Genomic DNA, 56471 nt, shown 5'->3' on the forward strand with positions numbered 1-56471 from the left:
CCCCGGATCGCCCGGGCGTCGTTGACCGTGGTGAGCCCCACGGCGGCGGCGCCCTCCAGGAGGGTGAGCCCGGGGCCGCCGGACACGGTCTTGAGCACCCAGGCGTCGTGGCGCCCGGAGCGCACGGTCTCGGAGAGCCGGATCAGCGAACTGCCCGGCCGCAGCACGTCCACCCGGTGCCCCCAGGCGGTGAGTTGGCGGATCACGTCCACCGGCATGCCGTCGTACCGGTACTGCTCCTCCACCAGGAAGCAGAGTCTCATGTGCTGCATCATCCTCGTAATCCCGACATCCGCCGTGCCCGCCCCCGGCGGGGCGTGACGGCCCAGGATGTCATGGGCGCGAGGGTGCTCCGCACCGGGCGGCGGCCTCCCGGCTAGCGGAGCGGACGGAAGGCCTCCAGCAGTCGCTCGGCGGCCAGGGCCGCCGTCAGGGTCCCCTCGCGCACCCGCTGTTCCAGGCCGGGGGCCTGTGCCCGGACGTCGGGGTGGTCGCGCAGCTCGGCCAGGAGCCGGTCGCGGACCATGCTCCAGACCCAGTCGACCTGCTGCTCGCGGCGGCGGGCGGCCAGACCGCCGGTGGCCTCCAGGACGCCCCGGTGGGCCTCCACGCGCTCCCACAGGGTGTCCAGGCCGGTGCTCTCGCGGGCGCTGCAGGTGAGGACGGGCGGGTTCCAGGCGGCGTCGTGGGAGTGCATCAGGCGCAGTGCCCCGGACAGTTCACGGGCGGCGGCCTTCGCGTCGCGTTCGTGCGGTCCGTCCGCTTTGTTCACGGCGATGACGTCGGCGAGCTCCAGGACGCCCTTCTTGATGCCCTGGAGCGAATCGCCGGTGCGGGCCAGGGTGAGCAGCAGGAACGTGTCGACCATGTCGGCGACGGCGGTCTCCGACTGGCCGACGCCGACGGTCTCCACCAGGACGACGTCGTAGCCGGCGGCTTCCATCACCACCATGGTCTCGCGGGTGGCCTTGGCGACCCCGCCGAGCGTGCCGGCGGTCGGCGAGGGGCGTACGAAGGCCGCCGGGTCGACGGCGAGCCGCTCCATCCGGGTCTTGTCGCCCAGGATGCTGCCGCCGGTGCGGCTGGAGGACGGGTCGACGGCGAGCACCGCGACCTTGTGGCCGAGGCCGGTGAGCATGGTGCCGAAGGCGTCGATGAAGGTGGACTTGCCGACGCCGGGCACGCCGGTGACGCCGATCCGGCGCGCCCCGCCCGAGTGCGGCAGCAGCTCGGTCAGCATCCGCTGGGCGAGCTCGCGGTGGTCGGCGCGCCGGGACTCCACGAGCGTGATGGCGCGGGCGACGGCCGCCCGTTTGCCGTCCAGCACGCCCTTGACGTAGGCGTCGAGGTCAATGGCCTTGCGCACGGGGGACGCCATGGGCGCTCACAGCTCGTGGCCGAGGACCCCGGCGAGGGTCTTCAGCAGGTCGTGGGCGGCGTCCGGGATGACCGTGCCGGGCGGGAAGACCGCGGCGGCGCCCATCTGACGGAGCGTGGGGACGTCCTGCGGCGGGATGACCCCGCCCACGACGATCATGATGTCCTCGCGGCCCTGTTCGGCGAGCTCCTCGCGGAGCGCCGGGACGAGCGTGAGGTGACCGGCCGCCAGCGAGGAGACGCCGACGATGTGGACGTCCGCCTCGACCGCCTGCCGGGCGACCTCGGCGGGCGTCTGGAAGAGCGGGCCGACGTCCACGTCGAAGCCGAGGTCGGCGAAGGCGGTGGCGATGACCTTCTGGCCGCGGTCGTGGCCGTCCTGGCCCATCTTGGCGACCAGGATGCGCGGGCGGCGCCCGTCCTCCCGCTCGAACGCCTCGACCAGCGCGCGGGTGCGTTCCACGCCGGACGACATGCCGGCCTCCTCCCGGTAGACACCGGAGATCGTACGGATCTGTCCGGCGTGCCGTCCGTAGACCTTCTCCAGGGCGTCGGAGATCTCCCCGACGGTGGCCTTGGCGCGGGCGGCGTTCACGGCGAGGGCCAGCAGGTTGCCGTCCAGGCCGGGGCCGGATCCGGCCTCGGCGGCGCGGGTGAGGGCGTGGAGGGCGTCCTGGCAGACCGTCTCGTCGCGCTCGGCGCGCAGTCGGCGCAGCTTCTCGATCTGCCGGCCGCGCACGGAGGAGTTGTCGACCTTGAGGACCTCGATCTGCTCGTCGCTGTCGACCCGGTACTTGTTGACGCCGATGACCGGCTGGCGTCCGGAGTCGATGCGGGCCTGGGTGCGGGCCGCGGCCTCCTCGACGCGCAGCTTGGGGATGCCGGCGTCGATGGCCTGTGCCATGCCGCCGGCGGCCTCGACCTCCTGGATGTGCTGCCAGGCGCGCCGGGCGAGGTCGTGGGTGAGCCGTTCGACGTAGGCGCTGCCGCCCCAGGGGTCGATGACCCGGCAGGTGCCGGACTCCTGCTGGATCAGCAGCTGGGTGTTACGGGCGATGCGGGCGGAGAAGTCGGTGGGCAGGGCCAGCGCCTCGTCGAGGGCGTTGGTGTGCAGCGACTGGGTGTGGCCCTGGGTGGCGGCCATGGCCTCGACGCAGGTGCGCGCCACGTTGTTGAAGACGTCCTGGGCGGTCAGCGACCAGCCGGAGGTCTGCGAATGGGTGCGCAGCGACAGCGATTTGGTGTTCTTGGGGTCGAACTGTTTGACGAGTCTGGCCCACAGCAGCCGGGCGGCCCGGAGTTTGGCGATCTCCATGAAGAAGTTCATGCCGATCGCCCAGAAGAAGGACAGGCGGGGCGCGAAGGCGTCCACGTCGAGGCCGGCGCCCTGGCCGGCGCGGAGGTACTCGACGCCGTCGGCGAGGGTGTAGGCGAGCTCCAGGTCGGCCGTGGCCCCGGCCTCCTGGATGTGGTAGCCGGAGATGGAGATGGAGTTGTAGCGCGGCATCTTCTGCGAGGTGTACGCGAAGATGTCGGAGATGATCCGCATCGAGGGCCGGGGCGGATAGATGTAGGTGTTGCGGACCATGAACTCCTTGAGGATGTCGTTCTGGATGGTCCCGGCCAGCTTCTCGGGCGGTACGCCCTGTTCCTCGGCGGCCACGATGTAGAGGGCGAGGACGGGCAGCACCGCGCCGTTCATGGTCATGGAGACGGTCATCCTGTCGAGCGGGATGCCGTCGAAGAGCTGCCGCATGTCGTAGATGGAGTCGATGGCGACGCCCGCCATGCCGACGTCGCCGGTCACGCGCGGGTGGTCGCTGTCGTAGCCGCGGTGGGTGGGCAGGTCGAAGGCGACGGACAGGCCCTTCTGACCGGCCGCCAGATTGCGGCGGTAGAAGGCGTTGGACTCCTCGGCCGTGGAGAAGCCGGCGTACTGCCGGATGGTCCAGGGCTGGTTGACGTACATCGTCGGGTACGGGCCGCGCAGATAGGGCGCGATGCCGGGGTAGGTGCCGAGGAAGTCCAGCCCGTCGAGGTCCTCGGCGGTGTAGAGGGGTTTGACGCCGATGCCCTCGGGGGTCTCCCAGAGGAGGTCCTCGGCGCTCTTGCCGGTGCTCTCCTTCAGCGCGGCGCGCCAGGCTCCGGGGTCGGCGGGGCCGGTGGCGGCCGGGCCGAGGTCGATGCCGGAGAAGTCGGGGATCCGCATCACGCCACTCCCATGCGGTCGAGGACGGAGGAGAGGACGGCGACGGCGTCGCCGCCGGCGAAGACGAACGCGTCGACTCCCGCCCGCCGGCAGTCCTCCCGCAGTTCGCCCTTGGGCTTTCCGGCGAGGAGGACGGTGGTGGCGCCGGCGCCCTTGAGCGCCGCGGCTACGGCCGTGGCCTGCTCGGCGTAGAGCGCGTCGCCGGAGCACAGGCAGGCGGTCGTGGCGCCCTCGGCCGTGAGGACGTCGGCTACGTCCTCGGCCGTGACCTGGCGGGTGACGGGCTCGATGCCGCCCGCCTGGAAGAGGTTGGCGGCGAAGGTGACCCGGCCGGTGTGGACGGCGGCGGGACCGAGGGCCGCGAGGAGGACGCGGGGCCGGGCGCCGGTGGCGGCGAGGTGGGCGTCCGAGCGGGCGCGCAGCGCCTCGTACGCCTCGTCGCGGCGGACCTTCGGCAGTCCGCCGGAGGGGGCGGGCGGGGCGGGTTCGCGGTGGACGGGCTGTTCGCCGAGGTGGGGGAACTCGCTGACGCCGGTGATGGGTTCGCGACGGGTGGCGAGGTCGGCGGAGCGGGTGCGCCAGGTGTCGGCGAGGCGTTCGGCGAGGAGTCCGGAGCGCAGGGCGGCGGCCTGGCCACCGACGTGTTCGAGGTCCTGGAAGAAGGCCCAGGCGGCGTGGGCGAGTTCGTCGGTGAGCCGTTCCACGTACCAGGAGCCGCCGGCCGGGTCGACGACCCGGGCCAGGTGGGACTCCTCCAGAAGGATCGAGGAGGTGTTGCGGGCGATCCGGCGGGCGAAGGCATCGGGCAGGCCGAGGGCCTCGTCGAAGGGCAGGACGGTCACGGCGTCCGCGCCGCCGACCCCGGCGCCGAGGCAGGCGATGGTGGTGCGGAGCATGTTCACCCAGGGGTCGCGCCGGGTCATCATCACCGAGGAGGTGACGGCGTGCTGGCGCTGGGCGCGGGCGGCGGGCGTCGCGCCGCAGACCTCGGCGACGCGGGCCCACAGGCGGCGGGCGGCGCGGAGTTTGGCGATGGTGAGGAACTGGTCGGCGGTGGCGGAGTAGCGGAACTCCAGCTGGGAGCAGGCCTCGTCGACGGTGAGCCCGGCGGCGGTGAGCGTACGGAGGTAGGCGACGCCGGTGGCCAGGGAGGCGCCCAGTTCCTGGGCGGGTGATCCGCCGGCCTCGTGGTGGGGCAGCGCGTCGACGGTGAGGGCGCGCAGGCGCAGGTGGTCGCGGACGCACAGGGCGGCGAGGCGGGCGGCGGCGTCCAGGGCCTCGGCGGGGTCGGCGTCGGTGCCGGTGCGGGCCAGGGTGCCCAGCGGGTCGGCGCCGAGGTTGCCGGCGGCCGCGTCGCGCGGCAGGCCGCGCTCGGCGTACAGGCCGAGGAGCTTCCGCGCGGCGGGCTCGAACTCCTCGCCCGCGTCGAGGACGACGGGGGCGAGGTCGAGGTAGACGCCGTCCAGGGCGGTGGGGAGGGCCTCGACAGGCAGTCCGGCGCCGCCGACGGCCAGCCACAGGGAGGTGACGCCGTTCTCGAGGTCGGCGAGGACGGCGTCGTTGGCCCGCCGGGGGTCGGGGCCGCCGTGGTGCTGGCGTACGTCCCAGCCGGTGAGCGCGGTGCCCTCCGGTCGTCCGCCGCGGACGAACGGGGGGAAGCCGGGCGGGCCGGGCACCGTGCCGCCGTCATCGGCGGTGTACAGGGGACGGGTGGCGAGCCCGTCCTGGAGCGCGGTGGCCAGCGCGTCCTCGGCCGCCGGCCCCTCGGCCGCGGTGCCCGTTTTGCTCAGCACGCCTGTGACGAGGCGCTGCCACTGCTCACGGGACGCGTCCGGGAACTCGGCAGCCAGGTGGAAGCCGTCATCGGGCAGGACCGTCATGGGGGGAAGGCTAGTGAGCGGGTGCGTTCCGCAGCAGGGGCAACCGTTGTGACCTTGGCCTCTTCCCGGCGGACCGCGGTGTTCAGCCCTTGGGCGCGCAGTCGCGGGCGGGGGTGTCGTGGGTGAGGGCGCAACCGATGGTCTCCGCGCGGTCCTTGCCGTACTTGGCGGTCAGGGCGGCGCGGAAGTCGGCCCACTGGCGGCGGGTGTCGGCGACGGCCGCGTGGACGGCGCGGTCGAAGTTCCCGGCGACCTTGCCGCGGGGTGTGGTGGGGCCGCTGGTGGCTCCGGTGGCCGGGTCGATGACGCCGGTGTCCTTGTTGAGGCCCGCGTGCTGGACGTGGCGGGCGCAGCCGAGCGGGAGGAGGGAGAAGCAGCCGGTGGTCAGGTCGGCGGGGACGGCCGAGGCGGCGGGCGGCCGGCCGGTGCCGAGGGCGAGGAGCGGGGCGGGTCCGGTGCGGTCGAGGCCGGGCGGGTTGTCCTTGCCGAGGGGGCGGTCGGCGGCCTTGTCGGTCCAGTTGCTGTGCGAGTAGAAGTCCTGGACGCCGTGGAGGGCGCGGCCCAGGCCCTCGATGGCCTCGCACTTGTCACGGCCGCGGATGCCGAGGGTGAAGGTGCAGTCCTTGGTGAGGTCGGTCTCGCCCGGGGCGATGGCGCCGTCCGCTCCGGTCGTGCCGCCGGCGGCGGTGATCCCTTCGGTGAAGCGGGTCTGGAGCCTGGCTATGCAGGTCAGCAGCTGCCGGGTGGCGTCGGCGCGGTCGCGGGGGTAGCCGGAGGCGGCGAGGAAGTCGGCGTTGTCGCAGTGGGCGGCGGGGACGACGATCTCGTCGGTGTCGGGCGCGCCGACCGCGCCGAAGGTGCCCTTGTGGCCGGCGAGCTGGTCAAGGGAGCGGGGTTCGAAGCAGGTGCCGTCGGACCGGGTGCCGGGGGCACAGGCCAGGGCGGCGCGGGTGATCGCCTCGTGTTCGGCGTGCTGCCCGAACGCGCTGACGGTGCCGAAGGCCCGGGCGGGACCGGCCTGGGCGGTGAGCAGCACGGCGGGGGCGAGGGAGGCGACGCCCAGGAGCTGGACGGCTCTGCGGCGGAGGGGGTGGCGGCGGGGGGTGCCCATCGGTTTCGGCCTTTTCGACGATCCGTCAGTTGGGAATGCGTCAATAGTTGATCCGAAAAGACCGGAATTTGCAATTCCTTTGCAATGGAAGGTGTATAGGGCATGAACTCCCGTACAACCGGCTCCGGCCCAGGCCCCTGCCCCCGGCTCCGGCTCAGTCGCCGTCGTCCGAGGCCGTGTGCCGGTCGGGCACCACGAACTCGCACCAGACGGACTTGCCGGTTCCGCGCGGCTCCACGCCCCAGACGTCGGCCAGCCGGTCCACCAGCAGCAGCCCGCGCCCGGACACCCCCGCCTCGCCCGGCTCCCGGCGGCGCGGCAGGGCACTGGACTTGTCCTCCACCTCGACCCGCACCCGCCGTTCGGGCCCGGTCAGCATCCGGATCGTCACGACGGCGGCGCCGTCGGTGTGCAGCAGGGCGTTGGTCACCAACTCGTCGGCGACCAGCTCGATCTCGTCCGAGCGCTCCCGCGCGCCCCACGCCCGTACCGCCGCGCGGATCATGTGCCGGCCGGCCGAGAGGGCCTCGGGATCGGCGGGGGCGATGTGCTGCTGGAGCCGTCCGCCGCCGCGGGCGGCCGGGCCCTGGCGGCGCAGCAGCAGGACGGCCAGATCGTCCTCGCCCATCCGTTCCCCGACCACGCCGCACAGCAGGTCGGCCAGCTTGTGGAGGTCGTAGGGGCCCTCGCGGACCAGGGCGCCGAGCCGTCGCATGCCCTCGTCGAGATCGGAGCCGGGCTGCTCGACCAGGCCGTCGGTGAACATCAGCAGGGTCTCCCCCGGGTCCAGTTCGACGGTCGTCACCGGGTAGTCCAGCCGCCCGAACTCGGCGGACAGGCCGAGCGGCAGCCCGCCCGAGACGGGCAGCCGGCGGCAGGTGCCGTCGGCGTGCCGCAGCATGGGGTCCACATGGCCGGCGCGGACCAGCTGGACCAGCCCGGTGGCGAGGTCGGCCTCCGCGTAGGTGCAGGTGGCGAAGCGGTCGGTGTCCAGCTCATGGAGGAAGGACGAGGCGCGGGCCATGACGGTGGCGGGCGAGTGCCCCTCGGTGGCGTACGCCCGCAGGACGATCCGCAGCTGGCCCATCACGGCGGCGGCGTGGGTGTCATGGCCCTGGACGTCGCCGATGACCGCCCCGACCCGGCCGCCGGGCAGCGGGATGGCGTCGTACCAGTCGCCGCCGATGTCCCGGCCCATCCGGGCCGACCGGTAGCGCACCGCGATCTGCGCGCCGGGGACGTCGGGGATGCGGCGCGGCAGCATGGACTGCTGGAGGCCCTCGGCGAGGTCGTGCTCCTGGTCGAAGAGCATCGCCCGGGCTATGGCCTGCGCCAGGCTGCTGCTCAGCGCGATGTAGAGATTGCGCTCCTGCTGGGTGAAGCCGCGCGCCTCGCGGTAGAGCAGCCCCAGCGCGCCGATGGGCCGGGCCTGGGCGATCAGCGGGAGGTAGGCGGCGGAGGAGATGCCGATGTCCTTGATGCGCTCCCACAGCCAGGGGTAGTGGGTGGAGAACTCCTCGGGCGACTCGATGAACCGGGGCGAGAGGGTGCGGATCACCTCGCTCATCGGGAAGTTGTCGTCGATACGCGTGTAGCGGGTGCCGGGGATGAAGTGCTCCGAGGGCCCTTCCGCGACGAGGTGGATGCGGCCGGACTCGAGCAGGCCGAGGACGAGCAGATCGGAGCCGAGGTGCTCGACGGCCCGCGCGTCCCGGAAGAAGTCGATGACGTCCTGGACGGTCCGGGCGTGCGCGAGGGCGGCCGTCGTGGTCTCCACGACCGTCGTCTGATGGCGGCGCTCCTCGTCGGTCTCACGGGGCCCGGTCCGGCCCAGCTCCTCGGTGGCGTCACGGACGATGCCGATGATCCGGCAGGGCCGCCCGTCGGCGTCGCGCCGGATGCGCCCCTGGGTGTAGGTCCAGCGCTGGGAGCCGTCGTCGCAGCGGACCAGGTAGTAGCCGCCGTAGCTGTCGCTGCCGTCCTTCAGCGCCCGGGCCACCATGGTGTCGAGCCGGGCGGCGTCGGGGCGCGACACGCGGTACGACAGATCGGTGATCCGGCCGTGGAACCGCTCGGGCGGCACCTCCAGGAGCTCCAGCGCCTGCGGGTCCAGGTGCAGCCGTCCGCTGACCAGGTCCCAGTCGAAGCCGCCCATGCGATTGAGGGCGAGCACCGTCTCCGGGCGGGCGGGCCAGTCGTCCGGCGGCGGTACGGCGGCAGGCGTCGCTCCCCGATCAACCATAGAGTCACCCTGCCACCTTTTGTCTGTTTCTTCTTCTTCGATTTCTTCGATGTGACTGCATGGTCCGGAGGGACGCAAGCGGTACGGAGGGCGCCATGGAGTGGTTCACGGCATCCGGGTACTGGCTGAGCCGGCTGTTCCTGACGCGGGCGCTCGCCGCGATCTACCTGGTCGGCTTCGTCTCGGCGGCCCTCCAGTTCCGCGCGCTCATCGGGGAGCGGGGCATGCTGCCGGTCCCCCAGTACGTCGCGTACGTACCGCCGCGCCGGGCACCCAGCGTCTTCCAGTTCCACTACTCCGACCGTTTCTTCGCCGCCTGGGCCTGGACGGGGGCGCTGCTGTCGGCCGCGGTCGTGGCGGGCGCGGCCGACGCCGTACCGCTCGGCGCGGCGATGGCGATGTGGGCCGCGCTGTGGGTGCTCTATCTGTCGATCGTCAACGTGGGCCAGACCTGGTACAGCTTCGGCTGGGAGTCCCTGCTGCTGGAGGCCGGCTTCCTGGCCGTCTTCCTGGGCAACGCCCGGACGGACCCGCCCGTGCTCACGCTGTGGCTGATGCGCTGGCTGCTCTTCCGCGTCGAATTCGGCGCCGGGCTGATCAAACTGCGCGGCGACCCCTGCTGGCGGGATCTGACCTGCCTGTACTACCACCACGAGACCCAGCCCATGCCGGGGCCGCTGAGCTGGTTCTTCCACCGGCTGCCCAGGCCCTTGCACCGGGTGGAGACGGCCGCCAACCACGTCGCCCAGCTGGTCGTACCGTTCGGGCTCTTCACGCCGCAGCCGGTGGCGAGCGTCGCCGCCGGGTTGATCATCTGCACCCAGCTCTGGCTCGTCGCCTCCGGCAACTTCTCCTGGCTCAACTGGCTGACGATCGTCCTCGCCCTCTCCGCCGTCGACGGCACGGCCCTGGCGGAGCTGCTGGGCCTCCCCCGGCACGCCCCGGCGGCACCCGCCCCGATCTGGTTCGAGGTGCTGGTGCTCGCCGCCGCTGTGTTGGTGGTCGTGCTGAGCTGGTGGCCCGTGCGGAATCTGCTGTCCGCACGGCAGCGGATGAACATGTCCTTCAACGCCTTCCACCTGGTCAACACCTACGGCGCTTTCGGCAGCATCAATCGCAGCCGCTACGAGGTCGTCGTCGAGGGAACGGACGAGGAAGGGCTCACCGAGGACACGGTGTGGAAGGAGTACGGCTTCAGGGGCAAACCCGGCGACCCCCGCCGGCTCCCCCGCCAGTTCGCGCCGTACCACCTGCGGCTCGACTGGCTGATGTGGTTCGCCGGGATCTCCCCCGGCTACGCCCGCGAATGGTTCGGCCCCTTCGTCGAACGCCTCCTGACAGCCGACCCGGCCACCCTCCGCCTACTGCGCCACAACCCCTTCCCCACCGCCCCGCCCACCCACGTCCGCGCCCGCCTGTACCTCTACCGCTTCACGACCTGGCGCGAGCTCAGAGAGACGGGCTGCTGGTGGCACCGGACCCTGGTACGGGAGTACCTGCCGCCGGCGCGGCTGGCACGGCCGTGAGGCGCAAGAGCGCCGCCCAGGCGTCAGGCCCGCGCCACCCCCGCCCGAGCCAGCTCCGCCGCCGTGATCGGCGGCTCCGGCGGCGGCAGCCGCCGCGGCCCACGGGCCACCCGCGCCACCACCCCCGGCGTGAACAGCGCCGACATGGGCGCCGACAAGGTCATCACGTCCACCATGGCCCGGGTCAGGGCCGGGTCCACGGTCGCGGTGAGCATCATCCGCTGGACATACCCCCGCAGCAGCCGCGCCGCGGCCGGCGGCCGTTCCCCGATCGCGCCCGGGTAGTGGATGTCCTCGCCCACGGCCATCGCCCAGGGCCCGTCCACCGTACGGGCCACCGCGCGCTGCGCCCGCCGGGCCGGCCGCGGATCGCCGAGGACCTGCCCCACCAGGACCTCGCGCAACGCGACCGCGCCATGCGCGGCGACCGACATCCCGTGCCCGTAGACGGGGTTGTACGCCGCCACCGCGTCCCCCGTGACGACGAAACCGCCCGGCCAGGAAGCCATCCGCTCGAAGTAGCGGCGCCGGTTCACCGTGGAACGGTTGAGCCGCACCTCGGTGAGCGGCTCCGCGCGGGCGATGAGATCGGCCACCAGCGGATGCCGCAGCCGGCGCACGAACGGCTCGAACTCCCCCGCCTCCCGCGACGGTTCACCGCCCCTCGTACCGGACACGGTCACCAGCCACCGTCCGCCCTCCACCGGAAGCATCGTCACGCCCTGGCCCGGCAGAGCCGCGTCCGGGCGGGGAGCGACGCTCACGACGGGGAAGTCCTCCGCGCCCGGGGGCGCCCGGAAGAGGCGCGTCGCGTAGACGAGGCCCGAGTCGACGGTCTCCTCCCGGACGGCGGGGAGCCCCAGCTCCGTCAGCCACCGCGCGGCCTGCGAACCCCGCCCGGTCGCGTCGACGACCAGCGCGGCCGGGAGCGGCCGCGCCTCGCGCGCGCCCACCGCGCCGATCCGCACGCCCGTCACGCGCCGGGCGTCGCCCAGGAGCCCATGGACCTCGCTGCCCTCCCGGAGCGTGATCCGCGGATGGGCCAGCACCCGCTCCCGTACCACCGCGTCCAGCAGGTCCCGGCTGCACGAGATCAGGAACTGCGCCTCCGGCGTACGGGGGATCCAGCCCTGCGACGACAGCGACACCAGCGCCGTCGGCAGCGCCACCCGCCGGGCGCCCCCGGCCAGCCACCGGTCGGTGATCCCGGGCAGCAGCGACTCCACCGCCCGCGCCCCGCCCGCGAGCATCAGATGCGCGTGCCGGGCCTGGGGCAGCCCCTTGCGGGGCAGGGCCCCGGACGGCAGCCGGTCCCGCTCGACGACCACCACCTCGTCGGCGTGGTCCGCCAGGACCGAGGCGGCCAGCATCCCCGCCATCCCGCCGCCCAGCACCACGGCCCGGCGCCCGGGAACGGCACCGCCGTCACTGTGCGCATCGCTCATGCCCGCTCCTTCTCGTCACGGTGGGGACAGTGCACGCGTGCACTGCATGCCCTGCCCATACCGCGCGCGCCCGGAACACATGCGCGCCGCTCCCCCGTACCGCACGGTGGTGGTGTGGAGGTGGTGCCATGGAGCCCGTGGAGGCGCTGGAGCGCGTCGCGTTCCTGCTGGAGCGCTCACAGGCGCCGACGTACCGCGTGAAGGCCTTCCGGACGGCCGCCGCCGTGATCCGCGAGCTGCCGGACGAGGAACTGCGGCGCCGTGCGGCCGGCGGCTCCCTGACGGCGCTGGGCGGCATCGGCCCCAGCACCGCCGGCGTGGTCACCGAGGCCCTCACGGGCCGGACGCCCGGCTATCTGGCGCGGCTGGAGGAGGAGACGGGCGGCCCGCTCACCGAGGGCGGGCTGGCCCTGCGGAAGGCCCTGCGCGGCGACTGCCATCTGCACTCCGACTGGTCGGACGGCGGCAGCGGCATCGAGGAGATGGCCCGCGCCGCCCGCGCGCTCGGCCACGAATGGGCCGTGCTCACCGACCACTCCCCCCGGCTCACGATCGCCCGCGGGCTGTCCCCGGAGCGGCTGCGACAGCAGCTCGACGTGGTCGCCGAGGTGAACGCACGGCTGGGCGACGGCTTCCGGCTGCTGACGGGCATCGAGTGCGACATCCTCGCCGACGGCGCCCTCGACCAGGAGGAGGAGCTGCTGGCCCGGCTGGACGTGGTGGTCGCCTCCGTCCACTCCAAGCTGCGGATGGAGGCGCCGGCCATGACCCGGCGGCTGGTGGCCGCCGTCGCCAGCCCCCTCGTGGACGTCCTGGGGCACTGCACCGGACGGCTGCGCGGCGGGCGGGGGCGGCCGGAGTCGGAATTCGACGCGGACATGGTCTTCGCCGCCTGCGCCCGCTTCGGCACCGCCGTGGAGATCAACTCCCGCCCCGAGCGGCTGGACCCGCCGCGCCGGCTGCTGCGCCGGGCCCTGGCCGCGGACGTACTGTTCGCCATCGACAGCGACGCCCACGCGCCCGGCCAGCTCGACTGGCAGATCCACGGCTGCGCCCGCGCCGAGGAGTGCGGCGTGCCCGCCGACCGGGTCATCACCACCTGGCCGGCGGACCGCCTGCTGGACTGGGCCGGTTCGAAGTGAACGCCCCGCTGCCCGAGCGCCCCTCGATCCGGCCCATGCTGGCCTCCCCCGGTCCACTGCCCGTCGAGGGCGAGGACGCCCGCTGGGCCTTCGAGGTCAAATGGGACGGTGTGCGCTGCGTCGTCGACACGCCCGGCGACGGCACCCTGCGCCTGGTCACCCGCACGGGCAACGACGCGACCCGCACCTACCCCGAACTCCAGGCGCTCGGCGAACAACTGCACGGCCGGCCGGTGGTGCTCGACGGCGAGATCGTGGTCCTGGACGCGGAGGGCCGCCCCGACTTCGGACTGCTCCAGCGCCGGATGGGCGTCGCCAACCCGCGCCGCGCGGCGCACCTGGCGATGGAGTACCCGGTGCACTTGATGCTCTTCGACATCATGTACCTCGACGGCGTCCTCCTCACCGAACTCGCCTACCGCGAGCGCCGGGCCGTGCTCTCGGGGCTGGGCATCGGCGGCCCGAACTGGTCGGTGCCCGCCTACCTGGAGGGCCAGGGCAGACGGGCCTGGGACGCCACCCTGAGCAGCGGCTTCGAGGGTGTGATCGCGAAACGGCTGACCTCGCGGTACGCGCCGGGGCTCCGGTCACCCGACTGGCGCAAGACCAAGCATGTGATCACGATCGACGTCCTCATCGGCGGCTGGACCGAGGGCCAGGGCCGGCTGACGGGCCTGCCCGGCGCGGTACTGGCCGGGCTGCGCGAGCCCGACGGCCTGCGCTACATCGGCTCCGTGGGTTCGGGCCTCGCCGAGCGCGAACGTGCCGACCTGGCCCGCTATCTGACGGTGGTCCAGCGCCCCGACTCCCCGTTCGCGGGCCCGGTCGACGTACCGACCGTGCACTGGGCCGAGCCCCGGCTGGTCGCCGAGGTCGTCTTCAGCGGCTGGACAGCGGCAGGACGGCTCCGCCACCCCACGTGGCACCGGCTCCGGCCGGATCTGACGGATCTGGCGTAGGCGCCGTCCCGGCCCGGCGGCCCGGGCCCCGGAGCGGCAACAGCTCACGGCAGTGGCGCGCGCCCGCGCCCTCCCCCCAGCCCCGCCAGCGGGTCGCCGTGGTCGGCGACGCGGTCGAGGACCTCCTCCGGGCCGAAGGTCAGCTCGGCCGGCTCCGTACAGCCGGCGACCTCGTCCCAGCCGACCGGCGCGGCGACACCCGGACGGTCCGGTGTCAGACGTACGGAGTACGGCGCCACCGTCGTCTTGGCGCTGGCGTTCTGCGACCAGTCGATGAGGACCTTGCCCCGGCGCTCGGCCCGCGCCATGGAGACCACCACCAGCCCGGGGTGCTCGCTCATCATGCGCCCGGCCAGTTCCTTGGCGTACCGGGAGGCGGCCCTGCCCGAGGCGGGCCGGATGGGCGCGTAGAGGTGCAGCCCCTTGGACCCGGAGACCACCGGGTACGCGGTGAGCCCGTCGGCGTCGAGGAGCTGGCGCAGCCGCTGGGCCACCCGGCAGCAGACGACGAGGTCGGTGCCGGGACCGGGGTCCAGGTCCAGGACGAGGCGGTCGTGCCCGTCCGGCCCCGCCCCGGCCGTCCACTGGGGCACGTGCACCTCATACGCGCCCAGGTTCACCATGGCGACCAGCGCTGCCGTGGAGTCCAGCACGATCTGTTCGGTGAGCCCCTCCCGGTGCTCCACCGGCACGCGGGGCACCCAGTGAGGGGAGCCGCCCGGCGGGTTCTTGGCGATCCAGCTCTGCCCCGCCGGGCCCTCGGGCGCCCGGACGAACGAGGCGGGACGGCCGCGGGCGTGCGGCAGCAGCGCCGGGGCGATCCGGGCGTAGTACCGCAGCACCTGCGCCTTCGTGTGCCCCGACCCGGGGAAGAGCACCCGGTCCAGGTGGGACAGAGCCAGCCGGTGGCCCTCGACCTCCACCACCTGCCGGTCCGATGAGTCGGGCATAAGGTAGGAATTCCCCGCGGAGGGACGGATCCATGCGGACCATGTGGAAGGGCGCCATCGGCTTCGGCCTGGTCTCCGTGCCCGTACGGCTCTACGCGGCCGTCCAGGAGCACGGGCTCAAGCTGCACCAGGTCCATGACGAGGACGGCGGCCGCATCCACCTCAAGCGCGTCTGCGACGCGTGCGGCAAGGAGATCGACTACGAGCACGTCGCCAAGGGCTACGAGGACGACGAGGGCAACACGGCCGTCGTCACCAAGAACGAGCTGGCGGGCCTGCCCCTGCCGAGCAAGAAGCTCATCGACGTCCTGGCCTTCGTCGACGCCGACCGCATCGACGCGCTGCGGCTCTCCGGCGCCTACTACCTCGCCCCGGAGAGCACGGCCGCCGACAAGGCGTACGTCCTGCTGCGGGAGACGCTGAAGCAGACCGAGCGGGTCGCCGTCACCAAGATCGCGCTACGGACCCGGGAGTCGCTGGCCCTGCTGAGGGTCCACGAGGACCTGCTGGTCCTCCACACCATGTACTGGCCGGACGAGATCCGCGACAGCCAGGGCCTCGCCCCGTCGTCCTCGGTCACCGTGCGGCCGCAGGAGCTCAAGATGGCCACGAGCCTGATGGACACGCTGTCGGAGGACTTCGACCTCGACACGCTGGAGGACGAGTACGAGATCGCCCTCGGCGAGCTCATCAGCGCTCATCTGGATCACCGGCCGGCGCCCCGGAAGAAGACCACGGCCGCGCCCGACAATGTCATCGATCTGATGGCGGCCCTCCAGGCCTCCATCGATTCGGCGAGCGGGAAAGGCGCCCCCGCGAAGGCGGCGGCGAAATCCACATCCACACCGTCCGGGCGTGCGAAAAAGACCGCCGAGTCGAGCAAAGGTGCGAGCAAAAAGGCCGTGGCCAAAAAGACCACGGCCCGGAGCGCCACGTCAAAGAGTGGCGCGGCGAAAAAGACCACCGCGAAGAAGACGGGCCGCCGCGCCTCCTGAGCGCTTCGCACGGCGACCCTTCTTCACATCACCGACGGACGTCAACCCGCCGCGTCAACACAGGAACTCAGTTCGCGGACTCGGCCTCCTCGGCGTCCAGCTCCATGAGCTCCGCACGGGCGGTACGGACCAGGCCGTCCGCGCCGCAGCGCTCCGAGATCTCCAGGCTCTCCCGCAGCCGCTCCACCGCCTCGGCCTTGTGGCCGGAATCGCGCAGCGCGACTCCATGGTCGACCAGGGCCGCCGCGAACTCGTAGCGGCAAGGGGACATCCGCAGATGGGCGACCGCCTTGCCCAGCTTGGCCAGTCGCTCCTGCGGCTCGTCGATCCTCGCCGCCAGGCGCAGCGCCTCGCCGATGGCCGTGTCGGTGCCGAATCGCATCGCGTGCTGGAGCGCCTGGCCGACCAGGGTCCGGGCACGCTCCGGCTCCTCGTCCATGACGGCGACGGCCAGGTCGAGCGCCCAGGGCGCCCAGAGGGTGTTGTTCCGGCCTCGCTCCTTGAGCTTTTGCCCAGCGGCCTCCAGCTCGACGATCGCCTCCTTGGTCTGACCCCGTGCAAGCAGCAGCCGGCCTGCCAGGCAGGCGGCGTCCGGAAGGACGATCACCGGCGAGTACGGAGGAAGGAAGGAGTTGGCCTCCGCCACCTCCTGGGCCTCCTCGACCTTTCCGCGTGCGAGGAGGGTGTCGATCAGCATGCACGTGCCGTCCCATTGGATGGGTAGCCCGGGGCCGAGCCGATGGGCCAGGTCCAGCCCCTTGCGCAGGGCCTTCTCCGCCGCCTCCAGATCTCCGCGACGCCGGAGGACCAGCCCTCGGAAGTCATGGGCGAACGCGAGGTGGGCGCCGCTCCAGCCTGCGATCTCGAAGGCACGCACGGCTTGGTCGAAGAGCTCCCCGGCCTCGTCAAGCCGGTCGGTGTAGGCACAGACGACCCCGATGAGGCTGGGGATCTCAAAGCCCCATTCCGCATTGGTCCAGCCCAAGCCGTCGGGGAGCTTGCCGTCCACAAGGACGCGGTCGACGAACTCGGCGACTTCCAAGGCGTTCTCACTGCGGATCAGGCCGTCGAAAGCACGCAGCACCAGCAGCGTGTGCTCGGCGTTGTCCCGACCTTCGAGATCACGTGCCAGCTCGGCGATGCGGCGGGAGCGACCGGTGGTGTCCTCTTCCTCGACCTGGACGCCCTTCCACATGTAGTGGGCCGCCTGAAGCCTCATCCGGCCCGGGCCGGTGGGGATGCGCTTCGCCTGGTCGGCGACCACCTTGGCGGCCTCGTCGAGCTGACTGTTGTGCGCGTACGCCTGGGACAGCCGGAAGGTGGCGTCGATGCGGAGCTCTTCACTGAGATCCGGCAGGGCCAGGGCGGAACGGAGGTGGTTGACTGTGGTCTGCGGCGAGGTCAGCAGCGCGGCGCATCCCAGCTCGTAGAGCAGCATGGCCCGCTCCTCCTCCGGCGGGGGCTCCAGGAGCGCCCGTTCCAGACAGCGGCGGGCCGCGTCGGGAGCGCCGACGGCGAGGTGTTCCCTGGCCGCCGCGCGCAGCTGGCCGACCACCTCCACATCGGCCTCGGGGTGCACTTCCAGCAGGTGCCGGGCCGAGATGGCAACCCCCTTGCCCGCGTCGTGGCACAACCAGGCGGCCTGCCCGTGCATGGCGGTGCGGGTGCCCGTCGGGATCGCCCGGTAGACGGCGGTGGCGATGAGCGGGTGGACGAACTCCAGCTTCGTGGTGCCGGTGAGGATCCGGGCCTCCCGCAGCTGGTCGGCGCGCTGATCGGCCTCGGCGGGGCCCATGCCCGCCAGATTGGCGGCGAGCCTCGGCTCGATCTCCGTGCCGAAGACGGCCGCCGCGTAGGCGAAACGGGTCACGGCGGACCCCAGCTGCTCCAGCCGGGCGACCAGGCCCGGGCCCCGGGCGGCCGCGCCGAGGTCGCGCAGCAGCGCGGCGGACTCCTCGACCGGATCCATGTCGCGGTCCCGTGCCTTGGCTATCAGCTCGACGGCCTCATAGGGATTTCCGCCGGTGACCGCCCAGACCTCCCGGCAGAACGGATCGTCCGCGCCGGGGCCGAGCGCCTCGCGCACCAGACCGGTCACCGCCTCGGGGGTCAGGGCGCGCAGCTCGATCGGGCGGGCCACCCGACCGGCGACCAGATCCTTGAAGCCCGGTGTGTGGTCGGGCAGTTCCTCCGGCCGGTAGGCCAGCACGATGAGGAGCGGCATCTCCCGCAGCCGTACGGCGAAGGAGGTGATCCACGCCAGGGACTCGGGGTCGACCCAGTGGGCGTCGTCGACGATGGCGATCAAAGGCTTGTGGTTGAGGGCGAGTTGGGTGATCACCCAGTCGAGTCCGTCGCGCACACCCTGGGGGTCGGCCTGCGGGCCGACGGGCGGGATGATGCCGAGCGCCGGGCCGGCGATGTCGTGCCAGTCGCCGAGCAGCTCCCGCCGGGCCTCCTGGGTCATCGCGGCGAGTTCGGGCTGGAGGAGCTGCCGGACGACGGTGAAGGGCACTCTCTCCGCGGACTTGCTGCCGCGGCCGAAGAGCACGGTGCAGTCGTCGCGCTCGCCCGCGAGCCGACGCACATGGGTGAGCAACGACGTCTTGCCCAGGCCGGCTTCACCGCTGATGAGAAGCAGACCACCTTCCCTCTCCCTTACGGCCCTGGCTCCGTCGGGCTCGTTCTCCTCATCGGCGCGACCGGTCTCGAGGTCCCCTTCGTTCTCAGTGCTCTCCTTCTGGATCTCACGGCCGCAGAGGCCGTACACCGCCCGCTCGACGACGGATAGCTCGCGCTCTCGCTCGAACAGGGCGGCAGATAGGACGCGTTCACGCTGTTGCCCCGACATGACGGTGTCTCCCCGGAGGATGTGGTGGAGCGAGCCTAGCCCCGTCCACCGGCCAAGGGGCAGGGTTCGGTGGACGGACCACCCGTGAGCGTGACCTTCACTCCGGGCCGAACGCGCCCCCTGCCATTCGGAAATGCATTCGCCCACTAGGGCGTGGGCCATTATGAAGCCTTTCGAATTCGCCCGTCAGCTCATTCCGCGAATATGACAAGTTCGCGCCGGGAGCGTCCGACGACCGGCTACGCTCCATGTCGCGCAGCGGGCCGTCGTGTGTACGGCCCGCCGCGATCAAGTGCTGTGCTGCCGCCGCCTTTCCCGCCCAAGAAGCGAGAAAAACGCCGCGCTCCGGCACCCACTCCCTTGTCTCAAGAGTTCCGAGGATCTCGATGGTTGGTACAGGCTCGTCGGCACCCAGGCGGCCCGCCTCCGCGCTCATATGGCTGATCTCCCCACTGGTGCTGGCCGTGTGCGCGGGTACGGCGGTCCTCTCCGTGGCCCCGGCAGCGCGGGCGCCCGTGGCCTGGTGCGGCGCGGCGGCCACCGTCGCGGTGGGGCTGGCCTCCACCGAGGCGGCACGGCGCGGCAGGGTGATCGCGGGGCTGCGCCGGCGCCTGGCCGAGCGGGAGGCCCTCCTCCAGCGGCGGCTGGACCAGCACGACGCCGAGACCTGGCGCTTCGCCCGGGACGTCCTCCCCGAGGCGCTCAAGCTGATGCGCCGCGGCGCCCCTACCGACCAGGTCGTACGGGTCACCGTCCCGGCCCATGAGCTGGAGCCCGGCTTCGCCGCCGCGCACCGGGCCGTGGTGCGGTCCGTGATCGAGGCGGTGCAGCAGGAGGAGGCGCTGCGTGACGCGGCCCACCGCGCGTTCGTCAACATCGCCCGCCGTATGCAGGCGATCGTGCACCAGCAGGCTTACGACATCCGGGAGATGGAGCACAAGCACGGCAACAACCCCGATGTCTTCGGCGATCTGCTGCATCTCGACCACGGCAACGCCCTGACCGGCCGTCTCGCGGACAGCATCGCGGTCCTGGGCGGCTCGCGCCCCGGCCGTCAGTGGCGCTCCGAGATCCCGCTCTACAACGTGCTGCGCGGCGCGATGTCCCGCATCCTCGAGTACCGCCGTGTGGATCTCCACTCCGTGGCCGACGTCGCCGTGGTGGGTCCCGCCGTCGAGCCGGTCATCCACGCCCTGGCCGAGCTGCTGGACAACGCCACCCGCTACTCGCCGCCGCAGACCCGGGTCCATCTGACCGCCGTCGACATCCAGTCCGGGATCGCGGTCGAGATCGAGGACGCCGGGGTCGGCCTCACGGACGAGGCCCGCCGCCGTACCGACCGGGTGCTGTCCAAGGAGGGCGGCCTGGACCTGGACGACCTCGGCGAGTCCCCGCGGCTGGGGCTGGCGGTGGTCAGCCGGCTGGCCAACACCTATGACTTCATCGTGTCGCTGCGGCCCTCGGCCTACGGCGGCGTCCGCGCGGTGCTGGTCATCCCGCCGAACCTGATCACCGCGAGCAGGTTCCCCGGTGGCGACATCGCCCGCGCCCCCAAGCTTCCGCCCGCCAAGAAGAAGAGGCGCCCCGGCTCCATCCCCGCCCAGCCGTCCTCGACGCCGATGATGGACAGCCCCGTCCCGCCGCCGATGGGCGACACCGGTCTGCCCCAGCGCCGCCGGCGGCGTGGGCCGGCCCCGCTCCCCTTCGGCCGGGGCGCGGCCGCCGAGCGGGCCCGGAACGCGACCGAGCGGCGCAAGCCCGTCCCGTCCACGCCCGAGGAGCCGCCCGTGCAGCCCGGAATGTGGCTGGCCGCCTTCACCAGCGGCGTGAACGGCGAGCTGCACGAGCAGCACGAGCAGAACGGGCGGCCCATCACTGATAACCCGTCAGACAAGGAAGAGTAGCCAAGTGACGCAGCAGCCGCGGTTCAACATGGACTGGATGCTCAAGGACCTGGCCACCAGCGTCCCCCAGACCCGCCACGTGATCGTGCTGTCCTCGGACGGCCTGCGCATGGCCCAGCACGGTACGGACACGGAGGTCGCCGACCGCCTCGCCGCCGCCTGCGCCGGACTGCAGAGCCTCTCGACGGCCATCGCCCAGGAGTTCCCGCACGGGGACGGGGAGATGCGGCTGGTGGTGATCGAGGTCGACGGCGGCTTCTTCTACCTCATGGCCGCCGGGGCCGGGGCGTATCTGGCCGTGCTGGCCGACGACGACGTGGACGCCGGGCTGATGGGCATGAAGATGCGGGACCTGGTGGCCCGCATCGGCTCCCATCTCACCAGCCCGCCCCGGGTCGGCGGGGCGGCCACGTGAACGGTTCCCGACCCGACGACGAGCCCGGAGCGGAGCCGCCCGGCAACCCGGACCGGCTGTACATCCTCAGTACGGCGGAGACCCGGGCCAGGACCTCGACGCACCTCGACCTGGTCACCCTGATCGTCTCCCGCGCGGAGCCCGACCCCGGTCTCCAGCCCGAGCACGCCGCCGTCGTGCGGATGTGCGACTTCCCCCTCTCGGTCGCGGAGATATCCGCCTATCTGGAGCTGCCCGTGAGCACTCTGACCCCGATGCTCACCGAGCTGCTCGCCGGCGGAAAGGTCGAGGCCCGCCCGCCGGTGCCCGCGGCCGCGCTGCCCGACGTGCGAATCCTTGAGGCGGTGATGCATGGACTACAGAAGCTCTGAGAACTACGCCGGGCCGCGCAGCGAGGACATCCTCCCCGCCACGGCCACCGCGGCCGTCAAGGTCGTCATCGTCGGGGGCTTCGGGGTCGGCAAGACGACCCTGGTCGGCGCGGTGAGCGAGATCCGGCCGCTGACCACCGAGGAGACGATGACCCAGGCAGGTGTCGGCGTGGACGACCTCGCCGGCATCGAGCAGAAGACCGAGACCACGGTGGCCATGGACTTCGGCCGCATCAGCATCAACGACCAACTGGTGCTGTACCTGTTCGGCACGCCCGGCCAGGAGCGGTTCTGGTTCCTGTGGAACGGCCTCTTCGAGGGCGCCCTCGGCGCGGTCGTCCTCCTCGACACCCGCCGGATGGAGGTCAGCTATGACGTGATCGGCCGCCTGGAGGAGCGCGGCGTCCCGTTCGTCGTCGGGGTCAACGCCTTCCCCGGCGCCCCCAGGTACCCCGTATCGGAGCTCCGGGCGGCGATGGACCTGGACGACTCCGTCCCCATGATCGACTGCGACGCCCGCGACCGCATTTCCTGCCGCGACATCCTGATGGCGCTGATGCGCTATCTGTACTCCCTCACGACCGTCTCCACGGAGCCACAGTGACCAACTCCCCCGAACACGCCGGCACCGACTCCCTCATGACGCCACCGCCGGGGTGCCCGGCACACATCGGCGCGTCCCACGCGAGCGCGTCCCGACTGTACGGCCCGGAAGCCGAGTCGGACCCGTACGGGCTGTACGAACGGCTGCGCGCCGAACACGGTCCGGTGGCGCCGGTGCTGCTGCACGGCGACCTCCCGGCCTGGCTGGTCTTGGGCTACCGCGAGAACCTCGACGTCACCCGCACCCCGTCGCGATTCTCCCGCGACTCTCGGCTCTGGACCCCGCATCGGGAAGGCAGGATTCAGCCCGACCATCCGCTGGCGCCGATCACCACCTGGCAGCCCATCTGCGTGTTCACCGACGGCGAGCAGCACGAGCGCTGGCGCGGAGCGGTGAACGACAGCATGGCGCGCTTCGACAAGAGAGGGATCCGCCGCCATGTGACGGAGTGCGCCAATGATCTGGTGGACCAGTTCTGCGCCACGGGACGCGCCGACCTCGTCCACCAGTTCGCAGAGCATCTCCCAATGATGGCCATGACACAGTTGCTCGGCATGCCCGAGGAGTACAGCCACCAGCTGGTGAACGCGGCCCGCGACATGCTCAGGGGCACGAAAACAGCGGTGGCGAGCAACGAGTTCGTTCAGGAGAAACTGCGCAAGCTGGTGGCGCGGAAGCGCGCTCAACCGGGTGCCGACCTGGCCACCTGGCTGCTGGAGCACCCTTCCGGGCTGACGGACGACGAGGTCCAGCAGCATCTGCGGCTCGTCCTCATCGCGGCGTTCGAGACGACGGCCACCCTCATCGCGAACACCCTGAAGATGGTCCTCACCGACGTCCGCTTCCGGGCATCGCTCGCGGGCGGCCATATGACACTGCCGGACGCGGTCGAGCAGGTGCTGTGGGACGAGCCGCCGTTCATGGCGATCCTGGGACGCTGGGCCACGCAGGACACCGAGCTCGCAGGGCAGCAGATCAAGGCGGGTGACGCGTTGATCCTGGGGCTGGCCGCCGGCAACGTGGACACAGTGGTCCGGCCGGACCTCGACGCCCCCATCCACGGAAATCGGGCCCACCTGGCGTTCAGTGGCGGCGCGCACGAGTGTCCGGGCCAGGACGTGGGCCGGGCGATCGCAGGCACGGGTATCGACGCTCTGCTCCTGCGGCTTCCCGACATCGCACTCGCCTGTGAGGAGTCCGACCTCGACTACCGCTCGGCGATCCTGAGTCGCCATCTGATCGAACTGCCAGTGAAGTTCACATCACGTCAGCCCCAGGCGTCGGAACTGACCGACTTCGAGTCTCCGTCGGCGCAGCCGGACGTTCAGCATACGAAGCCGCCCGCTCCGGCGACCAGCCCCGGAAGGACGGCCCCCGAGCGTCCCTCGTGGTGGAGGTCGATCATGAAGCGAAAGTGGCTGCGCCGAGGCTAGAAAGCAGGTGTGTTAGCTCCCGGCACGGGCCGGATCTCCCTCATGCGTGGTGGCGCGAATAAATGACCGGGCATGCCCCACACTGATGGTCGGCACGCATGAGGGAGGCTCGTGGTGACGATTACGTCGTCGACAGAGCGGTACGGGCGGCTCCTCGCCTCGCCGTGGTGGCGGGCTGCCCTCACAGTCCTCGCCGGCGCGCTGCCCGCCCTCGCCTTTCCCGCGCCGTCGCTGTGGTGGCTGGCCTGGGTGGCGCTCGTGCCGTGGATGCTGCTTGTGCGGGCGGCGCCCACGGCGCGGCGGGCGGCGTTGGAGGGGTGGCTGGGCGGGGCCGGGTTTCTGCTGGCCGTGCATCACTGGCTGCTGCCCAGCCTGCATGTGTTCATCCTGGTGCTGGCCGCGCTGCTGGGGTTGTTGTGGGCGCCCTGGGGGCTGCTCGTGCGCCGGTTGCTGGGGGGCGTAGCGGGGCCCGGGCGGGTGGCGGCCGGGTTGTTCGTGGTGCCCGCCGGGTGGATCGGCGTCGAACTCGTGCGGTCCTGGGAGTACTTGGGCGGGCCGTGGGGGCTGTTCGGGGCCAGTCAATGGCAGGTCGCCCCGGCGCTGCGGATGGCGTCGGTGGGGGGCGTCTGGCTGGTGGGGTTCGTGCTGGTGGCGGTGAACACCGCGGTCGTCGCGCTGGTTTCGGTGCCCCGTGCGCGTGCGGTGGGGGCCGCGGGGCTGCTCGTCTGCGCGGCGGTGGTCGCCGGGGTGTGGGGGTGGGCGCCGGTGCCGGAGCTCGCGGGGACGGTGCGGGTCGCGGTCGTTCAGCCCGGCGTCGTCGACGGGACGGGGAGCGTGCAGCGCCGCTTCGACCGGGAGGAGGAGCTCACCCGCCGGCTCGCCGGGCAGCGGGTGGATCTCGTCGTATGGGGCGAGAGCAGCGTGGGGCAGGACCTGGGGAACCGGCCCGATCTGCGCGACCGGCTGGCCGCACTCTCCCGGACCGTCGGCGCGGACCTGCTGGTGAACGTGGACGCGCGGCGTTCGGACCGGCCGGGGATCTTCAAGAGCTCCGTACTGGTCGGGCCGGACGGACCCACCGGGGACCGCTACGACAAGATGCGGCTGGTGCCCTTCGGCGAGTACGTCCCGGCCCGCTCGCTGCTCGGCTGGGCGACGTCCGTGGGCAAGGCCGCCGGCGAGGACCGGCAGCGCGGCAGCCGGCAGGTGGTGATGCGGCTGCCGGACACCCGGGGCCGGGGGCTGCTCGTCGGGCCACTGGTGTGCTTCGAGTCGGCCTTCCCGGACATGAGCCGGCAGCTGTCCCGGGACGGGGCCCAGTTGCTCGTCGCGCAGTCGTCCACGTCCACCTTCCAGCACAGCTGGGCGCCCGCCCAGCACGCCTCGCTCGCGGCGCTGCGGTCCGCCGAGACCTGGCGGCCCATGGTGCACGCGACGCTGACGGGCGTGAGCACGGTGACGGACCCACGGGGACGGATCGTCGGCGAGCGGCTGAGCACGGAACGGAGCGCCGCGGCCGTCTACGACGTGCCCCTGGCGCGCGGCACCAGCCCGTATGTCCGGGCCGGCGACTGGGCCGTCTACGGCTCGTTGACGGTCCTGGCGCTCTATGGGGTCGTGGAGTTGCTCGTATGGCTCGTCAGGAGGTCCGCCGGCTGACGCGCGGGCGGTCGCCAGTCCGCCACGCCGTCCAGGCTGCGCAGGGCGACGCGGGGACCGAGGCGGTTGAGGGTGGCGAGGGCGCCGGTGCGCAATGCGCACGCGAGGGGTGAGGAGAGGCGGGTCAGGCGGGCGACGCGGGCCGAGCGGCGGACGACGGCCGTGGTGCGCGGCAGGCGCTGCCGGGTGTACTCACCCAGGGCGACGCAAGGGTCGGCGGCGGCCAGGGCGTGGGCGAGGACGACGGCGTCCTCGATGGCCTGGCAGCCGCCTTGGCCGAGGCTGGGGGCCATGGCGTGGGCGGCGTCGCCGAGGAGGGCGACCCGGCCCCGGTGGAAGGCGGGCAGGGGGCGGGTCGTGGTGTGGACGTCGTTGCGCAGGATCGCGGCGGGGTCGGCGGCGTCGAGGATGTCGGGTACGGGGTGGTGCCAGTCCCCGAAGAGGCGGCGGAGCTGGGCGAGTTCGCCGCCCGGTGAGACGGCCCCGGCGGGGGCCACGGCCTGGGCGTAGGCGTAGACGCGGCCGTCGTGGAGCGGGACGGTGCCCCACAGCCGGCCGGGTCCCCAGGTCTCGTGCGCAGGGAAGGGCGTGTCGGGGCGGGGGACGACCAGGCGCCAGACGGTGGCCCCGGTGTAGCGGGGGGCGGGGTGGCCGGGGAAGAGGGCGGCGCGGACGGCGGAGTGGATGCCGTCGGCCGCGACGACGAGCTCCGCCTCCAGGTCACCGTCGGGCGTGGTGACGCGGGCGGGGCGGTCCGGCGCGCCGGGGTCCGTGAGGGTGGCGGGGCTGCCGGTGCGTACGGCCCCTTCGGGGAGGCGGGCGGCGAGCAGGCCGACGACGTCGGCGCGGTGGGCGACGACGACCGGGCCGCCGAAGCGCCGGGCCGCGGCCTCGTTGCTCGTACGGGAGAGCCAGCGGCCGTCGGGCAGCCGCAGTCCGCCGTCGGCCTGCCAGCCGGACAGGGCGCGTACGGCGTCGCCGGTGCCGAAGGTGTCGAGGGCGCGCTGGGCGTTGGGGGCCAGGGCGATGCCGGCGCCGACGGGTTCGAGGGCGGCGGCGCGTTCGAGGACGGTGACGGTCCAGCCGTCGTGGTGCAGGGCGCAGGCCGCGGTGAGGCCGCCTATGCCGCCGCCGATGACGACGGCGCGGGGCTGTGCCATGGATCCCTCCCGAAACGGAAACCGGAAACTGGAAACTACAGGTGTAGTGACAGGGCCAAGCTACTACACCTGTAGTGCGGGCGGTAGATTGGCGTCGTGCGCCCCGAGAAGACCGCCCCCACCCGCCCCCGCGCCCAGCTGATCGCGGACACCGCGCTCGCCCTGCTCGCCGAGCGCGGCATGCGGGGCCTGACCCATCGCGCCGTGGACGAGGCCGCCGGGCTGCCGCCCGGCTCGACGTCGAACCACGCCCGCACCCGTGCCGCGCTGCTGGAGGCGGCCGTACGGCGGCTGGCCGAGCGTGAGGAGGAGGTGCTGGCGCCCCGTGAGATGCCGGACCCGGCGGGGCCGGACGGGCTCGACGCGCTGGCCGACGCCCTCGCGCTCGCGCTGCACCGCTCGCTGACCGGGCAGCGTGAGCTGCTCCTCGCCCGCTACGAACTGGCACTGGAGGCGGCGCGTCGGCCCGAGCTGAGGGAGATCTACGACGCGACGGGCCGGGGCCGCTTCCGCGCTCCGGTGATCGCGCTGTTGACGGCCGCGGGCTCACCCGAACCGGAGCGGCACGCGCTGTCGCTCATCGCGTGGTGCGAGGGGCTGATGTTCTCGTGCGCGGCGGGCTCCTACCACGCCGAGGTGCCCGGCCCCGCCGAACTGCGGCGGGGGTTCAGGGAGCTGCTGCGGGGAGCGCTGGGACGATAATCCCTGGCGTCAGTTCGAACTGCGGCGCGATGATGGCAGCATGACGATCGACAAGCGCCCCATGCCCTCGACCACCGCGGGCGAACGCGAAATGCTGGAGACCTGGCTGGACTTCCATCGGGCCACACTGGCCGCCAAGTGTGCCGGCCTGGACGACGAGCAGTTGCGGACGGCGTCCGCGCCGCCGTCCATCATGTCCCTCATGGGGCTCGTGCGGCATATGGCCGAGGTGGAGCGCCACTGGTTCCAGCGGGTGCTGTCCGGGGAGGACGCGCCGCCGATCTACTACGACGAGACCGACCGCGACAAGGACTTCAAGGTCACGGAGAAGGACACCGGTGAGGAGGCCTTCGCCACCTGGCAGGCCGAGATCGTCAAGGCGCGGGAGCTCGCCGCCACCCGGTCGCTGGACGACACCGGCACCGGTGTCGGGTACCGCCCGGGCCAGACCTTCAGCCTCCGCTGGATCCTCACGCACATGATCGAGGAGTACGCGCGGCACAACGGCCACGCCGACCTCATCCGCGAGCGCGTCGACGGCGCGACCGGGGCCTGAGCGGAGCGCGGCCGGGGCCGTGATCCCATGTCACCCCTGCGGGGAATTCCCCATGTCCCTTGGCGGGCAGCAGGGTTGGCCGAATGCATCGAGTGCCCTCAGCCGCCGTCCTGGTGGCGGTGGCCATGTCGGCCGCGGTCGGCTGTGTCTCCGTCTCCCCCCGCCCCCTCGCGCCCGGCGGGCCCGGCGGGCCCCGGGCCGTCCAGGGTCCGGCCCGTGAGTCGCTGACCGTCACGGGCCCGGGCGCCTCCCGGCCGCCGTCCCCGGACGGAAGGCCGGCGCCGGGGGTGGACGGGGCACCGGGCCCGACCGCGGACCCCTTCCGTACGGGCCCGTACGACCCGTACGCCCCGAAGAACCCGGCGGACCCCAAGGACCCGGCCGATCCGACCATGCCCTGGGACCCTCCGGGGCCCTCGCGGGCGGCCGGTGGCGACCAGGGGGCGCGACGCTCCCCGGACGCGCCGTCGCTCGTCGCTCCCCCGCCCGCCTCCGACCCGGGCGGCGCCTGGCGGGCCCCCTCCCCGGAGCGACGGGCCGAGCGGCAGGAGCCCGCCCCGGCACCGCCCGAGCCCGAACGCCCGGCCCCCCGGCCGGCGCCCGAACCGGAGGAGCGCCACGCGGCCCCGGCCCCGGCTCCCGCACCGGCCCCGGCATCGCGGGGGCAGCAGCAGGGCAAGGGCCTGTGCGCCCTCGGCGACACCTATGGGAAGTGGGAGAAGGGCGGCGACGCGTCGCGGATCTGCCACCAGGTGTACGGGCGTTGACGCCCGACTACCCTTGCGTGGCCCCTCCGCGTCGGGCCGTCCGTCACCGCACCGTCCATCGTGCCGTCAGACCGCGAGGTCCGGGATCCGCCAGTCGATCGGCTCGTGGCCCTGGGCCGCCACCGCCTCGTTGATCTGGGTGAAGGGGCGGCTGCCGAAGAACTTCTTCGCCGACAGCGGCGAGGGGTGGGCGCCCTTGACGACGACGTGCCGCTCCTCGTCGATCAGGGGCAGCTTCTTCTGCGCGTAGTTGCCCCAGAGCACGAAGACGGCCGGTTCGGGGCGGGCGGCCACGGCGCGGATGACCGCGTCGGTGAACTTCTCCCAGCCCTTGCCCTTGTGCGAGTTGGGCTCGCCGCCCCGGACGGTCAGCACGGCGTTGAGCAGCAGGACGCCCTGCTCGGCCCACGGCAGCAGGTAGCCGTTGTCCGGGACGTCGTAGCCGAGCTCCTCGCGCATCTCCTTGTAGATGTTGCGCAGCGACGGCGGGGTCCTGACGCCCGGCCGGACCGAGAAGGACAGACCGTGGCCCTGGCCCGGGCCGTGGTACGGGTCCTGGCCGAGGATGAGGACCTTCACCCGCTCGTACGGGGTGGCGTCCAGGGAGGCGAAGACCTCCCCGCGCGGCGGATACACCGGGGCCTTGACCCGCTCCTCCTCCACGAACTCGGTCAGCTCCTTGAAGTAGGGCTTCTCCAGCTCTTCGCCGAGGACACCGTGCCAGGACTCGGGCAGCACGTCGGTGACGGTCACGTCGACAACCTCCGGGGTTCGTTCCGTTCTCGCCGGAGAACTTACCGCCGACCACTGACAACGCCCGCGCCGGTGCCCCGGTGCGAGGCCCGGCCGCGTGCCCTCAGACCCCCGCGTTGAGGAAGAGGCCCCCGTCCACGACGAGGGTCTGGCCCGTGATCCAACCCGCGGCGTCGGACAGCAGGAAGGCGGCCGCGCCGCCGATGTCCTCCGGTACGCCCAGCCGGCCGAGGGGGTAGGAGGCCACGGCCTCCTCCTCGCGCCCCTCGTAGAGGGCCGCGGCGAACTTGGTCTTCACGACGGCCGGGGCGATCGCGTTGACACGGACGCCGGGGGCGAATTCGTGCGCGAGCTGGAGGGTGAGGTTGACCATGGCGGCCTTGCTCATGCCGTACGCGCCGACGAAGGGCGAGGCGGCGACCCCGGCGACGGAGGCGATGTTGACGATCGCGCCGCCGTTGTCCTTCTGCCAGGCGTGCCACGTCCGCTGGGCGAAGCCGAGCGCGGAGACGACGTTGGTCTCGAAGACCTTGCGGGCCACGGCGAGGTCGAGGTCGGCGATGGGGCCGAAGACGGGGTTGGTGCCCGCGTTGTTGACGAGGTAGTCCACTCGGCCGAAGGTCTCCATGGCGCGCTCGACGGCGAGGGCCTGGTGGGCCTCGTCATGGGCCTTGCCGGGGACGCCGATGGCCCGGTCGGGGCCGAGGGACTCGACGGCCTGCTTGAGGGCGTCCTCGTTGCGGCCGGTGATGACGACGCGGTCACCGCGGGCCACCAGGGCCCGGGCGATGCCGTGGCCGATGCCGCGGCTGGCACCCGTGACGAGGGCGACCTTGCCGGAGGGTTCACTTTCCTGAGCGGGCGTGGCGGGCATGCTGTCCGTTCTCCTCGGTTTTCTCCTCGGGCGGCCGATGACCGCGTGCGGTCAACGACCATGCGCGGTCGACGACCACCTGTGCTCGTGCCGTACGGGCCGGGTCAGTCGAGCGGGCCGCCGGCCACGTACAGCACCTGTCCGGAGACGAAGCCGGCCTGGTCGCCGGTGAAGAAGGCGATCGCGTTGGCGATGTCCTCGGGCTCGCCGACGCGCTGCACGGGGATCTGCGTGGCCGCGGCGGCCTGGAGGTCCTCGAAGCTCATGCCGACGCGGGCGGCGGTGCCCGCCGTCATGTCGGTGGCGATGAAGCCGGGGGCGACGGCGTTGGCGGTGATGCCGAACTTGCCGAGCTCCTTGGCGAGGGTCTTGGTGAATCCCTGGAGGCCGGCCTTGGCGGCCGCGTAGTTGGCCTGGCCGCGGTTGCCGAGGGCCGAGCTGCTGGAGAGGTTGACGATCCGGCCGAAGCCCGCGTCCACCATGTGCTTCTGGCAGGCGCGCGACATCAGGAACGCGCCCCGCAGGTGCACGTTCATGACGGTGTCCCAGTCGTTCTCGCTCATCTTGAACAGCAGGTTGTCCCGGAGCACACCCGCGTTGTTGACCAGGACGACCGGTGCGCCCAGCTCGGCGGCGACGCGGGCCACCGCGGCGTCCACCTGGGCGGCGTCGGAGACGTCGCAGCCCACGGCGAGTGCCCTGCCGCCCGCCGCCGTGATCTTCTCCACGGTGTCCGCGCAGGCCGCCTCCTCGAGGTCGAGGACGGCGACCGCGCGGCCCTCGGCGGCCAGGCGCAGCGCGGTGGCGGCGCCGATGCCGCGGGCCGCGCCCGTGACGAGGGCGACGCGGGGTTCGGTGGTGGACATGCGGGTTCTCCTCACCTCGAAGGCGGCTCGCCCCGGCGGCGCGCTCCGGCCAGGGGAGCGGCGGCGGGGTGAGCAACCGCTCAGTAGCTCGGTCGATCAGACGCTAGAAGTCCCGCCACGCGCTGTCAACGCCTCACCGCACGCCCCTCGTCCCGGGCGTCCCCGCCACCGCACCGGCGTGTCCCACCAGCGCTATCCCACCAGCGCTATCGCACCAGCAGATCGAGCAGGCGTTCCGACTCGCGCTCCGCGTCGACCGTCAGCCCGGTGTGCACCGGCCCCGGCTGCACCACCGTGCTGCGCGGCGCGATCAGCCAGCGGAACCGGCGGCCGGCGTCGTCGCAGGCCGCCTGCCCGGCCCGGTCACCCCCGGCGCAGACGCCCTCGACGGCGTGCAGCGCGGCCCGGACGCCGGCCACGTCCGCCGCCGGGTCGAGCGCCAGCAGCCGGTTCTCGTCCAGGTGGACGCGGGCGGTCACATACGACTGCGCCTGGCAGTAGACGACCACTCCGGCGTTGATCTGCTCCCCGCGCTCGATGCGGGGGACGACGCGCAGCAGCGCGTACTCGAAGACGTCGCGCTTCGCGCCGTCGCGGCCCTTGTGGTCCTGGGTGGCACGGTGCGACTGCTGCGCCCCGTGCCCGTTCTCGCGGCCCGTCACTTCGCGGCGCCCTTTCCGTCCAGCCTGACACGTACCCATTCCGGCGCCTGCGACGGTTTGTCCGCGGTGCGTTCGCCCATGGTGATTCTCTCGCCGATGGTCGCCGCGCGTTCGAGCAGCACCTCGACGTACGCCCGGCGCAGCGCGTCCGGGCTGTCGAAGCCCGGCTCGTCGGCGAGCCACTCGTCGGGGACGTCGGCGGCCGCCTCGGTCAGCAGTTCCTCGGTGACCCGGGGGGCCAGTTCGGCCGCCGCTCCGGCGATGTCCGGGGAGAAGGTGGCGAGGACGTGGTCCGAGGCGTTGTACGGCTTGCCGGCGGCGGTCGCGGCGCCGGGCCAGTTGTGGTGCCAGATCATGGTGGCGCCGTGGTCGATCAGCCAGAGGCGGCCGTGCCACACCAGCAGGTTGGGGTTGCGCCAGGAGCGGTCGACGTTGTTGATGAGCGCGTCGAACCAGATCACGCGGCCTGCCTCGGCGGCGTCGGTCTCGAAGGCGAGCGGGTCGAAGCCGAGCGCCCCGGGCAGGAAGTCCATGCCGAGGTTGAGCCCGCCGCTGGCCTTGAGCAGCGCCTGGACCTCCTGGTCCGGCTCGGCGCGGCCGATGACCGGGTCCAGCTGGATGCGGGCGAGCTCCGGGACGCGCAGGCCGAGGCGGCGGCCGAGCTGTCCGCAGATGACCTCCGCGACCAGCGTCTTGCGGCCCTGGCCGGCGCCGGTGAATTTCATGACGTAGGTGCCCAGATCGTCGGCCTCGACGATGCCGGGGAGCGAGCCGCCCTCACGCAAGGGCGTGACATAGCGGGTGGCTGTGACTTCGGGGAGCATCGCCCCAGATTAATCGTCCGGGGGTGACCGTCTGAACGCCGGGCGCGGCGTGGCCGTATGAGTCCTTGTACCAGCTGATGCGAAGCGACAGCAAAGGAACGATCATGACGCATTCGTCACCCGCGCCTTCCACGCCATCGGCCCCGGCCGATCCGGCCGATCCGGCTGCCCCGGCCGGTCCGGTCCGCGCCACCCGCCGTGCCGTCGTCGCGGCGACCGGAGCCGCCGGTCTCGCCGCCGTCCTCGCGGCGTGCGGCGGCTCCGACGACGCGGGCTCGGGCTCGGGCTATTCGGGCGACGTGCCGGACACGTCGGACGCGCCGAAGGGGACGCCGGGGCAGGCGGGCGGCGACAAGGGCACGCCCGGGACGGGGGCCACGTCCGGGGCGGGCGCGGGTGCGGGTGCGGCCCTGGCCCGGACGTCGGAGATCCCCGAGGGCGGCGGCAAGGTCTTCCCGGACCGGAAGGTCGTGGTCACCCAGCCGTCGAAGGGGCGGTTCAAGGCGTTCTCGGCGGTCTGCACCCACCAGGGGTGCGTGGTGAAGGACGTCGCGAACGGCACCATCAACTGCCCCTGCCACGGCAGCAGGTTCTCGGTCACCGACGGGGCCGTACGGGGTGGCCCGGCGCAGAAGCCGCTGCCCGAGGAACGGATCTCGGTGAACGGGGACTCCATCACGCTGGGCTGAGCCCATCGGGGCCGGGCGCCGGGCGGGTACGGACCCGCCGGCGCCAGCCGCGCAGGACGGCCTCGGTCGTGGTCACGGTGGCGACCAGCGCGAGGGTGTGGCGCACCATCGCCGCCGTGTAGTCGGCGGGCACCCCGGCGATGGCGTCGGAGGGGACGACGGCCGTGTAGCCGAGGTTGACGGCGTCGAAGACGGCGTTGGGGATCCCGACGTTGGCCGACACGCCGGTGACGATCAGGGTGCGGCAGCCGATGTTGCGCAGCAGGGCGTCCACGCCCGTCCCGGCCAGCGGCGAGAGCCCGTGCAGCCGGCGGACGACCAGGTCCCCGTCGCCGACGGGTACGGGCTCGGCCACCCGGACCGCGTGGGTGCCGGTCAGCTGTTGCACGGGCAGTCGTTCGGCGACGCGGAAGAGGTGGGCGTTGTGGCTGGCGCCGCGGCCGTCCGGACGGCGTTCGGCGACGGCGTGCACGACCTGGACGCCCGCCTCGTGCGCACCGGCGACGAGGCGCGCGACGTTGACCAGCGCCCCGGAGGCGCGGGCGACGGCCGCGAGTTCGGGCAGCGCGCTGTCGGGGCCGACGACCCCGCGCTGACATTCGACGGTCAGCAGCACGGTGCTCGCCGGATCGGTCTCCTCGGCGAACGGGTCCTGAGTGGCCATGGCGCTCCCCGCTCCCCCGGTGATGGTCCGTACCTGGGCCCCGTCGGGGGCTCGCGTGAGGCTAGTGGGCATTGCGGCGCCGGGGAAGAGGCCCCATTCTTCTGACGAGCAGTCAGGTCAGTCAGGTCAGTCGGTACGGTCGCGTACGCCGGGTACATCGGGTACGCCGGGCACGCCGGATCCGGAAGGCGGGTGACGCGGGGATGACCGTCACACAGCGGCGGGGCCGCCGGGCCATGATGACGCGGGCCGAGCTCGACGTCTTCCTCGCCGGGCGGCGCGTCTGCCGGGTGGCGACGGCCGGGCGGGACGGGCGGCCGCACGTCGGCCCGCTGTGGTTCGTCTGGGACGGGCGGGCGCTGTGGCTGTACTCCCTGGTCCGCAGCCGGCGCTGGGCCGATCTGCGCCACGACCCGCGCGTGGCGGTGGTGGTCGACGACGGCGAGGAGTACGAGGAGCTGCGCGGCGCGGAGCTGTCGGGCACGGTGACCGTGGTGGGCGAGGCCCCGCGCCGGGGCGCGGCCTGCCCGGAGCTCGTGGCTCCCGAGCGGATGTTCGCGGAGAAGTACTTCGGCCTGGCGGCGGTGCCCCACGACGGCCGGCACGCCTGGCTCCGGCTGACGCCGGACGCCGTCGTCTCCTGGGACTTCCGCAAGCTGCGGAAGGGGTGACGCGGCCCGTACGCCCCGTCCGTCACCCCCGTACGCCCCCGGCCGCCGCCCGCAGCGCGTCGGCCATCGCGCGGATCGAGGGCCTGCGGTCCGCGTCCGCGCGCCAGATGACGAAGACGTGGCGGCACATCGCCTGCCGTACGGGCACCGCGCGCACCCCCTCCGGCAGGGGGCCGCGGCCGAGCCGGGGGGCGACCGCGATGCCCAGGCCCGCGGCGACCAGGGCGAGCTGGGTGGCGTGCTCCTCGGCCATGTGTGCGATGCGGGGCTCGATGCCCTGGCCGCGCAGCGTGGACAGCAGCCAGTCGTGGCAGAACTCGCCCTTGGGCCAGGCGATCCACTCGTCCTCCGCGAAGTCCGCGAGGGAGACGTCCGCCCGGTCGGCGAGCGGATGCCCGGCGGGGACCGCGACGTCCACGGGGTCGTCCAGGACCGGGGTCCTGACCAGCTCGTCCGGCACCGGCAGCGGCTTGTTGTACCAGTCGAGGACCACGGCGAGGTCGATGTCGCCGCGCACCGTCCCCTCGACGGCGTCCTCCTGCTCCATCTCCACCAGCCGGGCGCGCAGCTGTGGGTGGTCCGCGCGCAGCGCGGCGAGCGCGGCCGGGAACAGGCCGCGGGCGGCCGTGGGGAAGGCGCCGAGCCGCAGCTCGCCGACGGCGTGGCCGCGCTGGGCCTCCAGGTCGGCCTGGGCCAGCTCCACCTGGGAGAGGATGCGCCCGGCGTGCTCGGCGAGCAGCCGCCCGGCGTCGGTGAGGCGCACACCGCGGCCGCACTTGGCCAGCAGCCGCTGCCCGGCCTCCCGTTCCAGCTTGGACAACTGCTGCGAGACCGCCGAGGTCGTCACGTGCAGCCCTTCCGCCGCGCCGCTGACGGAACCGTGGCGGGCGACGGCGTGAAGGGTGCGCAGGCGCTCCAGGTTCAACATATAAGCGATGCTACGCGATAGCCCATAGAATTATTTGCTTGTTCTAAGGGTTATGGCCCTGCATGGTAGTCGGCATGAGCACCGTCGCGACGCCGAAGCAACCCCCCTCCCCCACTCTCTCCTCCACCGTCACGACGGCCACTCGCCCGGGGCGCCGGGGCCTCGACTGGCGGATCAAATTCGCCGTGCTCTCGGTCGTATGGGGATTCAGCTTTCTCTTCATCAAGCTCGGCACCGAGGGCTTCGCGCCGCCCTATGTCTCCTTCGGCCGGATGTTCTTCGGCGCGGTCGTGCTCCTCACGGCCCTGGTGATCAAGCGGCAGCGGCTGCCGCGCTCCCCGCGCACCTGGGGTCATCTGGCCGTCGCGGCCTTCCTCTGCAACGCCTTTCCGTTCACGCTCTTCGCCTATGCCGAGCTGACGATCTCCACCACCCTCGCCGGGGTCTGCAACGCCACGACCCCGCTGTGGGGCATGGTGCTCTCGCTCGTGGCGCTCTCCGAGGACCGGCCGAAGCGCCGCCGCTTCGCGGGGCTCGGCCTCGGCTTCATCGGGGTGCTCGTGGTGCTCGGGGCCTGGCAGGGCTTCTCGGGGCAGGACCCGAAGGGCACCGCCATGGCCCTGGTCGCCTCGGTGAGCTACGCCCTGGGCTGGATCTACGTCCGGCGCACGCTGTCGGGCACCGGCGACGGGCATCTGGCGCTGTCCGGCGGCCAGCTGCTCGTCGGCGCGCTCCAGCTCGGCGTCGCCGCGCCGCTGCTCAGCCCGCTGCCGTCCGCCCTGTCCGCCGGGCCACTGCTCGCCATCTTCGCCCTGGGCGCGCTCGGCACGGGGCTCGCCTTCCTCCTCCAGTACGGGCTGGTCGCCGAGGTCGGTCCGACGACCGCGACCATGACGACGTATCTCATCCCGGTCGTGGCGACCACGGCGGGCGTCACCCTGCTCGGCGAGGAGCTCACCTGGAACACCCCGGTCGGCGCGCTGATCGTGCTGGCCGGAGCGGCGCTCACCCAGAGCAAGCGCCGCTCCTCCCGGACCGGCCGGACCGTGGCGGCGGGGGACGCCACGCGGGGGAACGGGGCCGCTCAGTCGTAGCGCCCTGCCGGCCCTATCTCGTCCATCTCCAGTGAGGACACGGTCAGTCGCACCCCGGGCGGCGACGCGAGCCGGAACCGCGCCCCCGGCGCCACGGCCCAGCCCGCCTGGAGCAGCCGGGCCACGGCCCCCGTCTCGTCCGGCACAGGCAGCCAGACGTTCATCCCGCTGCGCCCGTGCGCCTCGACGCCCCGCTCCCGCAGCGCCGCGACGAGCGCCTCGCGCCGCCGCCCGTACGAGGCGGCGACCTCCGCCGCGTCCACGGCGCCGGCGCGCCACAGATGCACCACCGCGTCCTGGAGCACATGGCTCACCCACCCGGGCCCCAGCCGCTGCCGGCCGCGCACCCGGTCGACGGTGACGGCGTCCCCGGTGAGCACGGCCAGGCGCAGGTCCGGCCCGTAGGCCTTGGCGACGGAACGGACCAGCGCCCAGTGGTCGGTGACCCCGGCGAGGGGGCAGAGGGGCAGATCGACGATGCCGTGGCCGTGGTCGTCCTCGATGAGCAGCACCCCGGGGTGGCGGGCGAGCACGGCTCGCAGCTCCCGGGCGCGCGCCTCGCCGATCGCGGCGCCCGTCGGGTTCTGCGCGCGGTCGGTGACGACCATGGCCCGGGCTCCCCTGCGCAGCGCCCGGTCGGCCTCCTCCGGCAGCGGGCCGTCGTCGTCGACCGCGACGGGCGCGGCGCGCAGGCCGAGCGCGGGGATGAGGTCGAGCAGGCTCCCCCAGCCCGGGTCCTCGATGGCGACGGTGTCGCCCGGCCGCAGATGCGCGCTCAGCACCCGCTCGATGGCGTCGAGCGAGCCCGAGGTGACGGCCACCGGACCCTCCGGGACGCCCTCGGCCGTGAAGGCGGCGCGGGCCATGCGCTCCAGGTCGGTGTCGACGGCCGGGTCGCCATAGAGCACCGGTCTGCGGCGGGAGCGCTCCGCGGCCGCGGCGAGGGCCTCTCCGAGCGGAGGTAGCAGCGCCGGGTCGGGATTGCCGCCCGCGACATCGCGCACGCCTTCCGACGCCTCCACCCGGATGAGCTCGCGGTGAGTGCTGGCGGGGCGCTCGCGCACCCGGCTGCCGCGCCGGCCCGCCGTCTCGATCACTCCACGGTCGCGCAGCGTGCGGTAGGCGGCGGCGACGGTATTGGGATTGACTCCCAGCTCCACCGCCAACTCCCGCATCGGCGGCAGGAGTTCGCCGGGGGCGAGCTTTCCCGACCCCACCGCGCGTTCCACGCTCGCGGAGATGTCCACTGCGCGACGGCCTTCGATCCGATACTCTCCTAGCACAAAGCCAACTATGCACTAGTGCAATGGAGAACGCAATGCCTTCTTCCACGGCCGCCGCGCCGGTCTCCGGGGCCGGGCAGTACGACGGGCAGTACGAGCGGACCGAGCGCACGACCCCCACCCGCTACCGCGACCGCGCGTCCTACGACCGCGACCTGGTGCACGAGATACTCGACGCGGGCTACGTCTGCCATCTCGGCTTCGTCCGCGACGGCGCCCCCGTCGTCCTGCCCACCCTCTACGGACGCGTGGGCGACCGCCTCTACGTGCACGGCTCCACCGGCTCCCGGCCCCTGCGCTCGGCGGGCGAGGCGCGGGAGCCGGGCATGCCCGTCTGTGTGACGGTCACACATGTCGACGGGCTCGTCCTGGCGCGTTCCGCCTTCCACCACTCGCTCAACTACCGCTCGGTCGTGGTGCACGGCACGGCCCGGCGGGTCACCGACGCCGCCGAGCTCACCGAGGCCCTCGACGCGTTGGTGAACCAGGTCGTGCCGGGGCGGGCGGCGGACTCCCGGCCCGCGTCCGCCAAGGAGCTCGCCGCCACGGCCGTGCTGCGCGTCGACCTCACCGAGGTCTCGGCGAAGGTCCGCCACGCGGGCCCGGCCGACGACGAGGAGGACGTGGCCCTGCCCCACTGGAGCGGGGTCGTCCCCGTGACGACGGCCTACGGTGCCCCCGTCCCGGCGGACGACCTCACCCCCGGCATCCCCGTGCCGGACTACCTCACCGGCCGCTGACCGGCCCCGACCGCACGGCCTCCGGGCGCCGCCGCGAACGTGCCGCTCCCGGGCGCCACCCGTCCCCGCCGGCCTCGGCGAGGGCGAGGGCCGCGACCGCGCCCAGCAGCACACAGGTGCCCAGCGCGGTCGCGGCGGTCAGGCGCTCACCGAGCAGGGTCACGGCGATCGCCGCCGCCGTGACCGGCTCCAGCAGGGTGATCACCGAGACCGTCGTGGCCCGCACGGCCGCGAGGCCCGCGAAGAACAGCCCGTACGCCAGCGCCGTCGGCACCGTCACCAGGTACCCCAGCAGCCACAGCGTGCGCCCCAGTTCCTGCGTCCGGGGCCACAGCCCCTCGGCAGCGGCGAGAGGCAGGAGGCAGACCGCGCCGACAGCGAAGGAGGTGAGCGTCGTGGTGAACGGGTCCGTGGCCCGGCCCTCACCGCCGAGGCGCCGGGTGTAAAGGGTGAGCAGCGCGTAGGCCGCGGCCGATACCAGCCCCCAGACCACTCCGGCCGGCCGCACGGTGCCCGCGCCGTCGCGGCCGAGCACCAGCACCACCAGCCCTGTCAGCGCACCGGCGACCGCGATCCGGCCTCCCGTGCCGAGCCGCTCACCCATGAAGAGCCTGCCGGCCAGCGCCACCAGCACCGGCGCGGCTCCCTGGGTGACGACCGTGCCGACCGCCAGACCGGTCCCGTCGACCGCCGCGAAGTAGGCGGCCTGGAAGACGGCGAGACCACCGCCGGTGATCAGGAGACGGGCCGCCCGGCGCCGCCTGGTCTCGGGCACGCGCACCGGACGGGCGGGCCGGGGTCGCAGGGCCCGCACGGCCAGCAGCAGGACGAGGCCGCCGACCGTGCGCCAGAAGGTGAGGGCGACGGGGCCCAGGCCGCTGCTGGTGGAGGCGAGCGCGGCGGTGGCGCCCGCCGTGCCCCAGGCGACGCCCGCGACGACGACGCAGGCCAGCCCCTGATTGACGGAGAGTCCGGGGCCGGTGTGCGAGGGCACGCCGTCGGACGGCCCGCCCGGAACGCGGCAGGCCGGAAGAGAGGAGTTGCGCATGACTGTTCTGTTCTCCCGCGGAAGACTTCGGTGATCGCGTACTCCGTATGCGGGCAGCGGCGATCGGCCCGTGGCCCGTCAGGGCCCGGGTCCTCCGGGAAACGGCCGCCCGCGCTAGGCGGCGGGAGGCGGAAGAACAGCGGTCGTCGGCATGATCGGCACCCTAGGCGGGCGGGCGGCCGTGGGGCAACTCCTTTCGGAGGAAGCCCTGGACGAACGGAAGCCCATAGGCGAAGGGGAGCCCGTGGCCGAAGGGCTCAGCCGCACTCGCAGCGGGCCGGGCCGTCCAGCCGCGCGCCCGGCGCCACCGGGTCCACGCCCGCCCGGCGCAGCACCTCGACCGCCCGGCAGCGGGAGTCGCGCACGAGGGTTGCGAGCAGATCGGTCCCCGCCACCACCATGTGGATGCTCCGATACAAACGAGGAGCGCACGAATACAGCCCTGCTGTCGCGCCGACTTGTCACAAGGCCGGTCACCCCGCCTTGTATGGATGGAATCGGCGTTCCAGGGATGAGTCGGCAGGGGTGTCCCCGAAGAGGTCGTGCAGGTGGGTAGTGATGGCGGGGGTGAGCGGCATACGGCGGCTGGCGCGGCGTTCGTGGTACCGCTCTTGGGTTTGGACGAACAGGAAGCCGGACCGGCCGTAGTGGACCAGAGCTTCGGGTGCTCCACTGGCTACCAGGTCATCGATGAGGTCGAGGTAGATGGAGCGGTAGGCAGTCCTCCGCTGGTGGAAGAAGCGCGGGCTGGCAGTGGCGTTCTGGTAGTCGTACCCGTAGATCTCGATCGGGTGTTTGCACAGGTCCATCGAGGTTGCATTGCAGATGGAGCTGTCCCACAGCCATGTGAACGATGACGGTCCACTACCGAGCACCCGGCCGACGGCGATCGCGACCCCGTAGCAGTTGGCGGTGTGGGTTCGGTAAATGAGCGCGTCCCACATGTTGGGCGTTTTGTTCAGGTGCGCTTTAAGCCTGGTACGGCCGGGGTCGGAGGCATGTTCGACCTTCTCGGCGTACTGGAGCATGAACTGGCGGATCAGCGCCAGCATCACCTGCGGCCCGTCAGATCCCCAGCCCTGCTCGTCCATCACCTGGGCAAGGTCGGCAGCCGAGCGGCCGTACATCCGGAACCGGCCCTGCACCAGGTCCAGTGGCGGGATGCAGAGTTCGTCAACAATGACGGCGAATGCCGTGTAATGCACGGCCACCGGAGAGTCCGCGTATCGTTCGCCGGACCAGTTGGCCATGTACTGGATGGCGTCGCGACAGGCATAGCGCACTGAAGCAGCGGCAGTCGCGTCCCCCTTCTTGGACCAGTCCGAGTAATCCACCGGCAACCCTTTACCAGCGCCGACCTGACCTGCGACGGCCCTCAGCAACGGCCAGAAGTCCACTTCGTGGACTTTGACGCTACTCGGGTCGTATTCGTCACCCCCCATGAGAGGGAACAGGTCAGCGGTCTCCTTGTTGTACCGGGACCGCTGTGCGCGGGGTGTCCCGGGAGGCGGGGCGACCCTGGGATAGTGCAGGAACGTACACGCCATGGTCTGCTCGCAGGCCGGACCGCACCACATCATGTGCGCCCTGTCCAACAGCTGCCCCAGCGTCTGCGCCTGCGACAACTCATCAAGGGCCTGCACAGCCGTTCCACGGTAGTGCAGGAAGTCCGGGGAGACCGGATGCCCGCCGACCGGCTGCGACTGGGACCTTCCGATGGGAATGGGGTGGTCAATCTTCATTGCTGATCCTTGTTCCGTGAGGGGCGGACCATCATCGAGTGACGGAGGACAGCGGCTGCCCGCTTGACCTATGCGACTGGTGGCACAGACAGGGAGACACGCAGAATGTCTCCGATCCCTTCGGCTGGCAGGATGCTGAAGGCGACGGCGGAAAACCCGCGGCAAAGACATCGCACCACGCGATAAATGCGGCCCCCGACGACCGGGGACGGGCAGCCCGACCGACCGGCTCAAGCCTGATCTGTGGCTTAGAGCACCGGCCGACTGGCACCCTGTGGCCGACCAGGAGCGCGGCTCGTCCCGTTGCGCGACTCGTGGTCCCCGGTCACGCTCTTGTCCGGGAGGAACTGGCGTGCCCAAATACGGAACGGACCGATGGCGCCGTCCTCGTCGTTGAGTTTGGGAGGCGTGATGTGCTTCTGATGCTGGTAGATGGTCATATCGCGCCGGACGTCGCGCACCGCGAAATGGTTCATCACATGGTTCAGAAAAGAACTCAGTACTGCCACGGTCCCGCGTCGTGCCCGGCCTCGAAGAATTCTCGGCAGGGACAGGCGCGTGCTGGTCATGACCCAGTAGCGCATTCGCCAGGGACCGATAGGGGTAGCAAGGAACCAGGTGTCAGCGACTATCCGGCCGCCGGCCAGTATCAGCTGGACGTGAAATCCGCCCAGGCCGTAGTACTTGATTCGACCATCCTGGTTGACGGTGCCCAACGGCGGCATGGGCCGTTTGAACCGGTACTCAACGGTGTAGAAGGGGCCGTCGGCCCTGGGCGCGGACAGGACTTCGACCCCCACACCGTGGAGAGCGGGGATGTGCTGATAGTCGATGGCGTTCTCCGCCCCCTGCTGAGGGTGGCCGGCCACGTCGATGGCCCAGGCAACCGGCCGAGCGGAGCAGGGCAGGTCGTCAGGCAGTTCCCAAGTGGGGGCGGCACCGGCATGATGGTGCCACACCCAGACGATGCCGACAGTCTCCCTGACGGCCAGGTGCTCCAAGCGAATCCGGGGAGGCTTCCCGTACGGCGTGCGGGTGCAGCTCCCGTCCGGCGCGAATCCGAACTTATGGAAAGGGCACACGAGCACTTCCCCCTCCACGGTCCCGCCGACACCCAGATGGGCCCCCAGATGGGGGCAGTAGGGTTCGACTGCCCTGAGATGGCCTTTTCGCGTGCGGTAGATGACGATGTCGCCATCCATGAACGGCTTGGCCAGCACCTTTCCGGGTGTCCATTCGGCGGACACACCGACACAGAACCATCCGTCCGGATGAGGCAGAGCTGGGGGATGGGCTACGTCAGCGGGCTGCGCCTGGACGCGTTCCTGGCGTACACGCATGGTGGGGGCTCCTCAAGCCGGTGCTTGGTCACAGAGGGCGGGAGAAGGCTCTATGGTCGAACATGCTTCCAGGTTTGGCGGCTGCGGGATCACTCCTGGCACCAGTGTGAGCGGGTAAACCTTGGCGATTGCCTCGCCAGGCACCCCATGACCTCCTTCGGCAACGCCGGATGAGCCGCAGACGATGACCCGGCCGCCCGCCATGTGACCGACGAGGACGGCCCCGGTCACCGTCTACTGTGGCATGAGCGCGACACACCTAGGCAGAGCGCGAACCAGGGGCGCTCGAAGCACCCGACGGGCATCCCTGACCCCGTGCCAGGCATGGGATATGGGTGAGGCGCGTGAAGCGTTACGCTTGAAGTGCGATCAAGTCGCTGCCTTCGCAGCCCGCTTGGGCCGATTGGACGAGCTTTCGCCCGTTCACCCCGGACTCGGTGACCATCCCGAGCAGCCACTTGCAGTGGTCCTCGCCCAAGCTGCCGAAGATGCCCACGCAGATCCCGGCGTTCGCCTCACCCCGGATTCTGGAGGTCAGGTCGTCCAACGACGAGAACGCCGACGGCTCGACGCCGGCTTCCACCAGTTCTTCCAGCGCGATGTTGACCACGCACCGGTGGCCTCTCCCCCGCGAACGGATGACCTGTGGCCGGATCCGTCTCAGGGGCGCACGGACTTCCGTAAGGAGCGCGCGCCCTCTCCCGGGCTCCCGGTGATCTCCAGCGCGGCCGTCCGCGCCCCGGCGCCGAAGACGTACGGCCCGGGCTCGACGCGCGGCGGACCGGCCCCGTCGATGTCGCCGGGGGTGACCGCGAGCACCTTCGACGGCACGGTGAGCCGCACGGATCGCGTCTCCCCGGCCTTCAGGCGCACCTTGGTGAAGGCCACGAGCCTGCGCGGCGGCGACAGTACGTCGCCGGCCGGCCGTGAAACGTAGACGGGGACGATCATTTCGCCGTCGCGGGGCCCGGTGTCGCGCACCCGCACCGTCATCCCGACGTCCGCGCCGGCCGGGACGGAGGGCGCGTCGAGCGCGAGCGACTCGACGCGGTAACCGGTGTACGACAGGCCGTCCCCGAAGTCGTACGCCACATCGTGCCGGGACTCGGCGCCCGCATTGGTGCCCGGCAACTGCTGGTAGTACAGGGGCTCGTTGCCGGCCCGCCGGGGCCAGGAGACGGGCAGCCGACCGCTCGGGCCGACCGCGCCGAACAGGACGTCCGCGACGGCGTGCCCGCCCTCCCCTCCCGGCAGCCAGGACATCAGCAGCCCCTCCGTACCGTCCGCGTCGCCCAGCACCAGCGGGCGCCCGGCGAGAACGACCACCACGACCGGGCGGCCGGTCTCCTTCAACGACCGCACCAGCGCCCGCTGATCCGCGGGGAGTTCGGGCCGGGGGCTGTCGGCCCCGCCCTCGGCGCCCGGCCGCTCCCCCACCACCACGACCGTCGCGTCGGCGTCACGGGCCTGCGCCACCGCGTCGGCCGGGGCCGGGGCGTGGACGACGCGAGCTCCCGTGGGAGCCGCCTGCCGGATGCCCTCGAGCACGGTCGTACCCGGGATCCGTACCCCGTCGGGGAGCCCCTGCCAGCCGACGGTCCAGCCGCCGGCCTGGGCGGCGAGATCGTCCGCGTGGGCGCCGGTGACGACGATCTTCCGTACGGACGGCCCGAACGGCAGGACGCCCTTGTCGTTGCGCAGCAGCACCTGTGAGGCGACCGCGGCGCGCCGGGCGAGCTCTCGCCCCGCGCCCAGGACTTCCGTGTTTGCGCGCTCGGCGTCGACATACGGTCGCTCGAAGAGCCCCAGGGTGAATTTGAGCCGCAGGACGCGTCCGGCGGCCTCGTCGATCCGGCGGCCGGGCACCAGCCCGGCCCGTACGGCCGTGCGCAGCGCGTCGGCGAACTCCCCCGCCTCGTAGGGCTCCATGGCCATGTCGACGCCCGCGTCGACGGCGAGGGCGGCGGCGTGCGGGTAGTCGGCGGCCACCTTGTACGTCGTCCACAGGGCCCGGATGTCCTGCCAGTCGCTGACCGTGACGCCGGTGAAGCCCCACCGTTCCCGCAGGACCGTGGTGAGCAGATGGCGGGAGGCCGTGACGGGGACGCCGTTGAGCGCGCCGGAGTTGACCATGACGGTCTTCGCCCCGGCCTCGACGGCCGCCCGGTAGGGGGCGAGGAGGGTGTCCTGGAGATAGCGGAGGGAGACGTCGGCGGGCACACGGTCGTGGCCGTTGGACGGCTCGGAGTAGCCGGCGAAGTGCTTGACGGTCGCGGCGACGTTCTTGGCGCCGCCGGCGTTCTCGGCGGCGTTCTCGGTGCCGCGTACGGCTGCGGCGGCCAGGGCGCCGGCGAGCAGCGGGTCCTCGCCGAAGGTCTCGTAGTAGCGGCCCCAGCGCCGGTCGCGGGCGAGGTCGGCGACGGGGGCGAAGGTCCAGTCGGCGCCGGTGGCGGCGACGGCCCGGGCGGTCGCCTCGGCGCAGGCCCGGACGAGCTCCGGGTCCCAGGTCGCGGCGAGACCGATCTGGTGCGGGAGGACGGTGGCGCCGAGGACGTTGTTGTGGCCGTGGACGGCGTCGACGCCGTAGAGGACGGGAACGCCCAGCCGGCTGTGCCCGACCGCGTACTTCTGCACCGCGTCGACCATGCGGGCCCAGTCGCGCGGCGTGTTCACGGGCGGGCCGCTGCCACCGCCGGAGAGCACCGAGCCCACCGCGCGGTCGCGGAGCACGGCCGCCAGGCAGCGCTCGTTCAGCTCGCCGCCGCCGCTCTCCCCGCAGTCGCCCTGGAGCTTGACCACGGCGATCTGGGTCATCTGCCCGATCTTCTCGTCGAGCGTCATCCGGCGCAGCAGGTCGGCCACCCGCTCGTCCACGGGGGCGTGGGCGTCGCGATAGCGCGGCCCGCCGGCCGCCACCCCGGCCGGGGCGCCGGAGAGGGCCGCCATCAGGCCCACGGCGACGGCCGCGAAAGCGAGAACGGGAACGGGCTGCCGGCGGCGCGGGAGCGGGGGCATGGCCGGAGTCTCCCATCCCCTGACACCCCGTCAAGAAAGCGCGGCGGGGGGGCCGGGGGAATCCCCCGGGCCGCCCCGCCCTCGGCTCGACTACCGGCCTCAGCCCTCGTCGGCCAGGATGAGGTAGAGCTTCTTGCGGGCGTCGTTGACGACCGCGAGCGCCTTTTCCTTCTGCTCGGCGCTGCCGGTCTTCCAGACCTGACTGAAGGCCTCCATCAGTCCGAAGCCGGCCTGGCGGATCTCCTGCATCGCCGCCCAGTCGATACCGCGCCCCGCGTCCTCCCAGGGGGTGCCCGGGCCGGACTCGGCCTCGGCGCGACCGTCCTCGGTGAGCGTGAACAGCTTCTTGCCGCCCTCGCTCGCGCTGCTGATCAGGCCCTCGTCCTCCAGCAGCTGGAGGGTGGGGTAGACCGAGCCGGGGCTCGGCTTCCAGGCGCCGCCACTGCGCTCGGCGATCTCCTGGATCATCTCGTAGCCGTGCATCGGGCGGTCCTTGAGCAACGCCAGGATCGAGGCGCGCACATCGCCGCGCCGCGCCCTGCCGCCGCCCGGACCGCCCCGCCCGCGCCCGCCGAAGGGCGGGCCGCCGAACGGAGGCCCGAAGGGCCCGAAGGCCCGGCGCCCGCCGAAGCCGCCCGGCCCGGACTCGCCGGGCCCGGCCCCCCGGCCGCGACCGGCGCCGGGGCCGTAACCGTGGTGCTCATGACCGTGTCCTTGGAAGCGCATAATGTCGCCCCTTCCTTCATCGATCGTTCGCGATGCCTCAACGATATATCGGAACCGATCGGATGGCAATGCCCGGGACAGGACACTGCTGTCCCGTCCTACCGAAGTTTGATCAGTCTCACCGAAGCCTGACCGGCGGGGAGGGCTGTGGTCAGTGGCCGCCTCTCGGGGGCTCGCAGCCGGTGCCGTCGGGGTAGCCGCCGAAGGCCTCCGCCTTGGTGGAGTCACTGCTCATCGCGCCCTCCACACACCAGGGAGAGGCGCCGATGTCGATGAGGAAGCCGACCCCGGCGGGGCCGTCCGGGTACACCTGCACCTTCCCAGCGGAGTAGCCGAGGCCGGTGAGCGCGCTGCGGACGCTGTCCGGGGCGAAGTCACCGCGCCGGCGCAGCGGCTCGAGTGCACTCTTGACGCGTCCGACGGCCGTGAGTCCGTCGCAGCGGCTTTGGCCGTGGAGCGGGAAGGGAACTTTGAAGCCGTGGTTTTCGGCGTAGCGGTCGGTGGGCGGCGCGGTTGAGCTGGGGGTGGTGGCGGCCGCGGGCGCCATCGGCTTGGGGCTCTCGCCAGGGCAGGGGAAGTCCGCTGGTGTGCTCGGCGTCGATATGCCGGCCGGCGTTGGATGCGAACGCCGGTACGTGTCGGCGGCATCCTCTGCCCGCTGCGTTCCGCACCCCGCCGCCAGCAGGGCCAACACCGCCAACGGCAGCATCCCGAGCCGGGCCCTGGTCTTCCTTAGCGTCGTCATCCCCCGATCCTCCCCCGCAACTCGATGAACGTCATGAGTCCTTTTACTCATCGGGCCACAACACCCCGGTCAGCCTTCCGTCTCCTCGATCTTGTCCGCTCCGAACTGCATGTACGACGAGTCCGGGCTGTAGTCGGACCGGGGGTGCGACCCCCATCGGGGCCGGTCAGACTTCGGTGAGACGGGACAACTGCCCGGCCCGCTCCTACAGGGTCCAGGGCGACTTACCACGAAACCCGGGTCATGGGGATCCCCCGGGTCGGGCCGGGCCCAGCGCGCCCAGGCCAGTCACGACGGGACAGGTGGCGGGTGGTCGGGGCCGGCGGGGCTGATGCCTGCGCGGCGGATCAGGGCGCGCTCTCCGAAGAACAGGCCGTGGTGAAGATTCTCGGATGTGGTCGCAACCTCGGGGGTGCCGCACGCCTGGTGGGTTGAAGGCGCCCTTCAGCTGTTGTTCCAGACGGTGTTTCCGTCACTTCCTCGGGAGAGTCTCATGTCTTTGCACGCCAAGTGGAATTACCGTCCTCGCCCCGGGTCCTGGGTACCGTCACCGGTGTCGCGCTGCTGCTGGGCGGCGGCTTCGCCGCGCAGGCCGTCGCCGACTCCGGCGTGAAGCCGGCCCCGCCGCGCCGAAGGTCGCCACGACCGGGGACGCGGCCCCGCGGGCCGCCCGAGCCGCGATCGTCACGCACCACGACCTGCGCCGCGACGCACCCCCGCAGGGACGCAGCTGGGGAGTGCGCCGGGTGCGCAGGGTTGCCTTTGCCACGCTCGGTGTGGCTGCTGTCGTGGTGGCCGTGTGCCTGCTGGTGCTGCCCGGCAGATCGCAGGACCCGGCTCCGGCGCCGCCCGCCGGCACCCCGGGCATCAGCGAATCACCGCCGTCCACACCTACGCGCCCGGCCGGCCCGGTCGTTACGGGGACCGGAGCGACTGGGACTGCCTGCACCTCGACGTCTTGATTGATCTGGTCGCCCCAGGTCACAGTCCTGCCCTCGGGCCAGATCGATTGATGCAGGACAGCCGCGTCCCGCATGCCCGCCGCAGCGGCGGGTACGACCACTCCCGTACGGGGGAGTCGCGGAAGCGGCCGAGGAACGAAGGGTGCCGGAAGTGATCCGAAAGCTGCAGGCGGTCGCGCTGGACTGCGCCGATCCGGTACGGCTCGCGGAGTTCTACGCGGATCTGCTCGGCGGCAGGGTGGTCGCGGATCCGGAGGATCCCGACTGGGTCGAGGTGCACGGGTTCGAGGGAACGCCGCTGGCCTTCCAGCGGGTGGACGGCCACCGGCCGCCCGAATGGCCCGGCCGGCAACACCCGCAGCAGCTCCACCTGGACTTCGACGTGGACGACCTCGACGGGGAGGAGAAGCGGGCGCTCGCCCTCGGCGCGACCGTGCTGGAGCGGACGGACCAGCTCCGCCCCGCGGCCAACTGGCGAGTCTACGCGGACCCTGCGGGCCATCCGTTCTGCCTCTGCCTCCACTGAGCCCACCCGGCACGGTCCCGGCCCCGATCCCAGTCCCGGCCCCGGTCCCGGTCCCGGTCCACCTTCCGGGGATTGGCCGTGTCCACGGCCCCGCCGGGCCTCTACGTTCACGACCATGCGGATTCGAATCGTCGACGCCTTCACCGACCGCCCCTTCGCCGGCAACCCGGCGGGAGTGGTACTCCTGGACTCCGATGGCTTCCCCGAGGACGCCTGGCTCCGGGGCGTGGCCACCGAGGTCAACCACCCCGAGACCGCCTTCGCCCACCCCCTGCCGCCCGGCTCGGACGCCGACTGGGCGCTGCGCTGGTTCACCCCCGCCACCGAGGTCGACATGTGCGGCCACGCCACGCTCGCCACGGCGCATGTCCTGCACACCACGGGCACCGCCACCGGAACCGTGCGCTTCACCGCCCGCTGCGGCATCCTCGTCACCACCGCCCACGAGGACGGCACGATCACCCTGGACTTCCCGACCGCGCCCCTCACCCCCACAGCCGTCCCCGACGGCGTGGACCGGGCCCTGGGCGCCACGCCCCGCTCGGCCCACGACACCGGACCGCACATCGGCGATCTGCTGCTGGAGCTGGCCGACGAGGCGACCGTACGGAGCCTCACCCCGGACATCGCGGCGCTGGGCCGTCATTCCCGCCGGGGCATCATCGCCACCGCGCCGGCCGAGGACCCGGCGCGCGGCTACGACTACGTCTCGCGCTGCTTCTTCCCCAACGTCGGCGTCGACGAGGACTCCGTCACCGGCAGCGCGCACACCGCGCTCGCCCCGTTCTGGTCCGCCCGGCTGGGCCGTGACGAGCTCACCGGGTGCCAGGCGTCCGCCCGCGGCGGCCTCGTGCGTACCGCGACGCGCGGCGACCGGACCCTGCTGACCGGCTCCGCCGTGACGGTCATCGACGGCGAACTACTGGCATAGGTCCTGGGCGGATGGGGGCGGGCCGGGCCCGGGGCAGTCGCCCCGGGTCAGGCCGTGGGCAGCCAGCCCACCTTGCCCGCGAGCAGCGCGTAGCCGACGAACGCCACGATGTCGATCAGCGCGTGCGCGGCGACCAGCGGCCCGACGCGCCCCCACCGCCGGTAGAGCAGGACGAAGACCACGCCCATCACCGCGTTGCCGACCAGGCCGCCGATGCCCTGGTAGAGGTGGTACGAGCCGCGCAGCGCCGCGCTCGCCGCGAGGGCGGCGGCCGGAGTCCATCCCAGCTGCCCCAGTCTGCGCAGCAGATAGCCGATGACCACGACCTCCTCCAGCACCGCGTTCTGCGCGGCGGAGGCGATCAGCACCGGGATCCGCCACCAGACGTGGGGCAGGTTCTCCGGCACGACGGTCAGGTTGAAGCCCGCCGCCCGTACGGCGAGGTAGAACAGCAGCCCGCTGCCGCCGATGGCGGCCGCGACCGCCGTGCCCCGGGCCAGGTCGGGGCCGGGCCGTGTCCGGTCGAAGCCGATGCTCCGCAGCCCCGCGCCCTCGCGGGTGAGCAGGTGTGCCACCAGGAGGACGGGCACGAGCGCGGTCGCGATGCCGAAGAGCTGCCAGGCGAGGTCGAGCCAGGGGCGGCCGGGCGCGTGCGAGGCGTTGAGGGTGGCCGCCTTGTCCTTGAGCCCGCCCGGCCGGGTGGCCACGCCGACAAAGCTGATCAGCGCCGAGACCGCGCTGGCCCCCAGGGAGAGCGCCAGGACGATCAGCGTCTCCGAGCGCAGCGTGCGCCGGTCGGGACCGTCGCCGGACGCCGGCCCGGGGGGCGCCTCCGGCCGGATGCCCGCGCCGCCGTCCCGAGCGTTCTGCCGCACCGTCGCCTCCCAGCTGCCCGTCCTCACGACGGTCACAGCTTGCCCGACGCTCCCGGGCCCCCGCGCACAGGGGGGCCGCGACGCCCCGGAGGGGTCACAGGGCGGGCGCGTCCGTGGGCCAGGTGTGGACGGGTTCGCCGGTGTGCATCAGCTCGCGGTAGCGGCGGGTGGTGACGGCGAGGGCACGCTCCCGGTCCAGGCCGTGCTCCAGCGCGCGGTGGTAGGTGGCGGCCTGCCAGGAGGCCCCGTTGACCCGGCGCAGACAGCGCTCCTCGACGATGCCGAGGTAGAAGTCGCGGTCGGCGGGCTCCACTCCCCAGGCGTCCAGCCCGGCCGAGGCCATCGGCAGCAGCTCCTCCAGGACGAGCCGGACGGCCGGGACCCGCGCGAGGACGCCGGTCCGGCCCGCCCGGGGCCAGCGCAGGACGGCGTCGATGCCGTCGCGGCAGGCGGTGTCGAAGTTGTCGGCGGCGACGCCGAAGGGCATCCGGGACCACACCGGCCGGGGCTCCTCGGCGAGGGCGCGGATCAGCCCGTAGTAGAACGCCGTGTTGGCGATGACGTCGGGGACGGTGGGCCCGGCCGGCAGGACGCGGTTCTCCACCCGGAGGTGGGGGACGCCGTCGACGATGCCGTAGACGGGCCGGTTCCAGCGGTAGACCGTGCCGTTGTGGAGGGTCAGCTCGGCGAGCGTCGGGACGCCGCCCTCGTCCAGGACGCGCAGCGGGTCCTCGTCCCCGGAGATGGGCAGCAGCGGGGGGAAGAAGCGGAGGTTCTCCTCGAAGAGCTCGTACGCCGAGGAGATCCAGCGCTCCCCGAACCAGGTGCGCGGCCGGACCCCCTGGGCGAGCAGCTCGGGCGGACGGGTGTCGGTGGACTGGACGAACAGTGGTGGCCGGGACTCGCGCCACAGCTCCCGGCCGAAGAGGAAGGGCGAGTTGGCGCCGACGGCGATCTGTACGGCCGCGACGGCCTGGGCGGCGTTCCACACGGCGGCGAACCGGCCCGGGGTGACCTGGAGATGGAGCTGGACCGAGGTGCAGGCGGCCTCCGGGGCGATGGAACGCGCGGTGCAGGTCAGCCGCTCCACGCCCGCGATGTCGATGGTGAACTCCTCGCCCCGGGCGGCCACGACCTGGTCGTTGAGCAGGAAGTAACGGTCGGCGGCGGAGAGGTTCGCATGGACCAGGTCCCGGTCGGTGAGGGTGGGCAGTATTCCGATCATGACGATCCCGGAACCCACTTCCATGGCCCTGCGGTCCGCGTAGGACAGACCCGTGCGCAGTTCCTCGGCGAGCTGGTCGAGAACCCTTCCGGAGAGCCGGTGCGGGACGATGTTCACTTCCAGGTTGAAACGCCCGAGTTCGGTCTGGAAATCCCGGCTGGCGATACGCTTCAGCACCTCGGCATTCACCATGCTCGGCATACCGTCGGGGCCCGCGAGATTCAGCTCGATCTCCAGCCCCATGAGATTACGGGGACGGTCGAACCGCTTCTCCTCCAGCAGCCTCGCCAGTCCGTCCAGACACCGCCGGAGCTTCTCCCGGTGGCGCTGCCGGTCGGCGAGGTCGAACCCCAGGGCCGCGACCTTCTCCCCCATGCGAAGCCTCCCTCCCGGACGGGCCGCCCGCCGCACCGGCCTTCTTGTCACGGTCGATGATGCCCAGGCGGGACGATCCATAACGCCCCGCGGCGCACGGGGAGACGATAGGATCTCACCGGTGTACTCCGGCACATTCCGTCGGCATGACACAAGCCGCCGGGCGGGGCGCAATGCGCTGGTGATAAACACCGATCGGATCCGGCCCACCGTATACGGCGACGAAGCCGAGGTCATGGGCGCGCGGCCTTCACAAAAACGCCGAAATCCCCCTGGAATCAGGACCTGAATTGCTCTTGCCTGAAATACCTGCGACAGCTAGCCGAAACATCATGTGAACATGTGTCGTATAAACTCCGGAATGAGGCAGAGAGTAGGCGCCCCGGAGTCGGTCCCGGCCCCCCTCTGACCCCGCACGCCGACAGCGTCGTCCGCACCCGCCCCGCACCCCCGTGTCTTTCCTTAAGCGAGAGGCGACCCACCATGCCGCTGCATGTCCCCCCTGCCCCCGCGCCTGCCCTCCGCACGGTTCTCACGGCCCTCGGTTCCCCCACCGCCGTCCGTGAGGCCCGTACCCCGTCGCTGCGGTCCGCCCGGACCCCGCTCAGCCCCGAACTCCCGCTGCCCGTCCACCTCCTGGAGCGGGCGGGGACACTCGGCGGGGCGCAGCGCACCCGGCTGACCGGCTGGCGGTTCCAGATCAAGGAGGGGGAACGGGCCGTGGCGGCCGGCGAGGCCGTGCTCACGGCCGACGGCTGGGCGTTCTCCCACTTCTGCGAGGGCCCGTACGTGGCCTCCACCGAGCTGGCCCTGCGCCAGGCCGAGGCCCTGCCCACCCCGTACCAGCCACGGCTGCTGTCGGTGCCCGAGCTCTACATGCTCACCCTCTGGCTGCACGCGGACAGCACTGCCGACGCCGCCTCCGAGCTGTTCGCCCCGGGCGACCTGCTCGTCCCCCTCGCCCCGGCGCCGCCCGGCATCGCGGCCCACCGCCCGCACCGGGCCGCCGATCTGCTGCCCGCGCTGACGCCCCGGCTGGCGCCCCCGCACCGGCTGCGGGCGACGGCCTGACCGGGCACCCGGGCCGGCCCGCGGCTCCCGGAGCCACCGCGCCCCGCGACTCCCCGCACCAGGTGAGTCGCGGGGCGCACCGCTGCCCCCACCCCTCACCCTTTCGGGCTAGTCCGATGCGGCCATCCCGAACCCCCCGAAGGGACCGTCGAGTTGGGAGCAACCGCCCGCCCGGGTGACGCGTCATCACCCTGTGAGGAGCGTCACCGGGAAATCCCTGCGGAACGAGGCCCGTAGGGCAAGACTGGGACCGACCGACGATGACAACGGGGGGCGGCATGAGCGACACGCCGAGCCGCAGGACAGCCACCACATCAGAGCGAAAGATCACTTCCATGTGCCCGCACCAGCCCACGTGCCCGTCAGCCGACTCCGCCGACCGGGAGGCCGCCCACCTCGTGGCCGCCTTCCCGGAACAGGGATGGAGCCTTCTGTGCAATGGCGTCCTCTGCTTCGAGGACACCGGTGAGCTGCTGCCGGACGGACAGATCATCGCCCCGCACCGGGCGCTCGGCACCGACCAGGTGGTGAGGGCCGCCTGACGGTGCGGCGGCCGATGACCCGCAGGACGACATAAAGGGGCCGGTCCGGCGCCGCAGCGCCGGACCGGCCCCGACCCGCGTGTGGACGGGTCAGCCGTCGTACTCCTCCAGCGGCGGGCAGGAGCAGACCAGGTTCCGGTCACCGTAGGCACCGTCCACGCGGCGCACCGGCGGCCAGTACTTGTCGGCCTTCGACGCCCCGGACGGGAAGGCCGCCTCCTCACGGGTGTAGGGGTGCTCCCACGCGCCCGTCACCGAGGCGGCGGTGTGCGGGGCGTTGCGCAGCGGGTTGTCCTCGGCGGGCCACTCCCCCGAGCCGACCTTCTCGATCTCGGCGCGGATGGCGATCATCGCCTCGCAGAACCGGTCCAGCTCGGCGAGGTCCTCGCTCTCCGTCGGCTCGATCATCAGCGTGCCGGCGACGGGGAACGACATGGTCGGCGCGTGGAAGCCGTAGTCGATCAGGCGCTTGGCGACGTCGTCGACGCTCACGCCGGTGGCCTTGGTCAGCGGCCGGAGGTCCACGATGCACTCGTGCGCGACCAGTCCGTTCGGGCCGGTGTAGAGCACGGGGTAGTGCGGCTCGAGGCGCTTGGCGATGTAGTTGGCGCCGAGCACCGCGACCTGCGTGGCGCGCGTGAGGCCCGCACCGCCCATCAGCCGGACGTACGACCAGGAGATCGGCAGGATGCCCGCGGAGCCCCAGGGCGCGGCCGAGATCGGGCCGACGCCCGTGGCCGGGCCCGCGGTGGGCTGGAGCGGGTGGTTGGGCAGGTACGGGGCGAGGTGGGCGCGGACGGCGACCGGGCCGACGCCGGGGCCGCCGCCGCCGTGCGGGATGCAGAAGGTCTTGTGGAGGTTCAGGTGCGAGACGTCGCCGCCGAACCGGCCCGGCTTGGCCAGGCCCACCAGGGCGTTGAGGTTGGCGCCGTCGACGTACACCTGGCCGCCCGCGTCGTGCACGGACGCGCAGATGTCGGCGACGTGCTCCTCGAAGACGCCGTGGGTGGAGGGGTAGGTGATCATCAGCACGGCGAGCTCGTCGCGGTACTGCTCGATCTTGGCGCGCAGGTCCTCGACGTCGACCTCGCCGTCGTCGGCGGTCTTGACGACGACGACCTTCATGCCGGCCATCACGGCGCTGGCGGCGTTGGTGCCGTGCGCGGAGGACGGGATGAGGCACACCGTGCGGCGCTCGTCGGCGTTGGCGCGGTGGTACGCGCGGACGGCCAGCAGGCCCGCGAGCTCGCCCTGGGAGCCGGCGTTGGGCTGGAGGGAGACCTTGTCGTAGCCGGTGACCTCGGCGAGCCGCTCCTCGAGCTCGGTGATGAGGGTGGTGTAGCCCTCGGCCTGCTCGATGGGCGCGAAGGGGTGCAGCTGGCCGAACTCGGGCCAGGTGACCGGCTCCATCTCGGTGGTGGCGTTGAGCTTCATGGTGCACGAGCCGAGCGGGATCATGCCCCGGTCCAGGGCGTAGTCGCGGTCGGCGAGGCGGCGCAGGTAGCGCAGCATCGCGGTCTCGGAGCGGTGCTGGTGGAAGACGGGGTGGGTGAGGTAGTCGCCGGAGCGCAGCAGGCCCTCGGGAAGCGCCTCGGCGACGCTCGCGTCGAGCGCCTCGACGTCGCCCTCCACGCCGAACGCGGCCCAGACGGCGGCCAGGTGGGCGCGGGTGGTGGTCTCGTCGCAGGAGACGCCGACGTGGTCGGCGTCGGTCAGGCGGAGGTTGACGCCGCGCTCGCGGGCGGCCTCGACGACCTCGGCGGCCCGGCCGGGCACGCGCACGGTGACGGTGTCGAAGTAGGCGCCGTGCACGACCTCGGCGCCCCCGGCGCGCAGGCCCTCGGCGAGGATCGCGGCGAGGCGGTGGGTGCGCCGGGCGATCGCGGCGAGGCCGTCGGGGCCGTGGTAGACGGCGTACATGCCGGCCATGACGGCGAGCAGCACCTGGGCGGTGCAGATGTTGCTGGTGGCCTTCTCGCGGCGGATGTGCTGCTCGCGGGTCTGGAGGGCCAGGCGGTAGGCCTTGTCGCCGTCGGCGTCGACGGAGACGCCGACGAGGCGGCCGGGGAGGCTGCGGGCGAACTTGTCGCGGACGGCCATGAATCCGGCGTGCGGGCCGCCGAAGCCCATGGGGACGCCGAAGCGCTGGCTGGTGCCCACCGCGATGTCCGCGCCGAGCTCGCCGGGCGGGGTGAGCAGGGTGAGGGCGAGGAGGTCGGCGGCGACGGTGACGACCGCGCCGAGCTCGTGGGCCCGCTCGATCAGCGGGCGGAGGTCGCGGACGGCGCCGGAGGCTCCGGGGTACTGGAGCAGGACGCCGAAGACGCCGCGCTCGGCGATCTCCTCGGGGATACCCTCGGACAGGTCGGCGACGACGACCTCGACGCCGGTGGGCTCGGCGCGCGTCTCGATGACGGCGACGGTCTGCGGCAGGGTGTCGGCGTCGATGAGGAAGACGCCGTCCTTGACCTTGCCGACGCGGCGGGCCAGCGCCATGGCCTCGGCGGCGGCGGTGCCCTCGTCGAGGAGGGAGGCGCCGGAGGTGGGCAGCCCGGTCAGATCGGCGACGACCGTCTGGAAGTTGAGCAGGGCCTCCAGGCGGCCCTGGGAGATCTCCGGCTGGTAGGGCGTGTAGGCCGTGTACCAGGCGGGGTTCTCCATGACGTTGCGGAGGATCACCGGCGGCGTGAACGTGCCGTGGTAGCCCAGGCCGATCATGGAGGCCAGCACGGTGTTGCGGTCGGCGAGGGAGCGGAGCTCGGCGAGGACCTCGGCCTCGGTACGGGCCTCCGGCAGGCCGAGCGCCCCGACGTTCTTGATCGCGTCCGGAACGGCGGCGGCGGTGAGCTCGTCGAGCGAGCCGAAACCGACCTGGGCGAGCATCTTGGCCTGGGCGGCGGCGTCGGGACCTATGTGGCGCGCCTCGAAGGGCGTGCCCCGCTCCAGGTCGGTGAGGGCGATGCGGTGGACGGTCATCTGCGGAGGCCTCCTGGTCATTGCGACCTGCGAGGGGTACCACGGCGCGGGTACCCGAACGGCCTC

The 56471-nt window shown here is 72.6% G+C and carries 50 protein-coding genes (1 of these 50 cut by a window edge); 21 read left to right on the plus strand and 29 right to left on the minus strand.

Annotated elements, in window-relative coordinates; translation table 11 throughout:
• The 6 genes from RM609_RS26930 to RM609_RS26955 form a co-directional block, all read right to left on the minus strand.
• Window positions 1-263, minus strand: partial view of an ATP-grasp domain-containing protein gene (locus RM609_RS26930; RefSeq protein WP_311614169.1) — the start only. 622 nt of this gene lie to the left of the window's left edge; 263 of the gene's 885 nt are visible here — the first part of the coding sequence; its start codon is at window positions 261-263; its stop codon lies off the left edge, out of view.
• 113 nt (window positions 264-376) lie between these two features.
• A complete protein-coding gene (gene meaB / locus RM609_RS26935) occupies window positions 377-1366 on the minus strand; it encodes a methylmalonyl Co-A mutase-associated GTPase MeaB (protein ID WP_311614170.1) in 990 nt (329 codons plus the stop codon).
• An 18-nt stretch (window positions 1367-1384) separates the two neighbouring features.
• Window positions 1385-3586 (minus strand): methylmalonyl-CoA mutase, encoded by a 2202-nt coding sequence (scpA, locus tag RM609_RS26940; protein WP_311614171.1) that lies wholly within the window; start codon window positions 3584-3586, stop codon window positions 1385-1387.
• On the minus strand, window positions 3586-5466 hold the full coding sequence (locus RM609_RS26945; protein ID WP_311614172.1) for a methylmalonyl-CoA mutase family protein: 1881 nt from the start codon (window positions 5464-5466) through the stop codon (window positions 3586-3588). Before RM609_RS26945 ends, scpA begins: the two co-directional genes overlap by 1 nt.
• Before the next feature lie 82 nt (window positions 5467-5548).
• Window positions 5549-6577 carry a CinY protein gene (locus RM609_RS26950; protein WP_311614173.1) on the minus strand — a complete coding sequence of 343 codons (1029 nt, stop codon included), beginning with the start codon at window positions 6575-6577 and terminating at the stop codon, window positions 5549-5551.
• A gap of 154 nt (window positions 6578-6731) precedes the next feature.
• Window positions 6732-8819, minus strand: a complete 2088-nt coding sequence (locus RM609_RS26955) for a SpoIIE family protein phosphatase (RefSeq protein WP_311614174.1) — start codon at window positions 8817-8819, stop codon at window positions 6732-6734.
• A gap of 95 nt (window positions 8820-8914) precedes the next feature.
• Here RM609_RS26955 and RM609_RS26960 point away from each other — a divergent pair, with 95 nt between their 5' ends.
• Window positions 8915-10345 (plus strand): lipase maturation factor family protein, encoded by a 1431-nt coding sequence (locus RM609_RS26960; RefSeq protein WP_311614175.1) that lies wholly within the window; start codon window positions 8915-8917, stop codon window positions 10343-10345.
• A gap of 23 nt (window positions 10346-10368) precedes the next feature.
• Here RM609_RS26960 and RM609_RS26965 read toward each other — a convergent pair whose 3' ends face one another.
• On the minus strand, window positions 10369-11790 hold the full coding sequence (locus RM609_RS26965) for an NAD(P)/FAD-dependent oxidoreductase (protein ID WP_311614176.1): 1422 nt from the start codon (window positions 11788-11790) through the stop codon (window positions 10369-10371).
• Between the two features lie 128 nt (window positions 11791-11918).
• On the opposite strand from RM609_RS26965, the gene RM609_RS26970 reads away from it, so the two are divergent.
• Window positions 11919-12932 carry a PHP domain-containing protein gene (locus RM609_RS26970; protein ID WP_311614177.1) on the plus strand — a complete coding sequence of 338 codons (1014 nt, stop codon included), beginning with the start codon at window positions 11919-11921 and terminating at the stop codon, window positions 12930-12932.
• Between the two features lie 35 nt (window positions 12933-12967).
• On the plus strand, window positions 12968-13891 hold the full coding sequence (gene ligD / locus RM609_RS26975) for a non-homologous end-joining DNA ligase (protein ID WP_311614178.1): 924 nt from the start codon (window positions 12968-12970) through the stop codon (window positions 13889-13891).
• Between the two features lie 44 nt (window positions 13892-13935).
• Here the strand turns inward: ligD (RM609_RS26975) and ligD (RM609_RS26980) are convergent, their stop codons facing one another.
• On the minus strand, window positions 13936-14841 hold the full coding sequence (gene ligD / locus RM609_RS26980; protein ID WP_311614179.1) for a non-homologous end-joining DNA ligase: 906 nt from the start codon (window positions 14839-14841) through the stop codon (window positions 13936-13938).
• A gap of 32 nt (window positions 14842-14873) precedes the next feature.
• On the opposite strand from ligD (RM609_RS26980), the gene ku reads away from it, so the two are divergent.
• Window positions 14874-15836, plus strand: a complete 963-nt coding sequence (ku, locus tag RM609_RS26985) for a non-homologous end joining protein Ku (RefSeq protein WP_311614180.1) — start codon at window positions 14874-14876, stop codon at window positions 15834-15836.
• A 67-nt stretch (window positions 15837-15903) separates the two neighbouring features.
• On the opposite strand, the gene RM609_RS26990 is transcribed toward ku, so the two are convergent.
• Complete coding sequence (locus RM609_RS26990) at window positions 15904-18687, minus strand: ATP-binding protein (protein ID WP_311614181.1); 2784 nt, start codon at window positions 18685-18687, stop codon at window positions 15904-15906.
• Window positions 18688-19073: 386 nt separating this feature from the next.
• Here RM609_RS26990 and RM609_RS26995 point away from each other — a divergent pair, with 386 nt between their 5' ends.
• The 6 genes from RM609_RS26995 (at window position 19074) to lnt (ending at window position 25073) form a co-directional block, all read left to right on the plus strand.
• Window positions 19074-20591, plus strand: coding sequence for an ATP-binding protein (locus tag RM609_RS26995; protein WP_311614182.1), 1518 nt, complete (start codon window positions 19074-19076; stop codon window positions 20589-20591).
• A 28-nt stretch (window positions 20592-20619) separates the two neighbouring features.
• Complete coding sequence (locus tag RM609_RS27000) at window positions 20620-21006, plus strand: roadblock/LC7 domain-containing protein (RefSeq protein WP_126917876.1); 387 nt, start codon at window positions 20620-20622, stop codon at window positions 21004-21006.
• Complete coding sequence (locus tag RM609_RS27005) at window positions 21003-21377, plus strand: DUF742 domain-containing protein (RefSeq protein ID WP_311614183.1); 375 nt, start codon at window positions 21003-21005, stop codon at window positions 21375-21377. Before RM609_RS27000 ends, RM609_RS27005 begins: the two co-directional genes overlap by 4 nt.
• Window positions 21358-21981: a GTP-binding protein gene (locus RM609_RS27010; protein ID WP_311614184.1), complete on the plus strand. Its 624-nt coding sequence runs from the start codon at window positions 21358-21360 to the stop codon at window positions 21979-21981. The genes RM609_RS27005 and RM609_RS27010 overlap by 20 nt, the downstream gene beginning before the upstream one ends.
• A 35-nt stretch (window positions 21982-22016) precedes the next feature.
• Window positions 22017-23414: a cytochrome P450 gene (locus tag RM609_RS27015; RefSeq protein ID WP_311614226.1), complete on the plus strand. Its 1398-nt coding sequence runs from the start codon at window positions 22017-22019 to the stop codon at window positions 23412-23414.
• Window positions 23415-23528: 114 nt separating this feature from the next.
• Window positions 23529-25073 carry an apolipoprotein N-acyltransferase gene (gene lnt, locus RM609_RS27020; protein ID WP_311614185.1) on the plus strand — a complete coding sequence of 515 codons (1545 nt, stop codon included), beginning with the start codon at window positions 23529-23531 and terminating at the stop codon, window positions 25071-25073.
• Here the strand turns inward: lnt and RM609_RS27025 are convergent.
• Window positions 25022-26233 (minus strand): FAD-dependent monooxygenase, encoded by a 1212-nt coding sequence (locus tag RM609_RS27025; protein ID WP_311614186.1) that lies wholly within the window; start codon window positions 26231-26233, stop codon window positions 25022-25024. The two genes, lnt and RM609_RS27025, sit on opposite strands and share 52 nt — an antisense overlap.
• Window positions 26234-26329: 96 nt before the next feature.
• Here RM609_RS27025 and RM609_RS27030 point away from each other — a divergent pair, with 96 nt between their 5' ends.
• The 3 genes from RM609_RS27030 (at window position 26330) to RM609_RS27040 (ending at window position 28258) form a co-directional block, all read left to right on the plus strand.
• Window positions 26330-26935: a TetR/AcrR family transcriptional regulator gene (locus RM609_RS27030; protein WP_311614187.1), complete on the plus strand. Its 606-nt coding sequence runs from the start codon at window positions 26330-26332 to the stop codon at window positions 26933-26935.
• Between the two features lie 40 nt (window positions 26936-26975).
• A complete protein-coding gene (locus RM609_RS27035) occupies window positions 26976-27491 on the plus strand; it encodes a DinB family protein (RefSeq protein WP_311614188.1) in 516 nt (171 codons plus the stop codon).
• An 83-nt stretch (window positions 27492-27574) separates the two neighbouring features.
• Entirely contained in the window at window positions 27575-28258 is a 684-nt protein-coding gene (locus tag RM609_RS27040) for a hypothetical protein (RefSeq protein WP_311614189.1), read from the plus strand.
• Window positions 28259-28324: 66 nt separating this feature from the next.
• Here RM609_RS27040 and RM609_RS27045 read toward each other — a convergent pair whose 3' ends face one another.
• From RM609_RS27045 to RM609_RS27065, 5 genes are all read right to left on the minus strand, one after another.
• Entirely contained in the window at window positions 28325-29011 is a 687-nt protein-coding gene (locus tag RM609_RS27045) for a uracil-DNA glycosylase (RefSeq protein WP_311614190.1), read from the minus strand.
• Between the two features lie 103 nt (window positions 29012-29114).
• Entirely contained in the window at window positions 29115-29885 is a 771-nt protein-coding gene (locus tag RM609_RS27050) for an SDR family oxidoreductase (RefSeq protein WP_311614191.1), read from the minus strand.
• Between the two features lie 104 nt (window positions 29886-29989).
• A complete protein-coding gene (fabG, locus tag RM609_RS27055; protein ID WP_311614192.1) occupies window positions 29990-30751 on the minus strand; it encodes a 3-oxoacyl-ACP reductase FabG in 762 nt (253 codons plus the stop codon).
• Between the two features lie 206 nt (window positions 30752-30957).
• Window positions 30958-31413 carry a DUF3037 domain-containing protein gene (locus RM609_RS27060; protein ID WP_438828544.1) on the minus strand — a complete coding sequence of 152 codons (456 nt, stop codon included), beginning with the start codon at window positions 31411-31413 and terminating at the stop codon, window positions 30958-30960.
• Window positions 31410-32237 carry a HipA family kinase gene (locus RM609_RS27065; protein ID WP_311614193.1) on the minus strand — a complete coding sequence of 276 codons (828 nt, stop codon included), beginning with the start codon at window positions 32235-32237 and terminating at the stop codon, window positions 31410-31412. Before RM609_RS27065 ends, RM609_RS27060 begins: the two co-directional genes overlap by 4 nt.
• A gap of 104 nt (window positions 32238-32341) precedes the next feature.
• Here RM609_RS27065 and RM609_RS27070 point away from each other — a divergent pair, with 104 nt between their 5' ends.
• Complete coding sequence (locus tag RM609_RS27070) at window positions 32342-32926, plus strand: Rieske (2Fe-2S) protein (RefSeq protein ID WP_311614194.1); 585 nt, start codon at window positions 32342-32344, stop codon at window positions 32924-32926.
• Here the strand turns inward: RM609_RS27070 and RM609_RS27075 are convergent.
• Window positions 32913-33590, minus strand: a complete 678-nt coding sequence (locus tag RM609_RS27075) for a cysteine hydrolase family protein (RefSeq protein WP_311614195.1) — start codon at window positions 33588-33590, stop codon at window positions 32913-32915. The two genes, RM609_RS27070 and RM609_RS27075, sit on opposite strands and share 14 nt — an antisense overlap.
• A gap of 203 nt (window positions 33591-33793) precedes the next feature.
• On the opposite strand from RM609_RS27075, the gene RM609_RS27080 reads away from it, so the two are divergent.
• Window positions 33794-34261, plus strand: coding sequence for a pyridoxamine 5'-phosphate oxidase family protein (locus RM609_RS27080; RefSeq protein WP_311614196.1), 468 nt, complete (start codon window positions 33794-33796; stop codon window positions 34259-34261).
• Between the two features lie 22 nt (window positions 34262-34283).
• Here RM609_RS27080 and RM609_RS27085 read toward each other — a convergent pair whose 3' ends face one another.
• Window positions 34284-35189, minus strand: coding sequence for a LysR family transcriptional regulator (locus RM609_RS27085; protein ID WP_311614197.1), 906 nt, complete (start codon window positions 35187-35189; stop codon window positions 34284-34286).
• A 74-nt stretch (window positions 35190-35263) separates the two neighbouring features.
• On the opposite strand from RM609_RS27085, the gene RM609_RS27090 reads away from it, so the two are divergent.
• Window positions 35264-36283, plus strand: a complete 1020-nt coding sequence (locus RM609_RS27090) for a DMT family transporter (RefSeq protein WP_311614198.1) — start codon at window positions 35264-35266, stop codon at window positions 36281-36283.
• Here RM609_RS27090 and RM609_RS27095 read toward each other — a convergent pair.
• Window positions 36274-37566: an aminotransferase class I/II-fold pyridoxal phosphate-dependent enzyme gene (locus RM609_RS27095; protein ID WP_311614199.1), complete on the minus strand. Its 1293-nt coding sequence runs from the start codon at window positions 37564-37566 to the stop codon at window positions 36274-36276. The two genes, RM609_RS27090 and RM609_RS27095, sit on opposite strands and share 10 nt — an antisense overlap.
• 35 nt (window positions 37567-37601) lie before the next feature.
• On the opposite strand from RM609_RS27095, the gene RM609_RS27100 reads away from it, so the two are divergent.
• Entirely contained in the window at window positions 37602-38306 is a 705-nt protein-coding gene (locus RM609_RS27100) for a pyridoxamine 5'-phosphate oxidase family protein (RefSeq protein WP_311614200.1), read from the plus strand.
• Here the strand turns inward: RM609_RS27100 and RM609_RS27105 are convergent.
• From RM609_RS27105 to RM609_RS27140, 8 genes are all read right to left on the minus strand, one after another.
• Entirely contained in the window at window positions 38293-39354 is a 1062-nt protein-coding gene (locus RM609_RS27105; protein ID WP_311614201.1) for a DMT family transporter, read from the minus strand. The genes RM609_RS27100 and RM609_RS27105 overlap by 14 nt on opposite strands.
• Before the next feature lie 257 nt (window positions 39355-39611).
• Window positions 39612-39773 (minus strand): hypothetical protein, encoded by a 162-nt coding sequence (locus RM609_RS27110; protein ID WP_438828545.1) that lies wholly within the window; start codon window positions 39771-39773, stop codon window positions 39612-39614.
• A gap of 54 nt (window positions 39774-39827) precedes the next feature.
• Complete coding sequence (locus RM609_RS27115; protein ID WP_311614202.1) at window positions 39828-41096, minus strand: hypothetical protein; 1269 nt, start codon at window positions 41094-41096, stop codon at window positions 39828-39830.
• Between the two features lie 248 nt (window positions 41097-41344).
• Window positions 41345-42436 carry a Rieske 2Fe-2S domain-containing protein gene (locus tag RM609_RS27120; RefSeq protein ID WP_311614203.1) on the minus strand — a complete coding sequence of 364 codons (1092 nt, stop codon included), beginning with the start codon at window positions 42434-42436 and terminating at the stop codon, window positions 41345-41347.
• 352 nt (window positions 42437-42788) lie between these two features.
• The gene (locus RM609_RS27125) at window positions 42789-43046 is read right to left on the minus strand and encodes a hypothetical protein (RefSeq protein ID WP_311614204.1); all 258 of its coding nucleotides are present in this window, start codon (window positions 43044-43046) and stop codon (window positions 42789-42791) included.
• 50 nt (window positions 43047-43096) lie between these two features.
• Window positions 43097-45451: a glycoside hydrolase family 3 N-terminal domain-containing protein gene (locus RM609_RS27130; RefSeq protein ID WP_311614205.1), complete on the minus strand. Its 2355-nt coding sequence runs from the start codon at window positions 45449-45451 to the stop codon at window positions 43097-43099.
• Between the two features lie 99 nt (window positions 45452-45550).
• A complete protein-coding gene (locus tag RM609_RS27135; protein WP_311614206.1) occupies window positions 45551-46177 on the minus strand; it encodes a PadR family transcriptional regulator in 627 nt (208 codons plus the stop codon).
• Window positions 46178-46328: 151 nt separating this feature from the next.
• The gene (locus tag RM609_RS27140; RefSeq protein WP_311614207.1) at window positions 46329-46724 is read right to left on the minus strand and encodes a hypothetical protein; all 396 of its coding nucleotides are present in this window, start codon (window positions 46722-46724) and stop codon (window positions 46329-46331) included.
• 1311 nt (window positions 46725-48035) lie between these two features.
• Between RM609_RS27140 and RM609_RS27145 the strand changes: the two genes are divergently transcribed.
• A complete protein-coding gene (locus tag RM609_RS27145; RefSeq protein ID WP_311614208.1) occupies window positions 48036-48410 on the plus strand; it encodes a VOC family protein in 375 nt (124 codons plus the stop codon).
• Between the two features lie 115 nt (window positions 48411-48525).
• A complete protein-coding gene (locus RM609_RS27150) occupies window positions 48526-49341 on the plus strand; it encodes a PhzF family phenazine biosynthesis protein (protein WP_311614209.1) in 816 nt (271 codons plus the stop codon).
• 47 nt (window positions 49342-49388) lie between these two features.
• On the opposite strand, the gene RM609_RS27155 is transcribed toward RM609_RS27150, so the two are convergent.
• Both RM609_RS27155 and RM609_RS27160 read right to left on the minus strand, forming a co-directional pair.
• Window positions 49389-50183, minus strand: coding sequence for a CPBP family intramembrane glutamic endopeptidase (locus RM609_RS27155; RefSeq protein ID WP_311614228.1), 795 nt, complete (start codon window positions 50181-50183; stop codon window positions 49389-49391).
• Window positions 50184-50310: 127 nt separating this feature from the next.
• Window positions 50311-51816 carry a glutamate-cysteine ligase family protein gene (locus tag RM609_RS27160; RefSeq protein WP_311614210.1) on the minus strand — a complete coding sequence of 502 codons (1506 nt, stop codon included), beginning with the start codon at window positions 51814-51816 and terminating at the stop codon, window positions 50311-50313.
• A 483-nt stretch (window positions 51817-52299) separates the two neighbouring features.
• On the opposite strand from RM609_RS27160, the gene RM609_RS27165 reads away from it, so the two are divergent.
• Window positions 52300-52887 (plus strand): hypothetical protein, encoded by a 588-nt coding sequence (locus RM609_RS27165; protein WP_311614211.1) that lies wholly within the window; start codon window positions 52300-52302, stop codon window positions 52885-52887.
• 335 nt (window positions 52888-53222) lie between these two features.
• Entirely contained in the window at window positions 53223-53429 is a 207-nt protein-coding gene (locus RM609_RS27170) for a DUF5999 family protein (protein WP_311614212.1), read from the plus strand.
• Between the two features lie 90 nt (window positions 53430-53519).
• On the opposite strand, the gene gcvP is transcribed toward RM609_RS27170, so the two are convergent.
• Window positions 53520-56405 (minus strand): aminomethyl-transferring glycine dehydrogenase, encoded by a 2886-nt coding sequence (gene gcvP, locus RM609_RS27175; protein ID WP_311614213.1) that lies wholly within the window; start codon window positions 56403-56405, stop codon window positions 53520-53522.
• Window positions 56406-56471: the final 66 nt, after the last annotated feature.

The sequence above is a fragment of the Streptomyces hesseae genome, from assembly GCF_031845785.1.
Lineage (GTDB): Bacteria > Actinomycetota > Actinomycetes > Streptomycetales > Streptomycetaceae > Streptomyces > Streptomyces hesseae.

Coding starts and splice junctions, on each gene's coding strand:
- RM609_RS27135 (WP_311614206.1), bottom strand. CDS start 46,177: ATGCGCTTCCAAGGACACGGTCATGAGCACCACGGTTACGGCCCCGGC.
- RM609_RS27130 (WP_311614205.1), bottom strand. CDS start 45,451: ATGCCCCCGCTCCCGCGCCGCCGGCAGCCCGTTCCCGTTCTCGCTTTC.
- RM609_RS27025 (WP_311614186.1), bottom strand. CDS start 26,233: ATGGCACAGCCCCGCGCCGTCGTCATCGGCGGCGGCATAGGCGGCCTC.
- RM609_RS27105 (WP_311614201.1), bottom strand. CDS start 39,354: ATGCGCAACTCCTCTCTTCCGGCCTGCCGCGTTCCGGGCGGGCCGTCC.
- ku (WP_311614180.1), top strand. CDS start 14,874: ATGCGGACCATGTGGAAGGGCGCCATCGGCTTCGGCCTGGTCTCCGTG.
- RM609_RS27065 (WP_311614193.1), bottom strand. CDS start 32,237: ATGCTCCCCGAAGTCACAGCCACCCGCTATGTCACGCCCTTGCGTGAG.
- RM609_RS26965 (WP_311614176.1), bottom strand. CDS start 11,790: ATGAGCGATGCGCACAGTGACGGCGGTGCCGTTCCCGGGCGCCGGGCC.
- RM609_RS27160 (WP_311614210.1), bottom strand. CDS start 51,816: ATGGGGGAGAAGGTCGCGGCCCTGGGGTTCGACCTCGCCGACCGGCAG.
- RM609_RS27165 (WP_311614211.1), top strand. CDS start 52,300: ATGCCGCTGCATGTCCCCCCTGCCCCCGCGCCTGCCCTCCGCACGGTT.
- RM609_RS26970 (WP_311614177.1), top strand. CDS start 11,919: ATGGAGCCCGTGGAGGCGCTGGAGCGCGTCGCGTTCCTGCTGGAGCGC.
- RM609_RS27075 (WP_311614195.1), bottom strand. CDS start 33,590: ATGGCCACTCAGGACCCGTTCGCCGAGGAGACCGATCCGGCGAGCACC.
- RM609_RS27080 (WP_311614196.1), top strand. CDS start 33,794: ATGACCGTCACACAGCGGCGGGGCCGCCGGGCCATGATGACGCGGGCC.
- gcvP (WP_311614213.1), bottom strand. CDS start 56,405: ATGACCGTCCACCGCATCGCCCTCACCGACCTGGAGCGGGGCACGCCC.
- RM609_RS27010 (WP_311614184.1), top strand. CDS start 21,358: ATGGACTACAGAAGCTCTGAGAACTACGCCGGGCCGCGCAGCGAGGAC.
- RM609_RS27090 (WP_311614198.1), top strand. CDS start 35,264: ATGAGCACCGTCGCGACGCCGAAGCAACCCCCCTCCCCCACTCTCTCC.
- RM609_RS26950 (WP_311614173.1), bottom strand. CDS start 6,577: ATGGGCACCCCCCGCCGCCACCCCCTCCGCCGCAGAGCCGTCCAGCTC.
- RM609_RS26990 (WP_311614181.1), bottom strand. CDS start 18,687: ATGTCGGGGCAACAGCGTGAACGCGTCCTATCTGCCGCCCTGTTCGAG.
- RM609_RS27000 (WP_126917876.1), top strand. CDS start 20,620: ATGGACTGGATGCTCAAGGACCTGGCCACCAGCGTCCCCCAGACCCGC.
- RM609_RS27015 (WP_311614226.1), top strand. CDS start 22,017: ATGACGCCACCGCCGGGGTGCCCGGCACACATCGGCGCGTCCCACGCG.
- RM609_RS27170 (WP_311614212.1), top strand. CDS start 53,223: ATGTGCCCGCACCAGCCCACGTGCCCGTCAGCCGACTCCGCCGACCGG.
- RM609_RS27120 (WP_311614203.1), bottom strand. CDS start 42,436: ATGCGTGTACGCCAGGAACGCGTCCAGGCGCAGCCCGCTGACGTAGCC.
- RM609_RS27050 (WP_311614191.1), bottom strand. CDS start 29,885: ATGCCCGCCACGCCCGCTCAGGAAAGTGAACCCTCCGGCAAGGTCGCC.
- RM609_RS27150 (WP_311614209.1), top strand. CDS start 48,526: ATGCGGATTCGAATCGTCGACGCCTTCACCGACCGCCCCTTCGCCGGC.
- RM609_RS27035 (WP_311614188.1), top strand. CDS start 26,976: ATGACGATCGACAAGCGCCCCATGCCCTCGACCACCGCGGGCGAACGC.
- ligD (WP_311614178.1), top strand. CDS start 12,968: ATGCTGGCCTCCCCCGGTCCACTGCCCGTCGAGGGCGAGGACGCCCGC.
- RM609_RS26995 (WP_311614182.1), top strand. CDS start 19,074: ATGGTTGGTACAGGCTCGTCGGCACCCAGGCGGCCCGCCTCCGCGCTC.
- RM609_RS26945 (WP_311614172.1), bottom strand. CDS start 5,466: ATGACGGTCCTGCCCGATGACGGCTTCCACCTGGCTGCCGAGTTCCCG.
- scpA (WP_311614171.1), bottom strand. CDS start 3,586: ATGCGGATCCCCGACTTCTCCGGCATCGACCTCGGCCCGGCCGCCACC.
- RM609_RS26960 (WP_311614175.1), top strand. CDS start 8,915: ATGGAGTGGTTCACGGCATCCGGGTACTGGCTGAGCCGGCTGTTCCTG.
- RM609_RS27100 (WP_311614200.1), top strand. CDS start 37,602: ATGCCTTCTTCCACGGCCGCCGCGCCGGTCTCCGGGGCCGGGCAGTAC.
- RM609_RS26955 (WP_311614174.1), bottom strand. CDS start 8,819: ATGGTTGATCGGGGAGCGACGCCTGCCGCCGTACCGCCGCCGGACGAC.
- RM609_RS27115 (WP_311614202.1), bottom strand. CDS start 41,096: ATGAAGATTGACCACCCCATTCCCATCGGAAGGTCCCAGTCGCAGCCG.
- RM609_RS27070 (WP_311614194.1), top strand. CDS start 32,342: ATGACGCATTCGTCACCCGCGCCTTCCACGCCATCGGCCCCGGCCGAT.
- fabG (WP_311614192.1), bottom strand. CDS start 30,751: ATGTCCACCACCGAACCCCGCGTCGCCCTCGTCACGGGCGCGGCCCGC.
- RM609_RS27085 (WP_311614197.1), bottom strand. CDS start 35,189: ATGTTGAACCTGGAGCGCCTGCGCACCCTTCACGCCGTCGCCCGCCAC.
- RM609_RS27040 (WP_311614189.1), top strand. CDS start 27,575: ATGCATCGAGTGCCCTCAGCCGCCGTCCTGGTGGCGGTGGCCATGTCG.
- RM609_RS27140 (WP_311614207.1), bottom strand. CDS start 46,724: ATGGCGCCCGCGGCCGCCACCACCCCCAGCTCAACCGCGCCGCCCACC.
- ligD (WP_311614179.1), bottom strand. CDS start 14,841: ATGCCCGACTCATCGGACCGGCAGGTGGTGGAGGTCGAGGGCCACCGG.